The 57671-nt window shown below is 43.5% G+C and carries 55 protein-coding genes (2 of these 55 running past the window's edge); 23 read left to right on the forward strand and 32 right to left on the reverse strand.

Features of this window, described 5'->3' with window-relative positions:
* The 8 genes from DXX92_RS17180 to DXX92_RS17215 all read right to left on the reverse strand — a co-directional run.
* On the reverse strand, nucleotides 1–596 hold the start of the coding sequence (locus DXX92_RS17180) for a diguanylate cyclase (RefSeq protein ID WP_181901780.1). It extends 1285 nt beyond the left edge of the window; the window shows 596 of its 1881 coding nt (coding positions 1–596); it begins with the start codon at nucleotides 594–596; the stop codon falls past the left edge of the window.
* 104 nt (nucleotides 597–700) lie between these two features.
* Complete coding sequence (locus DXX92_RS17185; protein WP_116001872.1) at nucleotides 701–1201, reverse strand: DUF3016 domain-containing protein; 501 nt, start codon at nucleotides 1199–1201, stop codon at nucleotides 701–703.
* Between the two features lie 42 nt (nucleotides 1202–1243).
* On the reverse strand, nucleotides 1244–1756 hold the full coding sequence (locus tag DXX92_RS17190; protein ID WP_116001874.1) for a DUF3016 domain-containing protein: 513 nt from the start codon (nucleotides 1754–1756) through the stop codon (nucleotides 1244–1246).
* 83 nt (nucleotides 1757–1839) lie between these two features.
* A complete protein-coding gene (locus DXX92_RS17195) occupies nucleotides 1840–2379 on the reverse strand; it encodes a DUF3016 domain-containing protein (protein ID WP_116001876.1) in 540 nt (179 codons plus the stop codon).
* 26 nt (nucleotides 2380–2405) lie between these two features.
* Complete coding sequence (locus tag DXX92_RS17200) at nucleotides 2406–2972, reverse strand: DUF4136 domain-containing protein (RefSeq protein WP_116001878.1); 567 nt, start codon at nucleotides 2970–2972, stop codon at nucleotides 2406–2408.
* A 663-nt stretch (nucleotides 2973–3635) separates the two neighbouring features.
* Nucleotides 3636–5288, reverse strand: a complete 1653-nt coding sequence (gene groL, locus DXX92_RS17205; RefSeq protein WP_116001880.1) for a chaperonin GroEL — start codon at nucleotides 5286–5288, stop codon at nucleotides 3636–3638.
* A gap of 139 nt (nucleotides 5289–5427) precedes the next feature.
* Complete coding sequence (locus DXX92_RS17210) at nucleotides 5428–5718, reverse strand: co-chaperone GroES (protein ID WP_116001882.1); 291 nt, start codon at nucleotides 5716–5718, stop codon at nucleotides 5428–5430.
* A gap of 92 nt (nucleotides 5719–5810) precedes the next feature.
* Complete coding sequence (locus tag DXX92_RS17215; RefSeq protein WP_116001884.1) at nucleotides 5811–6350, reverse strand: FxsA family protein; 540 nt, start codon at nucleotides 6348–6350, stop codon at nucleotides 5811–5813.
* Nucleotides 6351–6526: 176 nt separating this feature from the next.
* On the opposite strand from DXX92_RS17215, the gene cutA reads away from it, so the two are divergent.
* Both cutA and DXX92_RS17225 read left to right on the forward strand, forming a co-directional pair.
* Nucleotides 6527–6838 (forward strand): divalent-cation tolerance protein CutA, encoded by a 312-nt coding sequence (cutA, locus tag DXX92_RS17220; protein ID WP_116001886.1) that lies wholly within the window; start codon nucleotides 6527–6529, stop codon nucleotides 6836–6838.
* A gap of 3 nt (nucleotides 6839–6841) precedes the next feature.
* Nucleotides 6842–8677 carry a protein-disulfide reductase DsbD gene (locus DXX92_RS17225; RefSeq protein ID WP_116001888.1) on the forward strand — a complete coding sequence of 612 codons (1836 nt, stop codon included), beginning with the start codon at nucleotides 6842–6844 and terminating at the stop codon, nucleotides 8675–8677.
* Between the two features lie 183 nt (nucleotides 8678–8860).
* Here DXX92_RS17225 and ung read toward each other — a convergent pair whose 3' ends face one another.
* Genes ung through DXX92_RS17245 form a run of 4 tightly spaced genes read right to left on the reverse strand, consistent with a single transcriptional unit; the run spans nucleotide 8861 to nucleotide 13512 of the window.
* Complete coding sequence (gene ung, locus DXX92_RS17230) at nucleotides 8861–9520, reverse strand: uracil-DNA glycosylase (RefSeq protein ID WP_116001890.1); 660 nt, start codon at nucleotides 9518–9520, stop codon at nucleotides 8861–8863.
* A gap of 21 nt (nucleotides 9521–9541) precedes the next feature.
* Complete coding sequence (locus tag DXX92_RS17235) at nucleotides 9542–11983, reverse strand: bifunctional diguanylate cyclase/phosphodiesterase (protein ID WP_116001892.1); 2442 nt, start codon at nucleotides 11981–11983, stop codon at nucleotides 9542–9544.
* 1 nt (nucleotide 11984) lies between these two features.
* A complete protein-coding gene (locus DXX92_RS17240; protein ID WP_116001894.1) occupies nucleotides 11985–13187 on the reverse strand; it encodes a hypothetical protein in 1203 nt (400 codons plus the stop codon).
* Nucleotides 13165–13512, reverse strand: coding sequence for a hypothetical protein (locus DXX92_RS17245; protein WP_116001896.1), 348 nt, complete (start codon nucleotides 13510–13512; stop codon nucleotides 13165–13167). Before DXX92_RS17245 ends, DXX92_RS17240 begins: the two co-directional genes overlap by 23 nt.
* Before the next feature lie 386 nt (nucleotides 13513–13898).
* Here DXX92_RS17245 and aroQ point away from each other — a divergent pair, with 386 nt between their 5' ends.
* From aroQ to DXX92_RS17265, 4 genes are all read left to right on the forward strand, one after another.
* On the forward strand, nucleotides 13899–14357 hold the full coding sequence (gene aroQ / locus DXX92_RS17250) for a type II 3-dehydroquinate dehydratase (protein WP_116001897.1): 459 nt from the start codon (nucleotides 13899–13901) through the stop codon (nucleotides 14355–14357).
* A 54-nt stretch (nucleotides 14358–14411) separates the two neighbouring features.
* Nucleotides 14412–14873 (forward strand): acetyl-CoA carboxylase biotin carboxyl carrier protein, encoded by a 462-nt coding sequence (gene accB / locus DXX92_RS17255; RefSeq protein WP_116001899.1) that lies wholly within the window; start codon nucleotides 14412–14414, stop codon nucleotides 14871–14873.
* Nucleotides 14874–14896: 23 nt separating this feature from the next.
* Nucleotides 14897–16243 (forward strand): acetyl-CoA carboxylase biotin carboxylase subunit, encoded by a 1347-nt coding sequence (gene accC / locus DXX92_RS17260; RefSeq protein WP_116001901.1) that lies wholly within the window; start codon nucleotides 14897–14899, stop codon nucleotides 16241–16243.
* A 116-nt stretch (nucleotides 16244–16359) separates the two neighbouring features.
* Nucleotides 16360–16542, forward strand: coding sequence for an oxidoreductase-like domain-containing protein (locus tag DXX92_RS17265; RefSeq protein ID WP_245961518.1), 183 nt, complete (start codon nucleotides 16360–16362; stop codon nucleotides 16540–16542).
* A gap of 73 nt (nucleotides 16543–16615) precedes the next feature.
* Here DXX92_RS17265 and DXX92_RS17270 read toward each other — a convergent pair whose 3' ends face one another.
* From DXX92_RS17270 to DXX92_RS17285, 4 genes are all read right to left on the reverse strand, one after another.
* Nucleotides 16616–19225 (reverse strand): DUF748 domain-containing protein, encoded by a 2610-nt coding sequence (locus tag DXX92_RS17270; protein ID WP_116001902.1) that lies wholly within the window; start codon nucleotides 19223–19225, stop codon nucleotides 16616–16618.
* A 93-nt stretch (nucleotides 19226–19318) separates the two neighbouring features.
* Entirely contained in the window at nucleotides 19319–19972 is a 654-nt protein-coding gene (gene elbB, locus DXX92_RS17275; RefSeq protein WP_116001904.1) for an isoprenoid biosynthesis glyoxalase ElbB, read from the reverse strand.
* Between the two features lie 87 nt (nucleotides 19973–20059).
* The gene (locus DXX92_RS17280) at nucleotides 20060–21322 is read right to left on the reverse strand and encodes a multidrug effflux MFS transporter (RefSeq protein WP_281269090.1); all 1263 of its coding nucleotides are present in this window, start codon (nucleotides 21320–21322) and stop codon (nucleotides 20060–20062) included.
* Nucleotides 21323–21363: 41 nt separating this feature from the next.
* Nucleotides 21364–22809 carry a PLP-dependent aminotransferase family protein gene (locus DXX92_RS17285; protein WP_116001907.1) on the reverse strand — a complete coding sequence of 482 codons (1446 nt, stop codon included), beginning with the start codon at nucleotides 22807–22809 and terminating at the stop codon, nucleotides 21364–21366.
* Nucleotides 22810–23029: 220 nt separating this feature from the next.
* Here DXX92_RS17285 and DXX92_RS17290 point away from each other — a divergent pair, with 220 nt between their 5' ends.
* The 3 genes from DXX92_RS17290 (at nucleotide 23030) to DXX92_RS17300 (ending at nucleotide 27197) form a co-directional block, all read left to right on the forward strand.
* A complete protein-coding gene (locus DXX92_RS17290; protein WP_116001909.1) occupies nucleotides 23030–24022 on the forward strand; it encodes a DMT family transporter in 993 nt (330 codons plus the stop codon).
* Nucleotides 24023–24261: 239 nt separating this feature from the next.
* Entirely contained in the window at nucleotides 24262–25506 is a 1245-nt protein-coding gene (locus DXX92_RS17295; protein WP_116001911.1) for a tetratricopeptide repeat protein, read from the forward strand.
* A gap of 230 nt (nucleotides 25507–25736) precedes the next feature.
* Nucleotides 25737–27197: a hypothetical protein gene (locus DXX92_RS17300; protein WP_147301985.1), complete on the forward strand. Its 1461-nt coding sequence runs from the start codon at nucleotides 25737–25739 to the stop codon at nucleotides 27195–27197.
* Between the two features lie 127 nt (nucleotides 27198–27324).
* On the opposite strand, the gene DXX92_RS17305 is transcribed toward DXX92_RS17300, so the two are convergent.
* The 3 genes from DXX92_RS17305 to DXX92_RS17315 all read right to left on the reverse strand — a co-directional run bounded on the left by DXX92_RS17305 (nucleotide 27325) and on the right by DXX92_RS17315 (nucleotide 32204).
* Nucleotides 27325–28779 carry a hypothetical protein gene (locus DXX92_RS17305; RefSeq protein ID WP_116001915.1) on the reverse strand — a complete coding sequence of 485 codons (1455 nt, stop codon included), beginning with the start codon at nucleotides 28777–28779 and terminating at the stop codon, nucleotides 27325–27327.
* Nucleotides 28780–28927: 148 nt separating this feature from the next.
* Nucleotides 28928–29767, reverse strand: a complete 840-nt coding sequence (speB, locus tag DXX92_RS17310) for an agmatinase (protein ID WP_116001917.1) — start codon at nucleotides 29765–29767, stop codon at nucleotides 28928–28930.
* Nucleotides 29760–32204, reverse strand: a complete 2445-nt coding sequence (locus tag DXX92_RS17315; RefSeq protein WP_116001919.1) for a zinc-dependent metalloprotease — start codon at nucleotides 32202–32204, stop codon at nucleotides 29760–29762. Before DXX92_RS17315 ends, speB begins: the two co-directional genes overlap by 8 nt.
* A gap of 285 nt (nucleotides 32205–32489) precedes the next feature.
* Here DXX92_RS17315 and DXX92_RS17320 point away from each other — a divergent pair, with 285 nt between their 5' ends.
* Together DXX92_RS17320 and DXX92_RS17325 are read left to right on the forward strand one after the other, a co-directional pair.
* On the forward strand, nucleotides 32490–33458 hold the full coding sequence (locus DXX92_RS17320; protein ID WP_116001921.1) for a class 1 fructose-bisphosphatase: 969 nt from the start codon (nucleotides 32490–32492) through the stop codon (nucleotides 33456–33458).
* A 181-nt stretch (nucleotides 33459–33639) separates the two neighbouring features.
* Nucleotides 33640–34563, forward strand: coding sequence for a manganese-dependent inorganic pyrophosphatase (locus DXX92_RS17325; RefSeq protein ID WP_116001923.1), 924 nt, complete (start codon nucleotides 33640–33642; stop codon nucleotides 34561–34563).
* A 73-nt stretch (nucleotides 34564–34636) separates the two neighbouring features.
* Here the strand turns inward: DXX92_RS17325 and DXX92_RS17330 are convergent, their stop codons facing one another.
* On the reverse strand, nucleotides 34637–35029 hold the full coding sequence (locus DXX92_RS17330; protein WP_116001925.1) for an MmcQ/YjbR family DNA-binding protein: 393 nt from the start codon (nucleotides 35027–35029) through the stop codon (nucleotides 34637–34639).
* A gap of 342 nt (nucleotides 35030–35371) precedes the next feature.
* Here DXX92_RS17330 and DXX92_RS17335 point away from each other — a divergent pair, with 342 nt between their 5' ends.
* Nucleotides 35372–35764 carry a DUF3718 domain-containing protein gene (locus tag DXX92_RS17335; RefSeq protein ID WP_116001927.1) on the forward strand — a complete coding sequence of 131 codons (393 nt, stop codon included), beginning with the start codon at nucleotides 35372–35374 and terminating at the stop codon, nucleotides 35762–35764.
* 220 nt (nucleotides 35765–35984) lie between these two features.
* Nucleotides 35985–36899 (forward strand): S1/P1 nuclease, encoded by a 915-nt coding sequence (locus tag DXX92_RS17340; RefSeq protein ID WP_116001929.1) that lies wholly within the window; start codon nucleotides 35985–35987, stop codon nucleotides 36897–36899.
* A gap of 88 nt (nucleotides 36900–36987) precedes the next feature.
* Here DXX92_RS17340 and DXX92_RS17345 read toward each other — a convergent pair whose 3' ends face one another.
* Together DXX92_RS17345 and fkpA are read right to left on the reverse strand one after the other, a co-directional pair.
* Nucleotides 36988–38220, reverse strand: coding sequence for a glycosyltransferase (locus tag DXX92_RS17345; protein WP_116001931.1), 1233 nt, complete (start codon nucleotides 38218–38220; stop codon nucleotides 36988–36990).
* Between the two features lie 166 nt (nucleotides 38221–38386).
* Nucleotides 38387–39172, reverse strand: coding sequence for an FKBP-type peptidyl-prolyl cis-trans isomerase (gene fkpA, locus DXX92_RS17350; RefSeq protein WP_116001932.1), 786 nt, complete (start codon nucleotides 39170–39172; stop codon nucleotides 38387–38389).
* A 119-nt stretch (nucleotides 39173–39291) separates the two neighbouring features.
* Between fkpA and DXX92_RS17355 the strand changes: the two genes are divergently transcribed.
* On the forward strand, nucleotides 39292–40284 hold the full coding sequence (locus tag DXX92_RS17355; protein ID WP_116001933.1) for a WD40 repeat domain-containing protein: 993 nt from the start codon (nucleotides 39292–39294) through the stop codon (nucleotides 40282–40284).
* Nucleotides 40266–40529 (forward strand): SlyX family protein, encoded by a 264-nt coding sequence (locus DXX92_RS17360; RefSeq protein ID WP_116001934.1) that lies wholly within the window; start codon nucleotides 40266–40268, stop codon nucleotides 40527–40529. Before DXX92_RS17355 ends, DXX92_RS17360 begins: the two co-directional genes overlap by 19 nt.
* Nucleotides 40530–40613: 84 nt before the next feature.
* On the opposite strand, the gene DXX92_RS17365 is transcribed toward DXX92_RS17360, so the two are convergent.
* Entirely contained in the window at nucleotides 40614–40808 is a 195-nt protein-coding gene (locus DXX92_RS17365; protein ID WP_116001935.1) for a YheV family putative zinc ribbon protein, read from the reverse strand.
* Nucleotides 40809–40939: 131 nt separating this feature from the next.
* Here DXX92_RS17365 and DXX92_RS17370 point away from each other — a divergent pair, with 131 nt between their 5' ends.
* The 6 genes from DXX92_RS17370 to DXX92_RS17390 all read left to right on the forward strand — a co-directional run bounded on the left by DXX92_RS17370 (nucleotide 40940) and on the right by DXX92_RS17390 (nucleotide 46353).
* Complete coding sequence (locus DXX92_RS17370) at nucleotides 40940–42847, forward strand: ATP-binding cassette domain-containing protein (protein ID WP_116001936.1); 1908 nt, start codon at nucleotides 40940–40942, stop codon at nucleotides 42845–42847.
* 375 nt (nucleotides 42848–43222) lie between these two features.
* Nucleotides 43223–43948, forward strand: a complete 726-nt coding sequence (locus tag DXX92_RS17375; protein WP_245961519.1) for a tetratricopeptide repeat protein — start codon at nucleotides 43223–43225, stop codon at nucleotides 43946–43948.
* Between the two features lie 93 nt (nucleotides 43949–44041).
* Nucleotides 44042–44170 (forward strand): hypothetical protein, encoded by a 129-nt coding sequence (locus DXX92_RS19365; RefSeq protein WP_258872166.1) that lies wholly within the window; start codon nucleotides 44042–44044, stop codon nucleotides 44168–44170.
* A gap of 149 nt (nucleotides 44171–44319) precedes the next feature.
* On the forward strand, nucleotides 44320–45006 hold the full coding sequence (locus DXX92_RS17380; RefSeq protein ID WP_116001938.1) for a flagellin: 687 nt from the start codon (nucleotides 44320–44322) through the stop codon (nucleotides 45004–45006).
* Nucleotides 45007–45211: 205 nt separating this feature from the next.
* Entirely contained in the window at nucleotides 45212–46120 is a 909-nt protein-coding gene (locus DXX92_RS17385) for a hydrolase (protein ID WP_245961520.1), read from the forward strand.
* Entirely contained in the window at nucleotides 46117–46353 is a 237-nt protein-coding gene (locus tag DXX92_RS17390; protein WP_116001939.1) for a YheU family protein, read from the forward strand. Before DXX92_RS17385 ends, DXX92_RS17390 begins: the two co-directional genes overlap by 4 nt.
* Before the next feature lie 26 nt (nucleotides 46354–46379).
* Here DXX92_RS17390 and DXX92_RS17395 read toward each other — a convergent pair whose 3' ends face one another.
* The gene (locus DXX92_RS17395; protein WP_116001940.1) at nucleotides 46380–47312 is read right to left on the reverse strand and encodes a MaoC/PaaZ C-terminal domain-containing protein; all 933 of its coding nucleotides are present in this window, start codon (nucleotides 47310–47312) and stop codon (nucleotides 46380–46382) included.
* A 284-nt stretch (nucleotides 47313–47596) separates the two neighbouring features.
* On the reverse strand, nucleotides 47597–50134 hold the full coding sequence (locus DXX92_RS17400; RefSeq protein ID WP_116002500.1) for an acylase: 2538 nt from the start codon (nucleotides 50132–50134) through the stop codon (nucleotides 47597–47599).
* Nucleotides 50135–50575: 441 nt separating this feature from the next.
* Here DXX92_RS17400 and DXX92_RS17405 point away from each other — a divergent pair, with 441 nt between their 5' ends.
* Complete coding sequence (locus tag DXX92_RS17405; protein ID WP_116001941.1) at nucleotides 50576–52147, forward strand: putative bifunctional diguanylate cyclase/phosphodiesterase; 1572 nt, start codon at nucleotides 50576–50578, stop codon at nucleotides 52145–52147.
* Nucleotides 52148–52184: 37 nt separating this feature from the next.
* Here DXX92_RS17405 and DXX92_RS17410 read toward each other — a convergent pair whose 3' ends face one another.
* The 3 genes from DXX92_RS17410 to nudE form a co-directional block, all read right to left on the reverse strand.
* Entirely contained in the window at nucleotides 52185–52781 is a 597-nt protein-coding gene (locus DXX92_RS17410; RefSeq protein ID WP_116001942.1) for a YceI family protein, read from the reverse strand.
* 71 nt (nucleotides 52782–52852) lie between these two features.
* Complete coding sequence (gene cysQ, locus DXX92_RS17415; protein WP_116001943.1) at nucleotides 52853–53689, reverse strand: 3'(2'),5'-bisphosphate nucleotidase CysQ; 837 nt, start codon at nucleotides 53687–53689, stop codon at nucleotides 52853–52855.
* Nucleotides 53686–54246 (reverse strand): ADP compounds hydrolase NudE, encoded by a 561-nt coding sequence (nudE, locus tag DXX92_RS17420; protein WP_281269091.1) that lies wholly within the window; start codon nucleotides 54244–54246, stop codon nucleotides 53686–53688. The genes cysQ and nudE overlap by 4 nt, the downstream gene beginning before the upstream one ends.
* Nucleotides 54247–54346: 100 nt before the next feature.
* Here nudE and yrfG point away from each other — a divergent pair, with 100 nt between their 5' ends.
* Complete coding sequence (gene yrfG / locus DXX92_RS17425) at nucleotides 54347–55024, forward strand: GMP/IMP nucleotidase (RefSeq protein WP_116001944.1); 678 nt, start codon at nucleotides 54347–54349, stop codon at nucleotides 55022–55024.
* Here the strand turns inward: yrfG and DXX92_RS17430 are convergent.
* From DXX92_RS17430 to gspK, 4 genes are all read right to left on the reverse strand, one after another.
* A complete protein-coding gene (locus tag DXX92_RS17430) occupies nucleotides 55014–55763 on the reverse strand; it encodes a type II secretion system protein N (RefSeq protein ID WP_116001945.1) in 750 nt (249 codons plus the stop codon). The two genes, yrfG and DXX92_RS17430, sit on opposite strands and share 11 nt — an antisense overlap.
* 114 nt (nucleotides 55764–55877) lie before the next feature.
* Nucleotides 55878–56348 (reverse strand): type II secretion system protein GspM, encoded by a 471-nt coding sequence (gspM, locus tag DXX92_RS17435; RefSeq protein ID WP_116001946.1) that lies wholly within the window; start codon nucleotides 56346–56348, stop codon nucleotides 55878–55880.
* A complete protein-coding gene (gene gspL, locus DXX92_RS17440; RefSeq protein ID WP_116001947.1) occupies nucleotides 56348–57559 on the reverse strand; it encodes a type II secretion system protein GspL in 1212 nt (403 codons plus the stop codon). Before gspL ends, gspM begins: the two co-directional genes overlap by 1 nt.
* Nucleotides 57560–57671: the 3' end of a type II secretion system minor pseudopilin GspK gene (gspK, locus tag DXX92_RS17445; protein WP_116001948.1), read on the reverse strand. The gene runs 920 nt beyond the window's last position; the window shows 112 of its 1032 coding nt (coding positions 921–1032); its start codon lies off the right edge, out of view; it ends in the stop codon at nucleotides 57560–57562.

Here is a 57671-nt window from a genome sequence, read left to right on the forward strand (position 1 = left end):
AGCATAGCTATGGCTTGGTCGAAGCGACGCAGCGAAATATACAAGCCCGCAATATTTGCCCGAACATCGACAGCATCATATTCTGAGCCATGTTTTAAATACAGAGGTTCAGCTTCTAGATAACTAGCGAGTGCCGCTTGTGAGTGCCCTTGGGCGCTTTGTGCCAGCGCTATATTATTTAGCACATTTGCCTGCTGCACTTTATTGCCCGACTGTTCATAGTAAGCTAGCGCTTGCTGATAGTAGGTCAAGGCATTATTAAGATCGCCTTGGTAATAATAAATAATACCGAGCAGTTTCTCGGTTGCAGCCTGTGGCGCGGCAAGTTGGTGCTGTTGGGTATGCTGGTAGGTAATTTGCCCTTTCTTAAGCGCATTGCTAAGCTCACTTTGCCTAAAATAATACATAGTGACGGCATTAAGTGCTTCGAAGCGTTGCTGAGAAGATAACGACGGTTGCGCTAGTAATTGCTCAAATTGTGCTAACTGAGCCGCTTTGTCGAGTTTTTGAATGCTTACCAATCGCCCTTGAAAGTCGAAGGCAAATACCTGAAAAGAAATAAGGGAAAAACAAAAGAATAATGATAAAAACTGCATTGTTTGCCAATAAATGAAAGTGCAACACAGTTTATATATCATTCTATCAAAAAATAATTAACTACTTTTAAGTAGTTGTTTATTAATTATTTGTTGTTGACTGATTAGGTTTTCTGAAGTTGTGCGGCAAACGCTTTGTTAAACCAGTCTTCCAACATACGCTTTTCATACCCTAGCGACTCGGTGCTCGAACGCGTTTTGATATGGTGTAAAAAGTTCATATCTTTCAGCGAAACCTGCTCAGCAGCCAGTGCTTGCTGGTTTGCATCAAGCAGTTGGTAATCAAAGTCTATCTTAGGAAAATGAATTTGGCGCACAATGCGAATTTGTTGAGTTCGGCCAAATTCTACATTGCCAGCTAAATCCAAATTGGTCACGTTTAATTTAAGCTCAAACCCTTCAGGTAATTTAGCGGCGAGCTTAGTCACAAATGTTTCAAGCTCTTTAAACGTGCGCTGCTTAAATCGTTCACGGGATTCATTGGCCGGGCGAATATCGCGATAATCGTCAGGATTCGTCCATTCAACTTTTGCCGTACCCGCATGAACGGAAGTCATACTGGCCGAGACTAACAAGGCAAATAAACTATAAGTGATAGATTTCATGTGCTGTACTCCTATATATAAAACTGAAGAGCATGGCTCAAGTTAGAATTTACTGACAATTTCTTTATCAAACCAATCTTCAAGCATTTGTTTTTCATAAGCAAACGGCTTCATACGATGACTCTGATGTTGGCTGCCAGCCAAAAAAGCTTTCCCTTTAACTTGCGCTTGCTGCTCGGCAATTATCTGGCCGCTTGCATTTTTCAATTGGTAGCTAAACGCCATATTAGGATAGTCGATATCTTTGATAATTCGTACTTGTTGTCCTCTGACAAAGGTAATTCGCCCCGCCAAATCAACTTGGGTGACATCCATATTCAATTGATAGCCCTGCGGTAGCGACTGAGATAGCTCATTTAAATACGCTGATATTTCTTTAAAGAAACGTTGCTGAAAATTCCGCTTAGTTTCGGTCGTTGAGCGCAAATCACGGTACTTTTCAGCGTTACTCCAATTGACCTCTACCTTATTAGGCTGCGCTGAAAAGGCCAATGATGAAAAACTTAACGTCGTACCGACTATTGCTGCAATCACAACTAATTTTGTATGTTTCATTCTTGTACCTACTGCTCTGTTGTACTAATTGTGACCAATAAAAAAGCCGCTGGTTCAGCGGCTTTACAATTAATAACAAAGATTTATTCAGATTCTGAAGGCATAAAGGTTTCAGCATACCATTGGTCAATCATTTGCTTTTCATAACCTAAGGTTTTGTCTTTATAAATATTGGCTGTTGTGGCAATAAAGTCAGGCTTTTTCAAATACGCACCACCCGCTTTAATCACCTGACCAGCGTCATCATATAGCTTGTAAGTAAACTTCATACGTGGGAAGTAAGTGCTAGAAATAAAGCGACGGCGTTGTGTTTTGCTGTCAACGTTCACATAACCAGCTAAATCTAGGTCTCTAACAACAATTTTAAGTGTTTGCGAATCAGGCAGCGATTTAGCGAGTTCACCAAAATTACGCTCTAGATCAGCAAAGGTTGTTGCTCTAAATTGTTCACGACTATTACCACCGGGGTGAATATCACGATAGTTATCAGGCTCGCGCCATTCTACTTCTACTGATGCCGCCAATAACTGACTAGACATGGTTGAGAACAAAATTGCCATCATCATCGCGCCACGAGTACAACGCTGAAAACATGAAGTGAACACAGGGATAAATTGCATCATAGTAAATATAAACGACTGATAAATTGTTATTTCATGCTGAGAAACGATGAAAGAACTGAGTTGACGACGGTAACGGCACGTTGCTCTCGCTGCGCAGGGCTAAAATCTTGATGAACAAAGCCTTGCACTGCACCGCGCCAGATACGCTGATTAGTAATATTATCTTCAATATAGATAAGAAAACTGCCTTTTTCCAAACGTTCAGCACTGCTCAAACCAGGTAATACACCAAACTCTTCACTGATTTTGCTATCAGGAAGGTCTTGCTGTAATGCTAAGCCATAAACAACGGTAAACTCGGCTTGCTCACTATCACTTGGCTGATAGCCTGCGGCTATTAGCGCTTGATTAACAGCTTTACTGTAGCTCTCGTAAATGCTGGCCTGCTCTGCTTGACTAAACGAAGCATTAATAAATTTGGGCGACAACGAAAACTTAGCGCCCTTTGCATAGCTGATGGGCATATCTCGAACTGATGAAATCGCGAGTTGAGATTGCCTAACTTGATCTTTATCTGTTAGCTGAACTGTCTGCACGCAAGCAGAAACCAGTAAAGTACAAAAAAGCATAAGTGGGTAGCACAATTTATTCATTTAACTTCACCAACCCTTTAGATAAAGGCTATCGCACAGCAGAACAATAAAAAAGCACTATCGGCTTAGCATTAATCACACTGGCATTTGCTGCTTAATTAATGCGCGGCATTGTACTGATAATCGTCAAGATTTTCATATTATTTTTGCAACATTATGTACGATTAATGACTCATGCTAGCAATAAGTTAATTAGTTGGTTTTGAAACGTTAAGTTGTGATTTACGTCAAATGTCTATCGGCAAGCTCGTTGTATGCAAATAAGGACTGGAAGGCAAGCAACTGAAGTTAATGTCAGCCCGCCCAAATAAATATTAATAGCAACGAGGGCATTGGTTTGTGAGCGAAATAACAATGCCGCAATCTAAATTCCAGGCAAAAAATTCAAGACAGTAAAAAAAACAGCGAAGCGAGTTTTATCAGTAACAACGCCATAATCAACATCACAGGCACAAATTCAAGGCAATAAAAAACCCGCCGAAGCGGGTTTTATCAAATAGAGTTTTGCACATTTTGCGCAGAATAAAACGCTTTTCTAAACGTTTAACTGCGCTAATTTACGCTGAGAAAAATGGCTAATTCAAGGCAGTTCGAGCGAAGCATACGTTACTTTGTATGTGAGCGAGAACTAACGACGAAGTAGCCGCTTTAATCAAGTAAATTTTACATCATGCCAGGCATACCGCCCATACCACCCATACCGCCCATATCAGGCATAGCAGGAGCAGCTGCATCTTTTTGCGGAGCGTCAGTAACCATTGCTTCAGTGGTTAGCATTAAGCCTGCAACAGAAGCGGCGAATTGTAATGCAGAGCGCGTTACTTTCGCTGGGTCTAAGATACCCATTTCTAACATGTCGCCGTATGAACCGTTACCAGCGTTGTAACCGAAGTTACCTTCGCCGTTGCGTACTTCGTTAAGCACTACAGATGCTTCGTCACCACAGTTAGCAACGATTTGACGTAATGGTGATTCCATTGCACGAACCGCTACGTTGATACCGTGGTTTTGGTCTTCATTGTCGCCTTTAAGTTCTTTGATCTTGTCAGCAACACGTACTAGCGCAACACCACCACCAGCAACTACACCTTCTTCAACTGCAGCGCGAGTTGCGTGAAGTGCGTCGTCAACGCGGTCTTTCTTCTCTTTCATTTCAACTTCAGTTGCAGCACCCACTTTGATTACTGCCACACCGCCAGCTAGTTTTGCTAGGCGTTCTTGAAGTTTTTCTTTGTCGTAATCTGAAGTTGTTTCTTCGATTTGACCGCGAATTTGTGCAACACGACCTTGGATGTCAGCTTCTTCGCCGATACCGTCGATGATGGTTGTGTTGTCTTTCGAGATCACAACTTTCTTCGCTTGACCTAAGTCTTCTAGAGTCGCTTTTTCAAGCTCCATACCGATTTCTTCAGAAATCACAGTACCCGCTGTTAAGATTGCGATGTCTTGAAGCATAGCTTTACGGCGATCACCAAAACCAGGTGCTTTAACCGCTGCTACTTTAACGATGCCGCGCATGTTGTTAACTACAAGTGTTGCTAACGCTTCACCTTCAACATCTTCAGCGATGATCAGTAGTGGCTTACCAGCTTTTGCAACGCCTTCTAATGTTGTTAGCAATTCACGGATGTTTGATACTTTCTTATCAACTAATAAAATGAATGGGTTTTCTAATTCAACCGCACCACTTTCTTGGTTGTTGATGAAGTAAGGCGATAGGTAACCGCGATCGAATTGCATACCTTCAACCACGTCTAATTCGTTTTCTAACGATTGACCTTCTTCAACTGTGATAACGCCTTCAGTACCTACTTTGTCCATTGCTGTTGCAATGATTTCACCAACACTAGTGTCAGCGTTTGCAGAAATAGTACCTACTTGCTCGATTGCTTTGTTGTCAGCACATGGTGTAGAGATCGCTTTTAATTCTTCTACAGCCGCAGCAACCGCTTTATCGATACCACGCTTAAGATCCATTGGGTTCATACCCGCAGCGATTGATTTTAAGCCTTCGTTAACGATTGATTGCGCAAGAACTGTTGCAGTTGTTGTACCGTCACCTGCTTCGTCATTTGCTTTAGACGCTACTTCTTTGACCATTTGAGCGCCCATGTTCTCGAACTTGTCTTCAAGTTCGATTTCTTTTGCCACAGAAACACCATCTTTAGTGATTGATGGGCCGCCAAATGACTTGTCTAATACTACGTTACGGCCCTTTGGACCTAAGGTAACTTTTACTGCATCTGCTAAAACGTTAACACCGTTAAGCATCTTAGCGCGAGCGTCATTACCGAATAATACGTCTTTTGCCATGATATTAATTCCTATCTTTTATCGTCTTATCGCCCTTGGTTGCTGCATGTTGTGCTACAGCAGGTATGGCAATAGTTTATTCACCGCTAATGCTGCATGTTGTGCTACAGCACGCGCGGTAATAATTCGTCAACTTTGCTCGTTATTCTACGATGGCTAAGATGTCGCCTTCGCTAAGAATAAGTACTTCTTCACCGTCGATTTTTTCAGTTTTTACGCCGTAACCTTCGCTAAAGATAACTTGGTCGCCAACTTTAACGTCTAAAGCACGTACTTCACCGTTTTCAAGGATGCGGCCGTTGCCAACTGCAACAACTTCACCGCGCGTAGATTTCTCAGCAGCGCTACCCGTTAATACGATACCGCCAGCAGATTTCGACTCTACTTCTTTGCGTTTGATGATTACGCGATCGTGTAATGGACGAATGCTCATGAATGTTCTCTCCTGAGAATAGTGTTTATGTAAATTGTTGAAGAATTAAATAGGGCCGTATTTTGCCAATACAACCCTGATAATTAAATTTTTTAGTCCTTACGCTCAAACTCACCTTCAATGGTGTTACCTTGCTCAACGTTACCTGTTTTAGTTCGCGCTTTATCAAAAGGATCAGTGTGTTGTTCAAAGCCATGAGGTTGGTCTGAAGTATGATGACTTTGCTGGCGATAGGTAAAGCTCGCACCACCCATACCTTGCATGCCTTGAACGGTTTGCGTTGCTAAGTGCTGCTGCACACTAGCCACTAAACCGCTACGTACTTGTGGGATAAGCAATGATAGACCAAAAGCGTCAGTCACAAAGCCTGGAGTGACTAACAATACGCCCGCAACTAGTAGCAATAAGCCAGCAACAATTTCTTGTGATGGCTCTTCACCCACCGTCATTTTAGTTTGCAAGTTTTGAATAGTCGCGATTCCTTGCGCTTTAACATTCTTTGCCCCCAACCAGGCAGTGATAACCACTATCGCCACTGTTGGCCATGCGCCAATCAGCGAGCCCACTTGCATTAACACCGCAATTTCAATGATGGGAACAATAACAAAAAGAATAAATAAAACTCGGAACATATCAGCGCCTTTTAAATTAGATGAAACTTATATGAGGGTTGTCGGGTCATTTTCAACCACACGATACGCTTGCTGGCTGCATTGCTGGGTTATTCGCGACCTAGTACGATGCATTATTGGCCTAAATATGGTAAAAATAGCCCATTATTTTTGCCTGAAAGAATCGCCACACAGCCATGTTTCAAGTCGTATTATGTAATTGCCCAAGTAGAGTGGTTGCAGAGCAAATTGCCGAGCAACTGGTAACCGAGCAGTTAGTGGCTTGTGTTAATTTGGTGCCGGGGATCACTTCTGTGTATCAATGGCAGGGCAAAATTGAAAAAGAGGATGAAGTGATGCTGCTTATCAAAACAACAGCTGAGATCTTTGACGAGTTATCGGCTCGTATCGAAGCACTCCACCCTTACGAGGTACCGGAAGTTATTGCCCTAGATATCCAGCAAGGCAATAACGCATATTTAGACTGGATTGCAGGTTCGTTAAAGTAGTTTATGAAACAGTTCGCTTTACTCTTATTGACATGGTTTGTGCTTTCACTAGCGCCAACTGATGCAAACGCACAAGACAGTATTTTTGATACCTCAGCGTCAAGCTTGTTTAGCAATGACAATGAGTTCCTAAAAGTAGATGAAGCCTTTGTTTTTGATTTTCACCAAAACAAAGACAAGTTATTAGTCAGCTTTAACGTTAAAGACGGCTACTACTTATATCGCCACCAATTTCGCTTCACTAGCGAAGGGGCAACGCTAGCGGAAGTTGAATTACCTGCTGGTAAAGAGCACGAAGACGAATTCTTTGGCGTTCAACAAATTTTCAATAAAGATGTAGAGTTTACGCTGCCAATTATTGAAGCAGCCGACGGTTCAAGTGTCACCATTCGTTACCAAGGCTGTGCGGAAAAGGGACTTTGCTACCCACCAACCACCAAAACGGTTGATTTAAATGAAGTTAAAGCGAGTGACACGAGCAATGTTTTAGCTGCATTGAACTCGGCGCCAAGCAATGCTGAGACAACACCAAAAGCTAACAGCGAGACGACCACAGCTGGCAGCAGCGAGCAGTTTGAATTATTATCACTACTGCAAAACGAAAGCTTGCTAGTGACTTTAATCGCCTTCTTTACGGGTGGTTTACTGTTGTCATTCACCCCTTGTGTTTTCCCTATGTACCCAATTTTAACGGGTATTATTGTTGGCCAAGGCGATAACTTATCAACGAAACGCGCCTTTAGCCTATCGTTTTTCTATGTGCAAGGTATGGCGATTACCTACACGATTTTAGGTGTTGTTGTAGCCCTCGCTGGCGCCCAATTCCAAGCCATGTTCCAACACCCCGCGGTATTAATTGTCTTGAGTGTGCTATTCGTATTCTTGGCACTTTCTATGTTCGGCATGTTTAACCTAGCGCTACCTGCAAGCTGGCAGAACAAGCTAAACGAGATGAGCAACAAGCAAGAAGGTGGCTCATACACAGGCGTAACGTCAATGGGCGCAATCTCAGGTTTAGTGGCTTCACCTTGTACCACCGCACCATTAACTGGCGCCTTAATCTATATTTCGCAAACTGGCGATATCGTCTTAGGTGCAGCAGCACTATACGCGCTAAGTATTGGTATGGGCTTACCATTGTTAGTACTAGGTAGCTCTGGCGGTAAATTACTGCCGAAGGCCGGCGCTTGGATGAACATCATCAAGAACATCTTTGGTATTTTGCTACTAGCTGTGCCAATTTTCTTATTGGAGCGTTTCTTACCGGTAAGCATTTCTGGTGCGCTATGGTCGCTACTTATTCTAGGTGCCGCTACTTACTTCTATGTAGCGAATCAAAATACCAATAAAAACTTCTGGTATGGTGCGCGTAGCTTAGTGATTTTCCTAGCGCTATTCGTCGGTGCAAACCAGCTTTACAAGCAAGTATTCCCACAACCAGCCGCTGCTGCCAGCAGCCATGAATCTGATGTTAAACACTTTGTTCGTGTGGCAAACCTTGCAGAATTAGAAACGACGATTGCTAAGGCAAATCAGCGTGGTGAAACCGTCATGCTGGATTTGTACGCTGACTGGTGTATCGCGTGTAAAGAATTTGAAGAGTACACATTCCCGAAACCAGAAGTACAAAAAGCACTAACAGATACTCTTCTAGTTCAAATTGATTTAACGGATACAGGCGCTGATAGCTCAGTGGAATTAATGGAACACTTTGATGTGTTCGGCCTCCCATCAATTCTGTTCTTTGATAAGCAAGGTAATGAAGTTAGCAACAAGCGTGTAACCGGTTTTATGGGCGCACCTGAATTTGCTGCTCATGTAAATTCAACATTTAATTAGTTTGAAAGTAACTTAAACGATTAATCGTTTAAAGCTTAATCATTCAAGTAATGAAAAACGCCGAGTTATTGCTAACTCGGCGTTTTTGTTTTGATGCAGACTAATGTCCTTAGGCTTTATTAAGCGACAGTAGCTGTCAGGCTACACCTAACAAGTTATAGCAGCCAATCTATACCTGCCACGCTATACCTGCCATAGAATGGGCGTTTTACCCTGATTAACTAACAATTGATTCGCTTGTGAAAAATGACGGCAACCAAAAAAACCGCGGTGCGCTGATAGTGGCGATGGGTGTGGTGCTTTAAGCACATGGTGCTTACTACCATCAATGGTTTTGCCTTTTTTCTGGGCATGTGAGCCCCACAGCAGAAACACAATCCCTTGCCCGTGATCGCTTAACGTTTGAATTACGCGATCAGTAAATTGTTCCCAGCCTAAGTGTTTATGCGAGTGTGCTTGCCCAGCTTCCACCGTTAATACAGTGTTTAATAACAGCACACCTTGCTCTGCCCATGGTTGCAAATAGCCATGGCTAGGGATCTCGAAACCATCGATATCGGTAGCCAGCTCTTTGTACATATTCACCAACGACGGTGGCGGCTTGATCCCCGGCTTAACCGAAAAACATAGGCCATGTGCTTGATCAGGGCCGTGGTAAGGATCTTGCCCTAAGATGACCACTTTAATATCGTCAAACGCTGGAGTGCGAAAGGCGTTAAAGACTTCGTCTTTCGGTGGATAAATAGTAATGCCTTCAGCACGACGCTGTTCAACATAGGCTAGGGTTTCTTGAAAATAAGGCTGTTGCTTTTCTGCGGCGAGCAGATCAGACCAAGTTGTCATAGATGTATTCTTATTTTGAAATTAATGCTGCTTTGCTTGGGTTTTCCAGTAACCATCAACTAAGCGCTCAGCCAAAAAGGATTTTAATTCAACTTCAGGCACAGGTTTGGAAAAATAGTAGCCCTGAATAATATCACAGTCGTTCATGGTTAAACTACGCAGCTGTGCACCACTTTCAACGCCCTCTGCCACAACAGTAAGGCCAAGATTTTTTACCATCGCAATGGTCGACATAATAATTTGATAATCAGAATGATTTTCTAACATGCCAAAAATAAAGCTTTTATCGATTTTAATGACATCGACAGGCATTTTTTTCAAATAGGCAAGTGAAGAATAACCTGTACCAAAATCGTCGATAGCGAAACTGAAGCCTATTTTTTTCAGGCTGTTCATCACCCCAATCGCAGTATCAATATCAGAAACAAGTGTTTGCTCAGTCAACTCTAGTTCAAAATGCTTCGCAGATAGATTAAAGCGACGCATTAATTGGCGTAAATAATCACTCAAATGTGGGTCTAAAAACTGCATCGCAGATAAATTAATGGCAACGCGCACATCAATCAGCCCCTGCTCTATAAACTCACTGACCAGTTCAAAACAGCGGCGCATCACCCAGTAACCCAACTCAATCATATACTCAGAGTTTTCAAGGATTGGGATAAACTCATCAGGCGGGATCATACCTCGCTCAGGATGGTGCCAGCGTAGTAGCGCTTCAAAACCAATCAGCTTCTTATCTTTCGCACTGAGTTGAGGTTGAAGGCTCAAGCTAAACTGTTGCTTCAATAAGGCTTGGCGCACTTCGCCTTCAAGTTCAACGCGCTGTGCAACTCTCGTGAACATCTCAGGTTTGTATATATGGTATTGCGAGCCGCCACTTTTCTTCGCTTCGTACATGGCAATATCGGCAAAGCTGACTAAGTCTTCCGCTCGTATTGCTTCATTATCGCTATAAACAATACCAATACTGGTTGAAACATAGAAAACACCTGAGCCTATTTTGATTGGAAGTTTAAAGCGACCGAGTATTTCTTGTGCCACCGAAACCGCTTGGTCTACTGAGGCAATTTGCGGCAAGACAATAACAAACTCATCACCACCAAAACGGCATGCCAGATCTGCTTTGTTAATACTGGTGCGAATACGATTAGCTGCTTCTTCAAGTAAACGATCACCTTCACCATGACCATGGCTATCATTGACTTTTTTGAAATCATCTAAATCAAGGAAAAGCACACCGATACCTTCCTTGCTGCGATGTAAACTCGCCACTTGCTTATGTAGCTGAAGATTCAACATATTGCGATTAGGAAGGCCGGTAAGCAAATCATACATGGCAATATTTTCAAGCTCTTGGGTTTTTTGCTCAACTTCCATATTCAATTGCTCAAGTTCAAAACTTAAGTCTTGTGCAGCATTGGCTACAATATCTAACTCGTCCACAAACAAGCTACGTCGCTTTAACGGTACTTTCCTGAACTCATTAAACTCTCTGCGCGACAGCATTGGCAGTGCATTAGCAAGATTAATAAGACGGCGCGCAAATGGGCTTGTCACGAAGAAGACCAAGAGCGCCAACGTAATAAAGATAAATAGCTCAGTCACTAAGAAATAATTGCGATAATTCTCATTCTTTTCCTTGAAGTCACTGACATCATCTATAAGCACTAAAAAATATTCGCGTGTCGATGTGGTCGCAAGCGGCATAAAATTTAACAAATAATGTGAATGGTTTTGACTAAGCTGAATGCCTTCATCCATCACCTGCGCGAGCGGAAGTTGCTCTGGATGCTGGGCAAACAACTTTTTAAGTTGCGCTTGATTGGAAGCAGAAATAAAAGACACTTGTTGCAAAGACAGGGTTTGGCTAGACGGCAAGCTGATCACCGCAACATTACTATTCAAACTTTGATGCAGCGAAAAGATAATGTCGATTAACGATGCCGACATTGTAACCACCGCGATTTTGCCATTTTCGTTGATCACCGGAACGCTAGTAAAAAGCTGACAATCAACTTGGCAGTCTATAGTACTAAGCGGCTCTTGCATTCGTAACACTTCATTAGCGTGTTCACGAACAAGCCTTGGCGTGCTCTCTGGTGATAACCAAAGGGTTTGTAAATTTTCGTCAATCAACCATAGATTTTCTACGTTTAAATGTAATTGTAAAGCATAGAACTGCTCAGCAACCGCATTGGTTAACGCATCAAAGTTTGGTCTTTCATTGACACCAACAATATCAGAGAAAGACTCGACCCAAATACGAAGCTGGTTATCGAGCCGTGCTTTCTCAACACTGAACTGCGCACTGCCCAAGTTCAGCTTATCGCGCTGAAACTGAGTAAATTCTTGTTCCAGCCGCCACAAAGAAAGGCTTGAAAAGCCAGCACTCACCAGCAGCAAGGTACCAACAATTAATGCCAGTAGTTTTAATGGAACACTAATAAACGTGCGATTCATTTTAGAACCAATACATAAGTTGAGCAGACCAAAGTTGCCAGTGTTTGTCGTTGTTTATCGCGGTATTAGGCACAACAACAGGGGTTAACCGTGCCGTTCCCTCAAACCAATGGTGCTCTAATTGCAACTCTAGGTGTTCTGCTAGGCGTATCGACAGCCCCACGACAGTATCATGCTGATAGCCAAAATAATGAGGTATTTGTCCACCCGTATTTTCCGTCAACTGGTTTCCTCTTCGGTCATCTTTATTCGCATAAAAGCGCTCCAACCTCGCTAATAAGCGCGTATTTTCATTGAGTAAGTAGCGAGATTGAACAAAGAATCCTTGTCCGAAATTATCTTGTCGAAAGTTTTCACTATAGAATCCTTCCAGTAAAAACCGCTCTTGAATGATTTCTCCGCTAAATTCCCATAATTCACCTTCATACCTGCCATTGAGCAAATATCGCTGAAAAATAATGGTCGCATCACGGAAGCTATCGTTTTGACCTTTATCGTAGGTAAACTCGCTGTCGAGTGCGGCAATGCCAAAGCGCCATTGACTATTTTGAGGCTGCCAGAAAATGCTACCTTGATAATCAAGGTCATGATTCATCCGCCCCGTCGCCAGCTCGCTTAAAATAATTTCAGTCTGTTTATCCGAGATACTTGATGTGCCATAACTGAGGTTAAAGTCAAAATCGCCCCAAGTTGCATGGTTTTGTTTATAGGAAAGTGCTACGCCGTCGCCACCTACGGCAATATCGCGAAAACCATCAAAATAAATAGCCTGCGGCAACACAATACTCGGTCTGGTCATAGGTACGTCACGCGTGCTCGAGTAAAGCCAGTGATAATTTTTATAGCGCCCTAAATAAAGGTTTAGTTGGCTTTCTGGTGTCTGAAATACTGACCAATCAAAGAGGGCATAATCAATTCTGCCACCTTCTGCTAGTCGGTTGCCGGCGTTCAAGTAAACAGCTTGGCCTGCAAATCTGAGTTGCTCATTTATTTGGTAGGAAATATTGAAACCAATTTCGGTTAATTCTGCTGACACATCTTGATCATCATTAACAAAATCACTGCCCTGCGATTTTGCGATGCCTTGAGCGATAAACCCATGAAATTGCACATTTTGTTGTTCATCAGCCCAACTGGTTGCAGTTGCGAGGGCTAGGCTTAGCGCCAACATCTTTCGGGCTTTAATTAATGATTTCAATAACATGCAAGCCTCCTTGTTCTGCAATGTTTTCGCCATAGCCAATGGCGCCTGGCGTATTTTTTACCTCAGCGAGTAAGGTTTCGAGATCTTTCACTACAATTGGCGCACTCCCAACGCCGGAAAAGATCATCTTGTTCCAAATTCTGTCTAACTGATAAGGAAATATCTTTAATATTTCTTTTGAGAATCGCTGGTGAATTGGATTATTGCTGGCAAGCACAAATACCACGATCGGCTGACCATCAGGCCAACGAGTGATACGCTTTGAAAAAATCCTTCTAAGCTCAAGCTTAGACAGCTTAGTGTGTTCAACTGATGGATTCACCACAGCTGAAACGTCTGCTGCTAACGAAGAAGCAGAAAATAAAGCGAGGAAAACAACGAGGATAATTAGCTTGTTAATAACAACGTCCTTGTGTACTTCACTATTTTAACGGGATAGCAAAAACGCTACACGTACTGCTCCACAATTGGTTGATAATCAAACAATTAAATGCGAGCAATTAAGCTAATTGTAGTTAATTTACTCGACCGCGCAAAGCGTTTTGTATACTTCAGTGATTAGACCAGTATTTTGCTGCTATATTCGGCGAAATCACTATAATGTGACGAAAATTAATTTTTAAGGTGATTTTTTGTTCAACCCTGTTTTCATCTTAAATGCTTTGTGACAATATCAACACATAGCAACAATTTACGACATATTTAAGAAAGATGACTGCAAAATTTAATATTTTGGTACTAAACGGCCCTAATTTGAACATGCTAGGTAAGCGTGAGCCCGATGTATATGGGCACGAAACACTAGCAGAAATCATGGCAAGTTTAACCCAAGCAGCCGAGCAGAAAGATATTAACCTTACGCACTTTCAATCAAATGCTGAAGGTGACTTGATTGATAGAATTCATCAGTCATTCGAAAAAATTGATTTGATCATTATTAACCCTGCAGCTTATACCCATACAAGTGTTGCGCTGCGCGATGCGCTTTTATCAGTGAGTATTCCTTTTATTGAAGTACACCTGTCAAATGTCCATCAGCGTGAAGTATTTAGACACCATTCTTACTTTTCCGATATTGCCGTTGGTGTGATATGTGGATTGGGTAGCCAGGGATATTTTTATGCGCTTGAAAGCGCGAATAAACAATTACTTAAGTCAGCATCAAGTTAACTACTTAGGCGCTGGCGATACACAAGAATCCACACGCGACAACAAGGTGTAAACATGGATATTAGAAAAATCAAAAAACTGATCGAACTCGTTGAAGAATCAGGTATTAATGAAATTGAAATTTCTGAAGGCGAAGAATCTATTCGCATTAACAAAGGCGGCACTATGGTGGCAGCCCCAGTTATGCAAGCTGCGCCAATGGCAGCGCCTGCGCCAGTAGCACCAGCTGCTGCACCAGCCACGGCGCCTGCAGAAGCTGCAAGTGCACCGGCGGCACTTTCTGGTCACATCGTACGCTCACCTATGGTAGGTACTTTCTACGCTTCTCCATCACCAGATGCACCGTCATTTGTTGAAGTAGGCCAACATGTTAACGCTGGCGATACGCTATGTATTGTTGAAGCAATGAAAATGATGAACCAAATTGAAGCAGATAAGTCTGGTGTCATTAAAGAGATCTTAGCGCACAACGAAGACGCTATTGAATTTGACCAACCGCTATTCATCATTGAATAAGCCCAACCATTAAGGGTAATTTCATGTTAGAAAAAGTTGTTATCGCCAACCGAGGAGAAATTGCACTGCGTATTTTGCGTGCGTGTAAAGAACTCGGTATTAAAACGGTAGCGGTGCATTCAACAGCAGATCGTAATCTAAAGCACGTTCTACTCGCTGATGAAACCATTTGTATTGGTAAAGCACCTGCAACTGAAAGCTACTTAGATATTCCAAGCATTATCACGGCCGCAGAAGTCACCAACGCCGTAGCCATTCACCCTGGCTATGGTTTCTTAGCGGAAAACGCTGACTTTGCCGAGCAGGTTGAACAATCAGGCTTCACCTTTATTGGCCCGAAAGCAGAAAGCATTCGCATCATGGGTGATAAAGTGGCCGCTATTCGCGCCATGAAAGCTGCTGGCGTCCCTTGCGTACCAGGTTCCGATGGCCCATTAACTGACGATAATGAAGCTAACCTTGCTCATGGTAAACGCATCGGTTACCCAGTGATCATCAAAGCCTCTGGTGGTGGTGGTGGCCGTGGTATGCGTGTAGTTCGCGAAGAATCTGAACTACTTGATGCCATTCAATTAACCAAAACTGAAGCACGCCAAGCATTCAACAACGACATGGTTTACATGGAGAAATTTCTTGAAAACCCACGTCACGTTGAAATTCAAGTGATCGCTGATGGCCAAGGGAATGCGATTCATTTAGGTGAGCGTGACTGTTCAATGCAGCGTCGCCACCAGAAGGTTGTAGAAGAAGCACCTGCACCTGGTATTACTCCAGAAATGCGCGCTAAAATTGGTGAACGTTGCTGCAATGCTTGTATCGAAATTGATTACCGCGGTGCAGGTACATTCGAATTCCTATACGAAAATGGCGAGTTCTACTTTATTGAAATGAACACCCGTATTCAGGTAGAGCACCCTGTAACTGAAATGATCACAGGTGTTGACTTGATCAAAGAGCAACTGCGCGTTGCTGCAGGTCAGCCGCTTTCATACACCCAAGACGATATCAAAATTGCGGGCCATGCAATTGAGTGTCGTATCAATGCTGAAGACCCACGCACTTTTATTCCTTCACCGGGTAAAATCACTCGCTTCCACCCACCAGGTGGCTTAGGCGTTCGTTGGGACTCTCACATTTACGCAGACTACTCAGTACCGCCGCATTACGATTCGATGGTTGGCAAGTTAATCACCTACGGTGACAACCGCGCTGTAGCAATTGCTCGCATGCGCAATGCGTTAAACGAGTTAGTGGTAGATGGCATTAAAACTAACATTGCACTTCACCAAGACATTTTAAGTGATGAAGGCTTTGTTAACGGTGGTGCGAATATTCACTACCTTGAAAAGAAACTGGCTGAGCAAGAATAACGCTCATTCACCTATTGTTTCTTGATAAAAAACGCTAACTTAGGTTAGCGTTTTTTGTTAGTGAAGCGCAGGATAAGATTACGTATACTGCTGCCTACCCAGAATGAGTGCCAAGAATGTCTGAAGAAACGACAGTGATGCCTATACAAGAACAATTTGAAAAGCCAAACCCGCCAGCAGATGACGACTGTTGTGGTGGCGGTGCCTGTTGCCCTTGTGTTTGGGATGAGTACTACGAAAAGTTGCAAAAGTGGCGTATTCAGCAGGCGCAGCTTAGAGCACAAGAAGCCAAAGGCTAAACCTCCCCACTTATGCTTGCGCACATATACTTATATGATCATATAGCCCTTTTCAGTATCATTAAGTAAGTATTTACTTTATTGCAAACGACAACCTAGACTGGACATTATTATTTGGTTCCACTACCGTCTGGCAATGAATAATACGTTCAGCATTTACCCCTAACGTTGCAATTAGATGGTCGGTAAACAGATCAAGTCGTGACTCACCCAATGCCAATAATTGCTTTTTTTGCTCGCCGCTTAATGTTGCTTCGTCATCAACTGCAATATCACGTTTAATCACTTTCGGGCAAATCACAACCTGCGCATCTTTTTGCTGTGTTAGCACGGCAGCAAGTTGTTTCGCGTAGTCTAGTTGAGGCGCTAATAGCTCAGATTGCCCTGCCTGATATGGCAAGTCTTCCATTGAGATTTCAAATAAGCTATCACTGGCTAGCATAGCGACAGTGATGATATTGGCGTAAGGCAAAAAGGTTTGAATCATATAATTCTTCGCCCCTTGTTTTAACGCTTTTTCCGTAATTAAGGAAATCAAGCCACCGATACCTAAATTCGGCTGATTAATATCACCAGTTAATGGAAAAGTCAGTTCGATATTACCTTGGCTATCGGTTAACTGGCTAATGGCGGCATTGATTGGGATAAGACTACCACTCGCTTTACTCTTTTCTTCGTTAGAACCTTGTGTATTAGGTGCTTGCGCCAGCTCCATCGCTTTAAGCAAGGTCGTCACTTCGCCGTCGATTTGTTGATCTTTTAAATTAAATGCGAAGTCGGCAGTGAGCTGCCCTTGGGTAATTTTATGATCGATTGCATCCACTACATAGGGTGAATATGGCGCCAAATTAACCGCTGACATCTTGCCTTTTACGTTTAAATCGCCGTGTTCAGTGAATGGAAAAATGTCGCCCACAATTTCAATGCTCGAACGTTTACCCAACTGACTATTCAACAAAAATGAGCTAGCGGATTGCGGCTGGCTTGAATCTATTTTTTTTAACCAAAGTTCGTTTAAGGTTAAACGCTGAATAACGGGTTCACTGGGCGTGTAATCAAACATAATAATCGCACCTTCACCAGTAACGGCAATATGCCCAATACGAATCGCAGGGCTCTTATCTTGGTTAGAAGCTTGCTCACTGTTAGAGGTTTGCTCATCGTCAGACGTAGGCTCAGCAACAGTTGACGACTGATCAACGTCAGCCTGCCCACTACTTGCTTGAGTTTCTTGTGATTCTTTTGTTTGCTCTGCTGTGTTTTGTTTGCTTGGCTTGCTTGATTTATTTGGCTCAGCTAGCACCCAGTTTTCCGCCGCCAAGACATTACTTTTATAAACCGAGGTTTGGGTTAAGTTAATGGCGATATCCGCAATATTTACTTCTTCTGACGTTAACGCTATTGCCGTAATGTCGAGCATCTCAAAATTAGCTAAAGCGTTAGGTTGTTGGTCTGTTAAATCAATGGAATGTAACTTTTGCGCCTGAGAGATAATGCCGTCAGTCAGGCTTAGTGAGGCAAGCTGAAATGATTGTTCAGGCAACACAGCTTTAGCATCGCTAGCAGTTATTGACGCTATTGTCGCTAGAGTGTCGCCATTGGTTAGCTGCCAGTCGAGCTCCTGGATAGCCAGCTGGGCTAATACTTCCCCTGTTAGGTTATTAATATCGAATACCTTGCTATCAGTGCCATCATCTTCTCGCTGTACAACATTGAGTGCGTCAGCAGAGATAGCTAGATCTATATTGCCCAGCTTTAACGTGGAGTTTTGAAGCGCGACCGGCTCACTAACAGGTACAGTGATATGTAAATCGCTAGTCGCGACCTGACTTTTTAAGTCAAAAAATTGCCAGTTGGTTTGTAACTGTTCACTGAATTTATTGGATTTATTGAGTTTGGCCTCTGCCGTTAATTCAACTTGCCCTGACAACTGCAATTCCTGAGGTAACCATTCACTAAAATCATCGAGTTGAGCAGCAAGTTGCAACTTGTTAAGGGTTAATTGCGTTTTATCAGCACTATGAGTTAAAGCGAGATCAAGGTTTACAGGCTGCTGGTTTAACTGACTTTCTAACAGCAGTTTTAAGGCGATCTCTTGGCCGTGGTTATTTGCGTTTGGCTTAACAGCAACTTCGGATAACACCAGCTTATTGATGTGCCAGTTGTGTTGACGCTTAGCTTGTAGCGTAAAAGTGAAATCTTCCAGTATTAATCTGTCACCACGCATCAGCCAAGGCTGGTTATTATCATCACTTGGTGTGGATACTGGTTCATCACTTTCTCCTGTCGCTATTGGCTGCCAACCAGCAAAAGAAAGTTCTTGCTCAATCAGCTCGCTTTGCACACCAATACCATTTAAATCAACAGATTCAATATGGATCTCGCCACTAAAAAGCCGCCATGCATCCAGGTTTAGTGCTAACTGTTGTAATGATAACAATTGTTGAGCATTAGCTGCTGTTTCTTCACCATTGGTAGGCTGATGATTAAGAGAGAGTTGCTCAACGTCGATGGAAAAAGTGAACGGGTTAAACCTTAACTGTTTGATCTCAAGTGCAAGGTTTTGCTCAGCCAGCGGTTTATTGGCAAAGTAAGTCACCAGTGGCGCACTGGCATACATCAACAACAGCAGCAGGACAATGAAAGTTATACCTAAGGTTGACCACTTATTAACGATTTTCATTGCTTATCTGCTACCTGTTCCTGCTGTTATTCAATAGCTTAGCGCAAAAACCAAACAGATTAAAATTTCTGCGCTAGCAATCAGGTGGTAGCCTTAAGCCATTGCCAGCACTTGCTTCACCAGCTTGCCAATACCGTCAGCGGCCTCTGAGATATTACCAGCCAGCATATAGGCAGGCGTGCTCACCACTTTGCGTGCTTCGTCAACAACAAACTCAGACACAGGGCATTCAATATGCTCACCACCGAGCGCAGTAACGCCTGCTGCGGTATCTAGATCAGTGCCAATCGTCGCTTTTGCCCCTTGGCCATAAACCATAGGGATCATAGCAGGTGAAATACAAATATAACCCGCGGGCTTACCTGCATTGGCAAAGCTTTGACAAGCAGCTAACACATCAGAATTCATTGAAGCTTCGCGGCCGTTTACAGCAAAGTCACATAAGTTTTTCGCTGCGCCAAAGCCGCCCGGTAATAGCAAGGCATCAAAGTCGTCAGCATTCAGCTCCGTCACAGGTTTAATTTCGCCACGGGCAATACGCGCAGCTTCAACAAGCACATTGCGAGACTCTTGCTCAGCAACTTCACCAGTAAAATGGTTAACCACGTGCATTTGTGCAACATCTGGAGCAAAACACTGGTACTGAGCACCATTTTGCTCAACCGATAACATAGTGATCACCGCCTCGTGAATTTCACTGCCGTCAAATACTCCACAGCCGCTTAAAATAATTGCTACTTTTTTCATTGTTGTTTCCTTGTTCGTTAAATTTAGCAAGTTAATTGACCCTGTACATTAAGCCATTCAACCCTGATTGCTAATTCAGTTAATCTTTTACGCTCTTTTGCTTGCCTTTTCTTGCTGACTAGTTTTATCGCTCATAGCTTTGTCTCCAAGAAAGCGCGGCAATTGCACCAGTAATACCACCAACACTGATAACCACATCAGCAAACTAAACGGCATAGCAGAGCCATCATAAAAGAAGGCTAAAATTGGCCCCGCTAAACCGCCAATACCAAAACGTAATACGCCAATTACCGCGGTAGCAGTACCAGATTGTTCAGCAAATTTTTGCAAAATAATGGCATCCGCATTAACCGCTATCATGGAAATACTGCCCATCAGTGGTAATACTGAGGCGATTGTGTAGGCAATGGGTAATTGCCAGTAGTTGACTATCACTAAGCTGCTCGCCGAAACCACCGCCACTAATAGCCCGTAACCTAGCATAGCGCGCGAGCCTTTGCGCACCACCAAACGCGTGTTAATAAAATGCGCAGTCATCAAGGCTGCAACAGTCGCTGCAAACAGCACACTAAAGGTAAATTCACTGACTTGAAAGACCGTCATATAAACAAACGGTACCGCCGTGATATAGGCGAAAAATGCCAGTGAAATCATCATTGAAGCGATCAGCTCTAAACGCGCTGGTTTATTGCCTAAGACAATTTTATAACGGCCAAGAAAACTAGGAGTTGTGATCTGCGGCTCGGCTTGCTGCTCACTTTCTTTATTCGCTATGGATTCTGCGCGATTCGGTAATTGTTTGAAGGCAAACAGTAAAATCAAACAGGCATAAAAGGCGAGTGCAAAGAAAATCGCCTGCCAGCTATGGAGCGCTAAAATCACACTACCAATACTGGGCGCAATCATGGGGGCGAGCATCATAATCATACTGACATAAGATAAGCCCTTGGCGGTGTTTTTCTGATAAATCTCGCGAATTGTGCCCGGCACCACGACAGTCGCCGCACTGCTAATAAAAGCTTGGACAAAGCGAACGCCGGTAAAAGCTTCAATGCTGGTAGCAAAGGGCAGCGCCAAGGTGGCGAGCGTAAAGCCGAGTAGCCCTATCATCACCAAATTGCGACGTGGGTATTTATCGGCTAGTGGACCGAAAAACAGTAAACCAAGCGCATAACCGACTAAGTAAATACTCAACGTATTTTGTACACTCGGCATGGTTGTAGTGAGCTCATCGGCAATTTGCGGCATTGCAGGCAAATATAAATCAATCGCTAGCGGCGAGACCGCCATAATTGACGCCAGCAAAGGCAATAGGATTTTCTTAGAAATAGTGAACGGATCTTTGGTCACAGTGCTCTCAAATTTATTTTTTTGATGTAAAGCTTATGGGCTTAATGGTGCTGGTGTTGAGCAACTAACTGCCCCAAGGTTTTAATTGCTTGCTCAATATCTTGGTGCCACTGCACGCCAAAGCTAATACGCATATAGTGCTGATATTTACCCGACGGCGAAAAAATCCCACCTGGCGCAAAACTTACCCCTTGAGCAATAGCTTCATGGAAGAAGTCACCAGTATTCACATGTGAACGACATCGTACCCATAGCACACTGCCCCCTTGCGGTTTGGCAATACACACTTCACTGGGAAAGTGCTCGGCAATTAACGCTCGCATACGCTCACAATTGTAGATCAGCTTTTTGCGCAGCACGGTTAAATGGCGATCATATTCACCCGACAGCAAATATTCGGTTAGCGTCCATTGCTGCAACATTGGGGTTGAACACGATTGTGCGCGTTTAATGCGCTTTGCTTGCTCTTCAAAACGTCCCGGAATTAACCAGCCAACTCGGTAGCCGGGGGCTGCTGTTTTCGAAAATGAAGAGCAAGTCAGCACTAACCCTTTTTCAGAATAAAGCTGGGCTGGCTTTGGCCGCTCGCCATCAAAATGCAAATCACCATAGGTGTCATCTTCAATTAATGGCACATCATAGCGCTCTAATAGCTCGACCATTTGCTGGCGGCGACTATCTGGCATCAGTGATCCCAAGGGGTTATTGATCGCCGTTGAAAACAGGCAAGCTTTGACAGGGTATTGATTGAGCGTTTTCTCCAATTCATCAAGGCACAAACCGTCTTCTGTGCAGGTATACACTTCTAAAGCTTTCATCCCCAAGCTCTCAATCAATTCGATTAAGCCAAAGAAGCAAGGTGATTCAATGGCAATCACATCACCTTTTTCAGCAACACATTGCAATGCGATTGATAAGGCTTCCTGACAGCCATTGGTGATCAGCATGTCCTGATAATTGACCGCAGCCCCCAACTCTTGATAGCGAAATGCCAGCTGCATACGCAATTTAGGATCGCCATTAACCGGCCCATAGCTAACCGCCTTTTCCGCCACTTTACTGAGCACTGAACGCATTAACCTCGCTAGCGCTTTATCTGGCGGGTGAGTATTCACGGGATTTGAAATACCCAGCGCAACCGTATTTGGCAAGTGAACCGCATCATGCACTTGCTCAATTAAGCTACGACAATTGACTTCCACAGGCTTGCTGCCCATCCACTTACTACGTGTTGGTTGCAAAGTGCGTGCTTGCTCGGCTTGTAAGTAATAGCCGGACTGTGGGCGAGCGCAAACGCGCCCCTGTTTTTCCAACTCTAAATACGCTTGCTTAACCGTAGGCACGCTAATTTCCAGCTGCTTACTGAGCTTGCGTAAGCTGGGTAGCTTGTCACCGGCACGCAATAAGCCTTGCTGTTGTTGATCATCAATAAACTCAATAATTTGCTGATAGAGAAAATCAGACGACTGACGGTTAAGTAATTTCATTACAAACTGTATAGGTTACATTTTCATTTTTCTGTATATGTTATTAAAACAAACACTCGCTACACTGTCTATCTGGCAATTAATTTTAGACATTGCCTTCAAACAAAGTTTTCGACACTGTTTCTGGCAGCACAACTAAAATAAGGTCAGTGAAGTGAGGAACAGTCAGTCGCGTATTTAAAAAACGATATTCAATTACCCAATTGTGATAGGACATTCGATGAACAACACCATGCTTTACATCCTAACTGTGCTGATTTGGGGCAGCACTTGGATAGCCATTAATTACCAATTGGGCGAAGTCGCGCCTGAAGCCTCGGTCGCCTATCGTTTTGGCTTAGCCGCAACTGTTTTATTTATCTATTGTTGGCTGCGAAAGTTGCCGCTGGCAATGAATGCTAAGCAGCATCTGTGGTTAGCACTTTTCGGCATGGCGTTATTTGGCTGTAACTACTTTTTTCTCTATCAAGCACAGCAACATATTAATTCAGCGCTAACCTGTATAGCCTTTTCAACCTTGCTGCTGTTCAACATTATTAACGCCCGTATTTGGTATAAAACCCCCGTGAATTCACAAGTGGTTATCGGTGGTGCTTTGGGTTTAATCGGCATTGTGATTTTGTTCTGGCCACAAGTGAATACCTTGAGTTTTACTGATATGACGTTATATGGCCTAGTGTTATGCCTGATTGGCACCGCATCGGCATCAACCGGTAATATGATTTCGATTCGCAACCAAAACCATAAAATGCCCGTGGTTCAATCCAATGCGTGGGGCATGCTGTACGGCACTATTTTTATGAGTGTGTTAGCACTGGCACAGGGTAAGTCGTTTACCTTTGAATGGTCTGCATCTTATATCAGCTCACTGTTATTTTTATCCATTTTTGGCTCAGTGATAGCCTTTGGTTGTTACTTGTCGTTGATGACGCGTATTGGCCCACATAAAACCTCGTATGCCAATATCCTATTCCCTGCGGTTGCAGTAGCTATTTCAACTGTGGTTGAAGGGTTTGTCTGGGATCAATACACGGTATTTGGCTTTATTGCCATTATGGTGGGTAACTTTGTTGTGCTCTCAAAACCACGGACGTTAAAGCGCGATAAAATGATAGTTAGTAATGACAAGGCTAGCAGCGAAAAGCATGGCACCATAAAACATGGCGCAGAAAAACCAAACAATATCGACACAGACGAAGTAACCGCTAACTAATCACTTTCATTAACACCAGTTTTGGCAACACAAAACGACTAGTTCAATCTATTTTTGTTGCCGCCGGCATGGCACTCCTTCCTGCCATGCCGTTTTTCTTTCCTTATTCGTTCTGAACGACCCTATAAGGTTCAGTTTAAATTTTGCACAATGCTTTTTGGTGTGTTATCAATATACGAAACCAGTCGTATTATTTTAAGCTCGGCTTAAAAATAACAACAAAAACAAGGAAGAACCTAATGCAAACTGTCAACAAAGCATTTCCTATCATCTCACGTAGAGTGGTTAAGTTTGATAGTTACCTAATGCTGGCAATACTTTGTGTGATATTGGGTGCTATTTCGCTTTTATCACTGTCAGTTCGCGCAACAGAGATCAGCGCCCTAAACCCAATTGAAGAGCTAACCATTTCCTCTGAGTTAGTCGATGCACCAGTTATCTACAATGTTACCCTGCCCGCTAGTTATCAATCTAAAGCTGACAAGCACTATGTACTGTTATTTGATATTCACCCGCGCAGCCAGCCAATGCACGCAGGCATGCACGACTGGATGAGTCATAACGGTGCTTGGCCATGGTTGGAGACGATTATTGTGACGCCAAAAAATTATAACGAAGCCTTTGCAGCTATTTATGCAGAGTATGTGGAAGGAACAAGCACCAAACTATTAGATTACTTTGCCCAAGATTTACTGCCCAATATCGCCAAAAATTACCGACTTAATGGCTTTAAAATATACAGCGGTTTTACCGGCAATGCCGCTGTTGGCCTAGGCTTGCTACTGGATCAACCTGATTTGTTTAATGCCTATATTCTTGCCAGCCCGACACTCAACAATCACCCGCTTAAGCTGGCAGAAAAAATAGAAAAGCAGTTTAGTAAGTTACCCAACCAACCTCGCTACGTAGCACTTTCGATGAGTGATAGCAGCTACGACAAGTCACACCTTGCGGCTTTTGAACAAGTCACCGCGCAGATGACACTGCTAGCACCTGAGCATACCCAAGTCAGTGTTCGACGCTTTGACGGCAACTACTATATGACTCAGCCCGTGCTAGCAACTAGCTATGCCATTGAAGAAATATTTAACGATGTTCACCAAGCATTAACACCTGATTCTACTATCGCCAAACAAGGTGCTGATGCCATTCTTGCCCACTATCAGTTTTTATCCAATGAAAAATACGGTTTTGAAGTCTCAGCGCTTAACTCGTTAAAAGCACTGGCGAAGTCTAAGCTGGATAATGATCCTGAAAGCGCCATCGCAATTTTGCAAAAAGCCGTTAAACACTATCCTGAATCCGCTTTTGCCCACGAAGCACTAGCCGCCAGCTATTTTCAATTAAAAGATTATAAACAAGCAGTGGCAGAGCAAAAACTTGCGGTCGCGCACGCTAAAGATCTAGTCCCTTATTGGCAACGCACTTATCAAGAAAAGCTCAGCAAGTATCAGCAAACACTTAACAACCACGCCGCTGAATAAACCGAAACGAGCAGGTGGGCATTACGCTCACCTGCCCAACAGCCTAGTCTGCTAATTCCCCTTCCCTCGCTAAAAAGTGAGAAGCTGAAAAAAAGTGAAGAACACAAAAGCTGCAACTAGACGCAGAATAGTGACTTGTCATCGCTTATTAGCAGAACACTTTATCAATATTTTATAGCTTATTATTCAGCCAGTTAGATTATTGATGCAAGGAAGAAGGGAAAATCGTTATGTTGAAATTATTTAAGAAGACACGCCACATAAAATTCGTACTAAGTGTCGCTATGGTGTCTTTTTCATTACTAACTACAAACGCATGGGCAGGCGAAACGGTAGACTTCGTTGAAAAACTGAGAACCCACTATCAACCCACCAGATCAATTAGCACTTTTTCATTGAGCTACCACTTCTTAAACAAACAGTATCGATCTCATGATTATTGGGACTATCAAGCACCGAATCGCGTTTTGTCAGTCAGGATGGTCGAAGTAGATATGGCGAAAAAGCACTTTTACGACAATGACATTCTGTATTCTCCCGGCGGTCAAATACTTGATAGAGCGCAGTACCAAAATGACACGGAAAGTTACTACTACGAAAAAAATGGTAACTTTTTAGGTAAGCGGTATTTAAACAGAGGCATGGGAAATTTTGATCGCTTTATGAGTTTTATGGCAATGAATATCGACTTTCTGGCAGTAAGGCCGTTACTAGACGAAACAAATATTGACGAAAACATTTCGCTTACTCACGATAGCCAATCAAACACCACTACCCTTACCCATACAATCTCGGACAACAGCATTATTGACTACCAATTTAGTAATGCGCCTTTACAGCTTCTAAAACTAAGCAATAAATCAAGGCAAGCGATCTACGTCTACGATGATTACCAAACAACCAGAGGTCTCACCTTTGCACGGTCGGTAAACAAGTTCTACAACGGCGATACCGTGCCTGCCTACATTAGTTTTAATGATAGGTTCGATATCATTGAGCACGTAGATGCCTCAAAATTAAAGCTTCCAGCAGGCTATGGTCCCGAAATTAAAAGGGGAGATGGCGTTTTAACAGCCACAGAAATTGCCAAAGACCTTTTTCTTGTCACCGACGCTTCAGCTTGGCGTAACAGCTTATTTAAAGTTAATGGCGATAAAATTATGGTCTTTGGCGCAAGTGGCTCGCCAGCACAAGCAACGAAAACCATTGCGCTTATTCGCGAGCAATTCCCAGAGAAAACAATTACTGCCATTCACGTAACCCACCCGCAAACACCCGATATAGCAGGCCTTAATGTTTATGCGGAGCAAGGAATCGAGATATTGGCAGATAACTATACCATTGCCGCTATCAAAGCCTTTCCAGACTTTGCCGACACTATCGATTCATTCAAATTCCGTACGATTAAGCATGAACAAGTTATTAATGGTGCGAGTTTTTATATTCTCGAAAGTATGCACGCTAAACGACAAAGCTTTGTGCACTTCAAAGAAAGCGAAATTATCTTTCAAGCAAACTTTCTTAATATCGCATTTGATAACACTATCCCTAAGGTGATACCGAATTACACTAGAACTTTTATTGATTTTGTCCGTAGCAAACAACTGAAATTAAAACGTATTGTCGGCAACTACAAAAACAACAATATTTCAGTCGAAGTGATGAATAAAACCTATAACGCCATGATGTAGACTTTAAGTGAGTTGATAAAGCTCAGGTTATCCAGTGAACCTAGTCGGCAGACTATGTTCACTTGTTTATTGAAAGGTTTTATTAAACAGTAATGCATAGAAAGCTCAGCATAAAAACACCATAGCCCTACAGTGTATGCGCTTGATAAGCCTTGTTCATAACCGCCAGCGAAATATTACTATTCCTGTTTTGCGCGACAATGCGCGTAACCTTGAGCTTTGAGTTTCGAACAAAATCAATAAACTGTTTGCTGTAGCTGGGCAGGATATTGGCAACGGTATTATCTCGAGCAATTTCAAGAAAATCTGACTGATAAATCGTGCCGCTTTTTGCAAAGTAGGCAAAGCTTTGGCGTTTTGAACGAGTACTCTCTAGCACATAAAATTGCACGCCATTGATCACTTGCTCATGGCTGATTGTTTCAAAAGAAAAGCTTTTAACCTTGTCAGTAAAGCGCGGATAGGCTTTTATTGCCGCAATCGTATAATTATCGGCATACACTTTCGCCCCCTGTTCGACAAAGGGTAAAAGTCCTGCGATATGTTCACGGTAGGGGTGAGTAACGTAAACGCCACTAATGTGCTTAGTAGGAAATTGCTGCTTAATGGTTGTCAGCACGGATTCAGATAGGCGACTACTTCTTGGTGCACCAAACACCATAATATCGCTGCCGTTTACCTTCAACAACGTATTGTGCTTTTGTGAAGCGTCGGTCACGAGGTAAAGATTTTCGGCAATTGCGGAAGCAACCAAAGTTAAATCTTGCTCAGCAGGCTTGATGCGATAATCATTAGGCAGTGTGAGCTTCTCAGGTGTTATCTGCTCAATCACCTCAAACTTCTCAATTCGGGTTATAAAGCTGGGAATCACATCGCCGTTGTAGTGCTTAATCAAGGAATGTGCGAAATGGTAGCCATTGCTCGTTCGGTAATCGCCATAGAGAAAAATGCGTTTTCTCGCTTTGTTATTGATGGATTCTAAACGCAGCGGCGCTAGATTAAACACATACTCGATTTCTTTACCTTCAGCACCCTCAGCCTGTCGATGCACTAAGGTCACTTTTCCAGCGGCTTTGTCTGACTGAATGTCGATGGTCTCACTAATATCCTGACTAACACTAATTGCTTGCAGCAAAGGCCTAACCGCCAAGAAATCAAGATTCATTAAGGTTAAGTTTTTATAGCGTGAGAAACTATTCATGCTCTGCGCGATGGCGCTATTACCCAAGGAAATACCATTGCGTTCATAACGCAAACTCTCGCTATCATTTTGAAAGTGCACTTCATCTAAATACAAGCCACCAGTAAGGTGATGCACAACATTTTGATAGTAATGCTGCTTTTCCATATCAATATCTGTGACTTTAAAGGCTTTGTAGCGGCTGGGCGCTTGATAGTCCCATGACTGGTATGGGTCACTGCGGCCAAAATAACTATGAGTTAGTGAAAATGCATTAATTGATGAAGTTTGCTGGTAGTGCTTTTGCAGTAGCTCAATAAATGCTTTTGCTTCACTCGCGTATGTACTTGAAGTAGCTCCTAGGTAAAGCAGCGCAAGCAGTATCAATGTGTTAATTCGCAAAATAAATTCCCTTTTAAATTCAGTGAAATTAGTTTTTCAATTCCTTGACTGCTAACTAAAGTAAAAAAGTGAAAGTGTTAATTAAATTTTATTATTAATGCCAAATCATCTACGCCAAACCAATCATGCCAAATCCCCACATGCTCAGTTACCCATTTAAGCTCGATTGAATAATCTTACCGGCCAGCTCTTTTGTCAGTTTTGCCGCAACTTGCGCAGTAACACCGTCGATATCGCGGTTGGGGTTAAATTCCACGATATCAGCACCGACAAGTGGCGCATCAATTTGATGGATAAGATTAATCACTTCACGTGTCGTTAAGCCGCCCGGTTCGCGGTGCGACACCCCCGGTGCAAAAGCTGGATCTATGCCATCAATATCTAGCGATAAATATACAGGTGTTTCAAATGACAATGGCTTAGCCAGCGGCCAGTGGCGCATTTCGAACATTTCCACCGAAAACTTTTCCGCTTGAGCAATCTGGTGGGCATTTAAGGTGCGAATACCCACTTGCACTAAACGCTGACATAGCCCGTCTTCCATCACCCGCGCAAACGGACAAGCGTTAGAGTACGGGTTGCCTTTAAAGCTGTCGTATAAATCTGAATGGGCATCAATATGCAGTATGGTCAGCTCAGGAAAATGCTGAGCGTAGGCTTTTAGCAGTGGATAGGAAACACTGTGATCGCCACCGAGCGACAAGCATAAATTGCCTGCCGAAAGCTGCGCTAATGCCGCCTGTTCAATATCGTGATTAAACCCATATGGCATCGACTTGTATGCTGAAAAGCTTACATCGTCCGCAATTTGCCACTGGGGGTTATCGGCAAGATTGACCCCAAGCTCAGTGCCTTTGTTAAGCGAGCCGTGCGCCAGCACGTTTTTGATCACGGCTGGCGCTTTGGCTGGGCCTCGTTCAAACGATGAATTATCGTCGAACGGAACACCCAGCAATGCTAACGAATTAAATGTAGGCAACTTACTCATGACCAATCGGTGAGCCAGGCGGCAGCACAATGCTTGATGCCGGAGTGACGCGCTTGCCTTGCGCTAAGCTAAAGTCGATTTGCTCAGCCAATAAAGTAAATTGCGCTTTCATACCTTGGTGCTTACGTGATTTACGGTTGTCATCTAACCAGTCACCTAAATCTTTGAGCGCAACATAAAGCTCTGCTCTGACTTCCGTCACCACTTTATCGCTGTGCCACAGGGTAAGTAAGTGCTCAACCACTTGTTGGTTAACGCGCTGCTGAACAAGCAAGCCTAAGCCCTTTTCACTGTTTTGTTTAATGGTGCTTTCTAGCAGCATATCTAACAATTTTTCCACTGATGGAATATCTTTGCCCATTAGCGATTGCTGTTGTAATCGCGCTAAACGCTCGGCATTTAATAACAGCCCAACCGTATGTTTCGTTGCCGCTTCTGCCGCGCTGACCGGATCAAAAGTTAGCCCAGTATTAGCTTTAAAACTTTCACGATTACGCTGATAGCCGTAGGCTTTCGGTGGAATTAAACCAATTAATTCGTCACTCAGGGTGAGCGTTTTCGGTGTCAAGGTTGCCAGTAAGGCATCTAGCGCTTGGTATTGGCTATCACCGGCCACGGCTGACACGCCAACCACTTCACCTTCACCTTTAACTTCGTAGCTGTAATCAACGCCAGCCACTAGTTTTACTGCCGCTTCCACTTGATAGCGATGGAAGTTATAGATTGGCACTAATACCTGCTCGATTTCCGACAGCGGAGTGCCATTGGCAATTGAGTTAATACCAAAATCTTGCAATGCTTTTTCACGCACTGCTAATACACGTGTCAACTCAGTAGCGGCGTTTTTGCCGTTATCCCATAAATGCCCTGTCGCATGACCACCTGATTTTGGTCTGGCATCGGGATCCGACATATATTGCAAGCCTTGGCTTTTCGCCTGAGCAATCAAACCTGCCAGTGCTTCATCTTCAAGTTCAGGGGCAATGTCACTGTAGCCATAGGCGATCACGTATTTGTCCCACGCGCCTATATCTGTGTCGTACGCGTTAGATAAATCAATTTCACCGTTATTAAGTGTGATGTAGGGGTGTGGGTAATCCATCACCGAGGCGCGATTATTAACACTTGCGGCGAAGTTATGGGCAATGCCTAATGTATGACCGACTTCGTGTGCAGATAACTGACGAATACGTGCCAGTGCCATTTCCTGCTGCTTGCTGGTATCCGTTTGTTCGCCACTCTCTTCGTTCATATCGAAAGGTGAAGTTAAACCAAGGGCAATCAAGTAGTCTTGGCGCACACGCAATGAGCCTAAGGTCACATGGCCTTTGATAATTTCACCCGTGCGTGGATCAATAACTGACGCACCATAGCTCCAACCACGTGTCGCACGATGTACCCACTGGATCACGTTGTAACGCACATCCATAGGATCAGCATCTGCTGGTAACATTTTCACCTGAAACGCATCTTGGTAGCCAATCGCTTCAAACGCTTGATTCCACCAACGTGCACCGTCTAACAAGGCACTTTTTACTGGCTCTGGTACGCCAGCATCTAGGTAATAAACAATCGGCTCAACTGCCGGCGAAAAAGCAGCCTCTGGATTTTGCTTTGCTAAACGATGGCGCGGAATAACACGCTGAATCAGCGGCTCATCAATTTTAGTGGCGTAGTCAGCATGGCTTATTGCCCAGTAGCCGCTGTAGGGGTGGAACGCACGTTCTTGGTAATTATCGTCTGGCAGTTCAATTAAGGAATGATGGAAGTTAACGGTTACTGCTGTGTTTTCTGGCGTAACTGATTTTAAGTAAGTGCCAGCGCCCGTGCCTTTAAAGGTGATCGTAGCTTCAAATTCGGTATTTTTAGGAAAAGCTTTAGTGCGCTTAGCGTACAAGCCACTGCGGGTGGCATCGACTTTAAAGCTGCCTTGTTTGCGCTGTTTTAAACGCTCACTAACACCGTGGATATCAGAAAGTAAAAACGGCGTGTAATCCACCACAACTTTGCCACTTTTACTCGCTTTCGCCACTTTAAAGCCCCAGATAATTGAGCTGGCAAAGGCTTCATCAATGGCTTGACGTTCAAGTTCATTGTCACTATTCGCGCGATAGTAAGTATTAAGCTGACGTAAAAAGACTTTTTCGCCAACACGCTCAAACTGCACTAAACGAGTATTACCTAACTGGCCGCGATCTAAGCCAATATCGTTAGAGCCGATGCCGTGTGGCATACTGCTTTGAAATAAAAACGGCTGCTCAAAGTTGTCAATTTCTAGGTAAACCTTGCCGCTATTTTCTTCGTGATAAAACGAAAAATAGCCTGATTGGTATTGCTTGTCTTTGCTAAATTCTGCGAAGTCAGCAGGCTCTGCCCACGCGCTGGAGAGCCAGCTTAGACAAAGTAAAAGCACGGTTAACAGACGATTTAATTTCATCCTAATTCCTTATTATTTTTACTAAAAACGGTCACAAAATTGAGTTATAATCGGCTAAAAGTTAGAGTGAAAACTTTCAATAAATTGATCACCCGTGCCAATAGCGAAATGCATGACTTAACTAGCTTTTTGGCAACCGAGAGATTTACTCTAGCTAGGGCGTATTGAACTTTAGAGATTGAAAGCTCGACACGCCCTACAATATACAGTTGGCGAAGGAGGATCAAATAGAAATCGACCAGCCAACAATAACTTGCCATCAACAACAAGCAATTAGGTAACCCTATGCAACGACTAGCGCCAGCATTACGCGAAGACGACGTACCTTTAGACTTAATCTCGTTAATTAAAACCATTCTTGCCGCCACCAAAGAAATTTCATTCCGCGTTAGCCAAGCGCAATTAGGTGGCTTAATGGGTTCGACTTTAGATGAAAACATTCAAGGTGAAGTACAGAAAAAGTTAGACGTGGTTTCCAACGAATTAATCAAAGATATTTTGTTGGAATCAGGCTTTGTTCGCGCTATTTCGTCGGAGGAAGAAGATACCTCAGTGGCTGGCGACCCTAACGGCAAGTTCTTAGTGTCGTTCGATCCACTCGATGGCAGTTCAAATATTGATATTAACTCGCTAATTGGCACAATTTTCTCGATTCACGAAGCCATTCCTGAGCTTGCCGCTGACGATCCTAAACAATTCCAACAACCTGGCCACAAGCAAGTGTGTGCCGGTTATGTGCTTTACGGCCCGTCAACCATGTTGGTAATGACCACAGGTAAAGGCACGCATTTTTATGTACTCGACAGAACCCACGGCGGTTACTTGTTGGTTGAGCGCAATGTACAAGTGCCAGCCGATACCCGCGAATTCGCGATTAATATGTCGAACCAACGTTTCTGGCAAGCACCAATGCAAAACTATATTAATGATTTAGTTGCTGGTAGTGATGGCCCGCGCGGCGAGAACTTTAATATGCGCTGGATTGCCGCGATGGTTGGCGATATTCACCGAGTACTGACGCGCGGCGGTATTTTCACTTACCCTGCCGATAACAAAAACCCCGAAAAGCCTTACAAGCTGCGCTTAATGTATGAAGCGAATCCAATGAGTTATTTAGTGGAGCAAGCGGGTGGTTTAGCGATGACTAGCGAAGGGCCGATAATGGAGATTGAGCCAAATGATATTCACCAGCGTGTGGAAGTGATCATGGGCTCTAAAAACGAAGTTGAGAAATGCTTGAGCTACTATAACTAGCTCATATCACGCGATTTCAAAACGCTATAAAAGCTCATTCATAGCTCACTCATAGCTCAGTAAAAGCCGCATCAAATTCGAGGTTATTCGAATAAGACTGCGGCTTTTTTTTATCCACCAAAAACTGCTAGAATACGCGCCAATTAACGTTATTTAAATTTATTCGCTTGGAGAATTATCAATGCCAGCTTACGCGGTCGGACACAAGGTGCCAGATTCTGATTCAGTTTGTTCAGCAATCGCCCTATCGTACCTAAAAAACCAAATTGGTGAAGACGTAAAACCAGCACGTTTAGGCGAGCTATCACCAGAAACTTTATTTATCTTAGACAAGTTTGGTTTCGAGCAACCTGAATTAAAAATGACGTTTGCTGATACTGACGGTATTTACGTGGTTGATCATTCAGATCGCATCCAAGGTCCAGACGATATCGACGACACCACAGTTTTAGGTATTATCGACCACCACAAACTAGGTGATATCACGACATCAACACCACTTGAGTGTTGGATTCGCCCAGTAGGTTGTACTAATACCATTATTAAAATGATGTACGATTTCCACAGTGTTGAAATTCCAAAAGACATCGCTGGCGCTATGATGTGTGCAATTTTATCTGACACCGTGATCTTCAAATCACCAACCTGTACGACTGCCGATATCAAGTGTGTTGAAGCATTGGCGGAAATCGCTGGTGTAGAAGACTACAAAGCACTTGGCATGGAAATGTTTGAAGTGAAATCAGCGGTTGCTGGCACACCAGTACGTGACCTAGTGATGCGCGACTTTAAAGACTTCAACATGCACGGCAACAAAGTAGGTATCGGTCAGTTAGAGCTGATCAACTTAGCTCTAGTTGACGACATGAAAGCTGACTTACAAGCCGATATCGCGGCATTAAAAGCGGAAGGTGACTACCACAGCGTATTGTTGGTATTGACCGACATTATGAAAGAAGGCTCAGAAGTACTCGTTGTCAGCAACAACGACGACTTAACAGAAAAAGCCTACGGCGCAGCTTCTGTTGACGGTAAAGTGTGGATCGACGGCATTATGAGCCGTAAGAAGCAAGTAGTTCCACCACTACAAGATTCATTAGCTTAATCCAATAAGCTTTTCTAAATACTTAAAACCCAGCGTTAACGCTGGGTTTTTTATTCCTTGCATTTAAACCCTGCTATAAATGAATCAATATCGACGCTTGGTCTTTTTTGGTCATTTTTGAGACCACCAACTTAAACGAATTATCTATCATCCGCTCAATTTCACCCACAGGTACAGAGCCATCTAAAATCACCGTATTCCACAGCGCGCGATTCATGTGATAGCCGGGGATCACGCTAGGAAATATATCACGCAGCATAACCGCTTCTTCGGGGTCACATTTTAAGTTCATGCAGTAATGACCCTCTAGCTTACCGTCAGTGCCTTTTTCGTTGCCCTTACCCAAGGATAAGGTGGCGAACATCTTGCCTTTTACTTTATAAACTTCAACATCTTCGCCAAATGGAAAATCTTTAATTGTTTCAGGCTTAGCAAGTAAATATGCCCTTACTTCTTGCTCGTTCATCTTTAAATCCTAATTAGAATAACAACTTAGTTGTAAGCACTAGTATAAACAGCACGCTTAGAAAAGTGATCTTTGTCATGCTTTTCTACACTCGTTTACATTTCGACAAAGCTACGACATCAGTCGCACACACTCTTTTGCTAAAAATACAGTCAAGCAAAACGGAATTGCTTTTATGGTGACAGCAGTATGACCTTGTCTACTTATTAGCACATTGCAATAGCAATACAGTAACAAGGAACACCAAGTTTTAAAAACGGAACAATGTGAATACTTAGCTAGCGCTTGGTATCAAATGCTTAGCCATTGTCTTGGCTAACAATATTAGTTTAGGAGAGAACAATGAAACATAAATTACTCGCTGGTATCGCCGTAAGCGCCATTGTTGCAGGCTCATATGCGCCAGCTAGCTTCGCGCAGCAATACAAATTTGTTGCCACTGACAGTTCGCATGAAACCCGCCTATGCGTTAGAGCAGGTAATAACGACGTAAAAGGTGTTAAAAGCACATTACGTAAAATGGGCATTCATGATCGCAAGGTAAACATCAATACAATTCGCTGTAACGACATAGCGCCTGCCAAGTTTGCTTATAAGTATCAAGCAGATAACACGTTCAACTTTTTGAACAAGTACAGCATTGGTAAGAACAAGGTTAATGCTTCTGTAACCATTCGCGACGTTGCCAAAGCGGGTCAAGAGCCCAAAATCATCTATGTATCTGCGGCTAACTAGCCTGTGATATTGCTAAATATCGCACGCCATTGCCATTCAAACGGCAATTGCAACAATAAGAATAACCAGACAAGTAGCTCTTTGCTGCTTGTCGCTTATTCTCTCACCTCCCATTCGAATAACCTCAGATAAAACCATTAATCGCAGTGAAAAATCATTGCACCATACCGACTGCCGTGACAGCATAGCCCGCTAGTTATTCGTATCTGCAAAACACCTCATGACTGCAAAAACAATCGTTTATTTAGCCAGTGCTGCAATTTTACTTATTGGCTCAGCTTTTCAACCCGCTTACGCACTTGGCAAACTTGGTCACCAGCTAGTGTGCGATCTCGCTTACCAAGCATTAACCCCCGACGCTAAAAGCCAAGTTGACAATTTACTCGCTAGCCTTAATAAAACAGAGCGAAAGCGCATTAATCAATACAACTTTGCCAAGAAAAATAGCCCTATTACTTTAGGTAAAGCTTGCACTTGGCCTGACGCCATTAAAAAGCTTGATCATTACGATAAATATAAGCCGTGGCATTACGTTAACCTTGGCCGTGATGAGCAAGAGTTAACCCACAGCACTTGCCAAAAAGACTGCATTACTCAAGCAATTCCTTATCACGCCAAGCAAGTCACACAAGGTAAAAATGTTAAACAGCGCACTGAAGCACTGATGTTTTTAGGCCATTGGCTGGGTGATATTCACCAGCCGCTGCACGTCAGTTTTGCGAGCGACTGGGGTGGAAATAAAACGAAAATTGAAGTTCAAGGTGTAAAATGTTCAAGCATGCATTGGTTATGGGATGAGTGCTTATTGACTCGCCAGACAAAACACAAAAAGTTAGCAGAACAATACCAACAAATGTTCAGCCTACTGGCTAAGCAACTTGCCAGTACACCAAGTGCTGATATGGTTAAGTGGCAAAACGCCTCAGTGCTTGATTGGGCGAACGAATCTTTTGCTATTGCGCGTTTGCCAGCAACTAAGTATTGCCAATCTAACGCAAGCCATACCTGCCAAGAGCGTAATTTGCCAGTGAAGCTGACTAGCAAAGAGTTAGATCTAATGTCACAGCAAATTAACCTTCGTATGTTGATGGCAAGTGTTCGACTTGCCCACCAGCTCAACACGAGCTTCAACTAAGATAAACTATACTCAGCGCCGCGATATTTTTTCCAACGACATTTAGCTCAGCGACACTTTCCTCGAAAAGCGCTGAGCTTAAATGCAGCTAACTTGTGAGCTGATTTTTAGCCGCTATCCACTGCGACATATATTGGGTACTTTTGTGGCTGTGATGATTGAGCATTAAGCCGATAAAGTTCCGCCCTCGATGCATTGTTAGCTGATTGACGATACAGGTTAACTGCTCTCTAAATTGTTCAATAAACGGCTGGCTGGTAAACAGTAGTTTGCGATTTCGCTCAGCAAGTTCACTGGCCATTTGCCACTGTTCTTCATTTTGATAAAGCACAACAGCTGCTTGTGCTATTTCGTTGACTTTGTCACTAACAGCCCCAGGCCAAGCTAAATCAGTAGCCATTCCCTCTGCGCCAATTGCGGTAGTAACCGACGGTGTGCTGCACAACATGGCATCACTTAACTTTCCTTTAATACCTGCACCAAAACGCAATGGTGCCAAGCACACTTTAGCTTTCGCCATTACCTCAAAAGCATCTTCTGCCCAACCTTTGACTAGAAAACCGGATTTTTCACAATGCAGGTCAGTCGCTTTTTTCGGCGGATAAGCGCCATAAATGTGCAGCTCAGCTTGCGGCAAAGCCTTACGAATTTGCGGCCAAATTTGCTGCTTAAGCCACAGCACAGAATCCCAATTAGGTGCATGGCGAAAATTGCCTATCGCAATAAAATTGTCACGCTGAGCATAAGGCAAGCTGGGTTTCGCTAACGCTTGTTCATCATATAGAAACGGCAAGTAACAAAGATGTGAGGCAGGCACTTGGTAGTGCTCAACCAATAGCGCCATTTCCACTGGCGAGATCATAATAGTTAAATCACAGCGATAAATGGCCGCGACTTCGCGAATCGCAAGCTCTGTATTTAGCTCGGTATTATCAAGATGGCCATCTTTTTTATAAGCTTGATGACGAGCGTTGCGCAGGCTCTGCAAGTCTTCTGTGTCGAGAATTTGCAATGCATTAGGACAGTATTTGGCAACGCGCCAGCCAAATTGCTCTTCCACCATATATCTGTCATACATTACTGCATCAGGCGCTAGCTCGCTGACAAAGGCATCAAAGCTATCGCAATTCAGCGTGATTTCCTGCGCAGCAACATCGAGCGTTGCCAAATCAATCATATGATCACTTTTATTCGCCGCACTTACAAAAGTTACTTGATAATCCAACGTTTGAAATAAACGAATAAGCTGAACCATGCGGCTGCCAGCTGCGGAAGAATTGGGTTCAGGCCAAACCCAACCAATAATAAGCAAAGATTTCATAGAAAATAGCAGAAAAGGAGAATCTCGCTATTTTACGATAGGTACATGGTCTATCGCCACAGTTTAAAAGCTTACTCATATCGCAAAGTAAACCAAACATAACTAGTTTTTTATAAAAAAAAGCCAGCAAAAATGCTGGCCTTTAGTAACAAGAACTGGCAGAAAATTACTGAGCAGCTGCTTCTGCTTGCTCACCTACTTCTGGTGCTGGCTCAGGCTTTTGAATTTCTAATAATTCAATTTCGAAATTCAATACTGAGTTACCAGGAATGCGTGGTGGGTTACCCATAGGGCCGTAAGCAAGATCTGAAGGGATAGTGAACTTATACTTCGCACCTACCGACATTAACTGAACGCCTTCAGTCCAACCGCGAATTACGCGATTTAGTGGGAATACCGCTGGCTGGCCGCGATCTACTGAGCTATCGAATTTCTCACCGTTAATCAAAGTACCTGTGTAGTGTACTTTTACAGTGTCAGTTGCGGTTGGCTTTTCACCCTCAGCAGGGGTAATGATTTCGTACTGAATACCAGATTCAGTGGTCATCACACCTTCGCGTTTTGCATTTTCATCAAGGTATTTTTGACCTTCTGCCAACGCATCTTCTGCTTGCTTAGCAATTTGCGCTTGCTGCTTTTCTTTCATTTGCTGATCAAGCGACATTAATAAAGCTTGAATTTCTTCTTGTGGTAATTGTGATTTGCCTTCTAAGCTTTCTACAAAACCTTTTACGATCAGCTCTTTATCTAACGCTAAACCTAACTTCTCATGTTCTGCTAGGTTACGCTCCATGTACATACCAATTGACGCGCCTAAACCATAAGCTTGCTTGTCAATTTCTGCTTCCAATACTGGCGCTTGCGCTACAACAGGCTCTTCTTTTTTAGCTTCCTGACAGCCAAATACAGACACCATCGCAATTGCAACCAAAGTCGGTTTAAACAATTTCATTTAATACTCCAAAGTTGAACATAACAAAGACCACGGTGATTTTTATTATTTTTGTTCAATCGCGTGAAAAAACACTTATACTAACGGCTATTGTGGTCAGAAAAAAGTATTAAATATTGATGTCGCTTAATCGATTGTTTTCACTCTGTAAAATTGCCGTTTTGCCATGGTTTTTAAGCGCTTGTCAGCCGAGTGATTCACAACCAATTGAACGGTGGCGACACGCTGCTGAAGGTGCGAGAGCAGCCGATATTTCCAATGATGGAAAATTGAGTGTTGTCTCATCAATTCATCATGGCATCAGCGTTTGGGATATCGATAAAAATGCGCTGAAATTTACTTGGTCACAACAACAAGACAACGCCGATAATTTAGTGTTAGCGATTGATATTGCTGATAATAACTCACATGTGGTCACCGCCAACAGCGAAGCTTTCTCGCTGTGGAACGCAGAAACAGGTGAATCAGAAGGCTTTTATCAAGTCAGTGAATCACGCATTCGGGATATCGCTATTGCTAACAACGGTAATTATCTACTTATTGGTAAGTCCAACGGCAAAGTAGCTCACGTCACAATGGCAAACGGGCGACGCCTCGAATTCTTAGGCCATAGCGAAAAAATCAATACTGTTGATATGCTACCCAATGGCCGCGTTGCCATCTCTGGTGGTAACGACTTTGTCGCCTATGTTTGGGATACGCTATCAGGGCAAGTGATTTACCAATTTAACCACCCCAGCCGTGTTACTAAAGTCGCGCTTGATCCACAAGGTCGTTATGCCTTTACCGCAGATAGCAAAAAAGATGCGCATATTTGGAACTTAAAAACTGGCAAACTGGTTAACAGCTTAAAATATACTAATCGCCAAGAAGTGTTTAGCTCAGTGCGATTCTCACCCGACGGCACACAGCTACTCACCGGCGCGCCAACGCGTAAAGTCAGTTTGTGGAATATTGGCACTGGGCAACGTATCGCCAGTTGGCGCGTAACACCGCGCGAAGACATTCGCCCTGCCGGCGCCGTTGTTTACAGCGCCGCTTTTCGCGATAATAACCACTTTATTACCGAAAGCTCGTCTGGATTTGCCGAATTATGGCCACTACCCCAATAACTGCTGATAATCCCAGCGATACAAATCAAGCAATAAGTACGTTAGAACAACGTATTGAAACCTTGGAAGCAAAAAACGCTTTTCAGGAAGATTTAATCGAACAATTAAATCAAGAAATTACTATTCATCAAGCGACATTGGCTGAAATGAAAGAGCATTTGCATCTCGTGGCACAGCGCGTAAAAGACATGGCGCCAAGTAATGTAATGAAAGCGGAAGATGAGCCACCGCCGCCACATTATTAATGGAATAAGCGAGCGACTTGTCACAATAAGTGTTTGGTAAGCCAGCGATAGTGCTGGCTTTTTATTAGCTGATACTCGTGGCCGCTACTCAGGTTTAAATATACCAATCATTTGCTCGCTCTCGCGCACTTGCTTCTCAACATGCGCTTCAGGCTGCGTCATTTGTTCTCCACAGCTCACACAGGTCACTTTTTCAATACCATTTTCTTTGGTGAGTGCCATGGTATCCATCGCCTTACAGCTCGGGCAAACTGCGCCTGCAATAAATCGTTTTTTCACATTCGTTCTCTTTATTGTGCTTCTTACTAAACTTCTTACCGTACTTAGCCAGCATTTTAACTTGAAAGCCACTAGGGGGAAAAGCGACAATAGCGCCAATTTTATAAAGTAGTACTAATTGGAACGCGCGCTTGATCACTGCCCAAGACTTAGATGTTTACCGAGGCTCAAAAGCCTTAATTACCAATGCCACCTTTACGGTGCACGCCAAGCACAAAATTGGCTTAGTTGGTGCCAACGGCTGCGGTAAATCATCACTATTTTCTGTTTTTCTCGGTGGCCTATCACCTGATAAAGGTGAGCTCAAAATGCCTGCCAAATGGCGCATCGCCACGGTAAAACAAGAAACACCAGCGCTTGATGCTAGCGCGCTTGATTATGTGATTGATGGCGACACCGAATATCGCACCATTGAAGCAGAGCTTGAACAAGCGCGACAAGCAGAAAACGGCACCTTAGAAGCCACCTTGCTAAACCAATTAGAAACCATTGATGGCTACAGCTTACCAGCACGTGCTGGTGAGCTTTTACATGGGTTAGGCTTTAGCCAAACTGAACTTTCGCAGCCAGTTAAAAGCTTTTCTGGTGGTTGGCGCATGCGCCTGAATTTAGCGCAAGCGCTGATTAGCCGAGCCGACTTATTACTGCTGGATGAGCCAACCAACCACTTAGATCTTGATGCGGTTATTTGGTTACAGCGCTGGTTAAAACGCTTTGATGGCACCCTAGTGTTAATTTCTCACGATCGCGACTTTCTTGATGATGTTGTCGGTCAAATTCTGCATATTGAGCGCCAAAGTGCCAAGCTGTACTCTGGCAACTACACCGCGTTTGAGCGACAGCGCGCTGAACATTTAGCGCAGCAAGATGCCGCTTACCAAAAACAGCAACGCGAAGTCGCGCACTTAACCAAGTTTGTTGATCGTTTCCGCGCGAAAGCGAGTAAAGCAAAGCAAGCGCAAAGCCGTTTGAAGCGATTACAAAAGCTACCTGATTTAGCGCCTGCTCATGTTGATAGTCAGTTTACTTTTAGTTTCGAGCAACCTGAGCATTTGCCCTATCCACTGCTCTCCATTACCGATACCGACTGTGGTTATGGCGACACCCGAATTCTAGCGCAAGCCAATATCACCTTAGTTCCAGGCACACGTTTGGGGCTATTGGGGCGAAATGGCGCGGGTAAATCAACGTTAATCAAATCGTTAGCCGGTGAGCTTGCCTTGCTGAGCGGCGAGCGTTTTTGTGCACAAGACTTAAATATTGGCTATTTCTCTCAGCATCAGCTAGAGCAACTTCATGGCAACTCGACAGCGCTTGAACATATATTGCGTGATGCACCGCATTTTGGGGAGTTAGATGCTCGCAACTATTTAGGGCGTTTCGGTTTTAGCGGCGATCAAGCATTAGCACAAGCCAGTACGATGTCAGGTGGGGAAAAAGCACGCCTAGTACTCGCCCTGATTGTATTGGCAAAACCACAACTCCTGCTGTTGGATGAACCGACAAACCATTTAGATTTAGAGATGCGCCAAGCCTTAGTGATGGCGCTACAAGATTTCCAAGGGGCGATAATCCTTATTGCCCATGATCGCTATTTACTAGAATCCTGTGTTGACGAATTTTTATTGGTTGGGCAAGGCAAAGTCACTAGCTTTGACGGAGATATCGACGATTACCAGCAATGGTTAAATGACGATAAAAAACTCAGCAAAGCACAATCAGCCGAACCCAAAGAAGCGCAAAATTCAGGTGTAGATAAAAAACAGCAACGCCAGCAACAAGCTGAGTTGCGAAAGCAGGCTGCGCCACTGAAAAAGCAAGTGGATAAACTCAACAAACAAATGGAGCAATGGCAATCAGAACTCGACGAGGTTGAGGCCATTCTTGCCGATGGTGAGATTTATCAATCAGACGATAAGGCCAAATTATCTAGCCTGCTTAAACAGCAAGCGAGCTTGAGCGAGCAAATTAGCGAAGCTGAAATGGAATGGCTTGATTTAGAAGAAAAAATTGACGCGATCATGAATCCAATCGGGTAAGATGAGCATAAAGCGATGATCTGTAACGTGAATTCTAGGGCGTGTTGGACTTTCAGGATTGTTTTTGCAGCAGCCTGTTTGAGTTTTATACAAGGCGGCACTTGTGCAGTGTAGTCACTCTCCATAAATAAGTGCCAACACAGTAGAAAATTCAAAAAGGCGCTGCCCTGCGGGTTCATCTAAACGCTTCCTGCTCATTGTTGCTCGCTTTTTACATAGAACGACTATGCGACAAAGCTAGCGCCGCGATCAGAAAGCGTTTAGATTGAACAAAAATTCAATCTCGAAAGACCAACACGCCCTTGCAGTTTAAGCACTTTTAATGCAGTTTGCTAAACTATCAATAACACGTTCATTTACGACAAGAGAGTTATTATGAACAAACTTACCCTTGCTAGCCTAACCTTAGCGCTATCTTTAAGCTCGTTATCTGGCGTCGCCGCCGATTTAAAATCTGGCATTTATGAACTTAACCGCGGCCAATTTAAAGCCGCGATGGCAGAGTTTCAACCTCTGTTAGAAGAAGGCTACGCTCCTGCCCAGTATCAAGTGGCTATGATGTATAAGAATGGCTGGGGAATGCGTAAAAGCCTGCAAAAGTCTTATGAATTATTGTCACTTGCTGCCGATCAAAACTACCCTGATGCTCAGTTTGAACTCGCCTTGATGTATACCGAAGGCGAACCGGTCGAAAAAAATTCGAAAAAAGCATTTGAACTCACTAAAAAAGCAGCAGAAAAAGGCCTTGCCAGCGCACAATTTAATTTGGGCGTAATGTATGCAGAAGGCACAGGAACCTATCGCGACAATCGTAAAGCTGTGCGTGAATACGAAAAAGCAGCCAAACAAAATTACGCGTTGGCTCAGTTCAATCTTGCGTTAATGCACTTTGAAGGCAAAGGCACAGAGAAAGACATTATTCAGTCATATATTTGGAATACCATAGCATCACGCAATGGCTATCAACCCGCTGAGAGCAGCCGCGTGCTAGATGAGCGAAAGCTTCCTGTTGAAGAAATTAAAAAAGCACGAGAAGAAGCTGACAGTCTTTACCGTAACTTGCTTGCTCAAGCCGAAATCAGAGCAAAGAACAGTCAATAATTAATCAACTTTAACTGGCATTATTGATCTATATCACTATGCCGTTTTGCTCCTTATTTACAATGGTCGTCAGTAACAAATAAGGAGCATGTCATGGACATTCTAAAATCTTTCTTTAACGATCCTGTATTCTGGTTCTCGTTTGGTGGCTTGACTATCGTATTGGCTATTTGTGCTTACTACGTTTACTTCTTTATGAAGAACATTGCTGAAGACAAGTAGCACCAATTAATTTTATCTGCCGAAACATAGAGTTATTTATTGTCTTCAAGGTTGGTTAACAAGCATAAATTTCACGTACAATTTTTAAACATTTTCTGCGCTAGCTTTGCTATAATGGAGCATAACTCAGATAATATGGTGTCGTCGTTATGATCTCTGTTAACCAACAATCTACTTCTCTCAGTTTTATTGAGCAGCAACGCCAACGTCAGGATGAAGAGCGCGAGCAACTTTCTTCTGCACGCCGTATCAATCGTGCTGCTGATGACCCTGCTGGTCTACAAATATCTGAACGTCTTACTTCTCAAATTAATGCGAGCAGTCAACTTAGCGTTAACGCTCAAGATCAAATCAATTTAAATAACGTTCAAGAAGCCAGCCTTACAGCTATCTCTGATAGCCTGCAACGCGCCAATGAGCTTTCAGTTCAATCTGGCAGTGCTTTCAATGATCCAAATGCTATTCAAGGTGAATTAGATCAGTTAACGGAACAAGTAAATGCTATTGCAGGCGAAGCGTTAGGCGATCCAAACTTTTTATCTGGCTTAGATGCAAATGACCCAGCGGCAACACAAGCGGCACTTGAAACTGCATTTGAAAGTGTTAGTCAGCAAGCGACAGCATTAGGCGCAGACAGCAATAGCTTGGGCAGCCAAGTGAGTACCTATGAAACCTCTGTGGTAAACGTTAGTGCATCACGCTCACGTATCCAAGACACAGACTTCGCTTCTGCCAGTTCAGAACAAGAACAAGCTGAAGCTCAGTTGCAAGCTGCCATTATTACGCGCCGTGAAGAGGACTCTCGTCGTGGTTTGTTAGTGAATCAGTTGGTTTAGTTCAATTGCCTGTAAAGCAGATACCTTAATACAAACACAACTGTTCTATCTCAAGCTAATATCCGTATAATCAAGCCTACCCCATGAGTGTCATGGGGTAGGCTTTTTCTTTTCATAACTTATTTTCAAAAATACAGCCAAGATGATAATCAACAGCTCATTTAAACCAGCGTGGTGGCTTAGCAACGCTCACTTGCAAACTATTTTGGCAAAGTATTTTCGCAAGCATCAGCGCATCGCACTGCACAAGTCAAGCCTAGAAACGCCCGACGATGACTTTATCGATTTAGCGTGGACAGAATTGCCCGAGCGAAATAGTGCAAAACCGATTGTGGTTATATTGCATGGCCTCGAAGGCTCAGCCGATAGCCATTATGCGAAAGGCATGTTAACCGCAATTAAGAATGCGGGTTGGATAGGTGTGCTGATGCATTTTCGCGGCTGCAGTGGGCGCCCTAATCGCCATGGACGTTCTTATCACTCAGGTGATACACGTGATATCAACTTCTTATCAAATTGGCTGCAAAATCTTTACCCACAGGCGCCAAAAGCAGCAGTTGGCTTTTCATTAGGCGGAAATGTGGTAACCCGTTATTTAGCCGAGCACCAAGATCACCCTTATCAAGCTGCAACCGTGATCTGTGCGCCACTAGATTTAACCAGTTGCAGCCGTCGTATTGCCAAAGGTAGTTCACGTATCTATCAGAAGTACTTGGTCGATATGTTAAAAGCCAGCACCTTAGTTAAAGTTGAACAGCAATTGTTACCTGAAATCAATCCAAGCCGACTGGAAAAAGTCAAAGAGCTATGGGATTTTGATCATATGGTTACCGCTCCTGTAAATGGTTTTGCTAGCGCTGAAGACTACTATCAACGTGCCAGTGGTAAGCCCGTGATGGCCAAGATTAATGTTCCTTGTCTATTTATTCATGCCGCTGACGATCCGTTTTTGGATCATCAGCATATCGTACCCGATCAGCCACTGCCTGAGCATATTGATTTTGAGATTAGCGAAAAAGGTGGGCATGTTGGTTTTATCACTGGCAATAACCCGTTAAACCCAATTTATTGGTTAGAGCAACGCACACCTGCCTATTTGAGTCAGTTTTTATGATTATTCCCCATCAAGAAATTCAGCCCGAGACATTAACAAAGTTAATCCAAGAATTTGTGCTGCGAGAAGGCACCGACTACGGTTTAGAAGATGTTGAACTCACGCAAAAAATTGCGCAAGTAAAGCAACAATTAGCGAGCGGAGAAGCCGTGATCGTCTATTCAGAGCTCTATGAAACGGTCAATATCATCCCTCATACGGAAGTTGAGCAATATTTGTCAGCGTCAGAGTAAAGCACTTTTGCTAATCGGCATGAGGACTATTCAAGCGTCAACTGCATATGACGCTCGGTAAAGTGGTTTGAGAATACCGCCAGCTTGTTATCTGCTTGCTCAACTAAACTCACCTTGCGCGGCAAATAACAAGCTTTGTTAAAACGTGCGGTCACTTTTTGATAAGGCTTTTCAGTATTCACTAGCGCCCAATTCATCTGGTACATACCGTGTATTACACAAGCATGCATTCCTACCATTTTAGCCAGCCAAGGCTGCAAATGAATGGGGTTATAGTCGCCTGATAGCTTAGCATATTTGCGTGCTAGCGCTGGCGTCAGTGTTTGATAAGCCACTGCTGAAAGTGCACTCGCTACATCGAACTGCCGTCTTCTTTCACCCCGTTGATAGTCTTTAAATTTATCTAACAACTGATGTTCGCTAACAAGACAAACATTGTTGTTCTGCAACATCTCAATTCGAGTATGATAAACCAAGCCTTTGTCGCTTGCCTGGCAGCCTATTATGCTCAGTATTAAGTCAAACGGCTGTTGCCAACTTACTGGTTGTTGTTCCTCAAAACTAGCACTGATATGAATCAAACCAATCAGACCACTCGGCAGTTTAGCCTGCAATAACAACTGCCCAAGATAGCGATAGCTTTCTATAAACAAGTAGCTTATTGGTAAAGTTTGGCAATTAAAGAGTTGCTTAAAGCTTTGTTGGCGCGAATTATCAGCTGCCAATCCATTAAGGCGAATGGCGAGCGGCGCAAAGCTATTACTCGGCAAGCAAGCAGATAAATCACTTTTCGGCACAGATCTTTCAGGTGAATCACTTTGCTGATTAACGAGCTTGTTATTCGCCAGTTCACAGCTGCTAACATGTTTTTTTAGTTGTGCTCGGCTGATCAATAAATTGCCGAGTAATCTCGTTAGCAACCGAAACTTCGGTGCTGGTGTCTGAAGCAATGGCGTCATGATAAACTTTATTATTGTTATTTTTTAATTGAAGCCGTGACCATCTGATCACATAGAGACATCCTGTCTATATCATCTTTAGTTTCATTAAAGTGGCATACCTTATGTTCTATAACATCGCCACTCATTGACTTCCTGTCTCTCTAGCGTCCACCAGTGCGGCATACCGTATGTTCTATACATCGCCACTCATTGACGTCCTGTCACCGTGGCATACCGTATGTCCTATACATAAAAGCCAACTTTACGTTGGCTTTTAGAACATTTATTAGCCACTTGAGCTATTATTGCCCAGAAGTGATTGTAATTTCACCTATTTTATTATTTTCAATGTCTTCTTCGGTAAAGCGAAGTGGTCTTAATTGCGGCTGCTGAGAATACAGCATAGTTTGATCTAAATTATGATCCGCCCCAAACGCATGCGACTGCGAATAACTTAACAAGCCACGAGCCACTGGCCCTTCATCAGTAAAGTTCACCACTGTCATCCAGCTACTGCCATAATTAATATGGTAGCCCTCACCTTCGACACTCATCATGGTATTTGGCAGTGTAGGGTAAGTATGGCGTGGCAATAGGGTGCCATTATTGCTGGTAGCAGCTCTAAAGACATTAAAACCACCTTCAATATTATGCGCCCCTGCCCATGGAATTTTCACGCCAGTTGCTTGCCCATCCGGTGTACTGCGCTCAACAAACTGAACCGTGCCTAGTACCTCATCCAATGCTATGCCTGCTGATTCCACCGTCATAATTGCCCGTGCAAACTGAGTTAACACCTCAGGGGTTGCAGCCAATGTATTTGGCGTTGTTATAGGATTAGCCGGATCGAAATCATTTTGCCATTGTGGCGCTAGATTAAATTGAAAAGCAAACTCGCGGAACAGGTGGCCGGCACTGCTGTTTAGATTCATTGTGCCGTCCCATTGCGCCAAGGCACTGCAGCCTGCGCTAATATCGACATTTTGGCCATCAACATTGACGGGAGTATTGCCCTGATTTTGACACATTGCTAATAAGTCACTCAGTACTGCTTCACCCAAATAATTGCGATTACCGAGCAGTGCTTGCTCCACTTCTTCTGGCGTAAACAAACCATCACTGCCAGCAGCGTCTGCCAACAATTTATGCGCCATACGCGAACGCAAAGATTGTTGATTATCCACTTGTCCATAAAGCGGCGATACACCAGTAATTGGCGCTTGTGCATTCGTTAGCCAAAAGCTGTCGTTAGAATTTTGCACATAGTCAGTGCCTGAATATTTCGGTGCTTGTTCATAAGGAACAGGTCGGTCAAAATCAAACGCCGAAATAAACGCTGGCAAAACGGTAAAACCTGCTTGTTGTTTGGCGCCGATCAATAACGGGTTGGTTGTTAACTCAGTTATCGCAGTATCGGTTAAAAACGGTACGGTTGAATCATCAATATAAAAGACATTACCTTCACGATCTGCCGCCATGGTGTTGTTAAAAATAACACCGTCATGATCTCTAAACGCTTGCTTAAATTCGTCCATGTTGGTGGCAAGGTTCATCGCCAGCCAGTGATCGACAATGTCTAAATTAGCGGTATTAGCATCTTTAATCGCGTATGCATCACCATCTGGCCCCCATTCAAAAGCGCCGGGCACAACAACCATAGGCCCTTGATGAGTTGAATAACTGTTTTTCGCTAGTTGAATGGTTTGCCCCGGCGCCACTGCCACATCAATCACTAATTCGCGGCGAGTGATCGGACGGTTTACCCCATCGACGACTTGTGACAATTGGCTAGGATCGCCATCGTTTAACGTCAACTGATACAAGACAAAATGCTCAGCGGTAGAAAACGTATGTGTCCAGGCAACGTTTTCATTAAAACCAATATTCACAACCCCTGGCACGCCCATCAGCGAGCCACCCATGACATTCATATAGCCAGGGATAGTTGAGTGAAATTGCCAGAATCTGAGATTGCCTGTATGAGGAAAGTGAGGGTTTGCCAAAACCATACCTTTACCATTGGCGGTTTTGTCTTTGCCTAGCCCCCAGCCATTTGAGCCAAGCTCTTGCTCGTTTATCTCTGGCATCGTCACTTTCGGGTTAACTTTAAAAGGCAGCTCTACAGCAGCTGCTTTCGCCGCTTTACTACCTTTTGGAAAGGGTAAAAATGATTCACCTTCAGGCGCGGCAGCAAACATTGCTCCTAAGAAGTTCGCAGCGCCAGGTAAATGCGCAATCCCCAAGGAGTAAGTTAACATGTCAAGGTCACTGATTGGCTGTACCCACGGCTGCCCAGCACACGCAGGGTCAATATTCTCTGCGCCAGTATCAGCAAGATACTTGTTGTAGCCCTGCGCATAGCCTGACAGCATCGCCTGTGAATTAGCCGACATGCCACGAATACTATTTTGAGCGATATTTCGAATATCTAGAGTAAGGAAGCCAAAATCACTAATTAAGTGCTCGGAATCGCCAGATCCAGGCACCATATCAGGGCCATAATATTTAGCGCGCTCAGAGTTATATTTAAGAATTTGATCCGCCAAAATACAGATATTATCTCTGGCAAATGCATAACCAACACCATAAGCCAAGCTCTCTAAGTTATCGGCTTTAACATGCGGCACACCAAAGTCTGTCCAACGAATATTGGCGCTAAGCTGACCGTCAGGTGCAAATGCCGGTACGACATCAACTGGCATTGGTGGCTGCGGTACTTCTGGCGTCGGCGGTTCAAAACTTGGTTGACTATTATATTTAAAATCGCCATTTCCACAGGCGCTCAATAAAATTGAAAAAGACAGTAATGAGATGGGCTTAAGTAGCCTGAGCTTACTCAAACCTTTTACAGGTGAGTTTAGTGATATCAAAATACGTTCCTCTTTTGCTTATGCCTTGTTGTATGTCTTTGTATATATTTATTTTTTTAGATTGATGCAGGCATTTCCCCAAATGCCATACATGAATTATTTTGTAGCATAGCGAATTGAATTGCTCAAATAAGCATCACTAATAGCTAACTATTCGCCTTCTGAACGAAAGTTGTCATCAAAACAGCTATGAAAAATAAGGAGTTCTTTAAAAAACACCCAAAACTCTGGGCTAAAGATAATTCGAAAGGTAAATAACGTGGCTTATTGGCTTTACTTCAAAGGGTAAATGGCGCTAACTAATTTATTTGAACTAGGTTGCCATTAAGTATCAGCTCATAACCTGTTTTATCACTTTCGCAATGAATCCCCTATACTGGTTAAATAGTCTTAGCAAGGAGCGCTTTTACGTTGCCAAGCCAAACAACACTCTCTAAAAAACTAAGAAAACGCGCTCAAGTTGAACTGTTCATTGCTCTCTTTTTAGTGTCGGGGTTAACACTATTAACCTTAATATCAGAAATTGAAGCCTTTGAATTGTTATTTGAATTTACTCGAGCATATGAAGATTGGGATCTCGACGAAATATTACTCTTTGTGTTTTATTTGGGTGCAGTCGGCAGTATCTATACATTCAGACGTATGCAAGACATCAAAAGGCTGAATCGAGAAATAACAAATCTTGCTTTTTTCGACGGAGTAACTCATTTACCAAATCGCGCCCTTGCGACAGAACGGCTTGCGGTATTACTGAAAACCTATGAAAAGACCAGTAATAAATTGGCAGTTGCCTTTATTGATTTTGATAATTTTAAAGTCATCAACGACACGTATGGCCATGCTTTAGGGGATTCATTACTAAAACAAGTTGGTAACCGATTAAGTCAATGTGTCGGGGCTGATGATACGGTTGGTCGACTGGGAGGAGATGAATTCTTACTGCTCATCGAGTATAAGGAATTGGCTCAATTAGAGGCCATCACCAATAAATTGTACCAAGTGCAGCAACAGCCCTATTTGCTCGATTTAAATGAAGTCAAAGTGACATTTAGCATTGGTATCGCGCTTTACCCAAAAGATGCAACGTGCCAAGCTGAGTTGCTTAAAGCTGCTGACTCTGCAATGTATCATGCGAAAAAGCTAAGAAAGGGAGACATTACCTTCTACGATGAGCAAATACGTGAACAATTAACGCAACGGTATAACATAGAAACAGGCTTAAAAGGGGCAATTGATCAGCATGAGTTTCATATTCAATACCAACCTCAAGCTAGCCTGAAAACAGGTAGGTTAATAGGTTATGAAGCATTATTGCGTTGGCAAACAGCTGGACAGTTTATTTCCCCCGAAGACTTTATTCATGTTGCCGAAGAATCTGGCCAAATTGAGCAAATCGGCCTATGGGTGCTAAAGCAAGCACTATCTGAAATGCAGCCTATACTCGCTAGTGACCAATCGTTATCAATAAACCTTTCTCCACGCCAGTTTCACCAAAATAATCTAGTTCCCGTCATTAGTAACTTACTCAACAAGCTGCACTTTCCAGCTAATCAGCTTGAGCTTGAAATTACAGAATCCGCTATAGTGAGCAACTTTGAAAGAGCGATAACCCAAATATCTGAGCTTAAAAAGCTTGGTATTAAAATTGCCATCGACGACTTCGGCACTGGATACTCTTCTTTAATTCGCTTACGCGAGCTGCAGGCTGACCGTCTAAAAATAGACAAACACTTTATCAATCAACTCAATAAATCCGACAAAGACGAGCAACTGGTCGAATATATTTTAATGCTAGCGAAAAATATGGACCTTAGTGTTGTTGCTGAAGGTGTTGAAACGCAAGTTCAATTAAGCAAGCTACAAGAACTAGGCTGCGATGCAATACAAGGTTATGTATACGCTCACCCAATGCCAATTGGAAAGGTGTTAAAAAGCGAACACAGTGTTTTATTTTGCCCGCTTGCTGAAGCTAAACATGGTTAATAGGTAGTGATGGAAGAGAATTTTGCGTTTCGCTAAATTACTTTGTTTGGTATTCGAATAATAAATTAAATGTTACCGGTACCGCATTACTTATATTGCTAAGACCTGCGATTGTCCTGAGCTTTTCAACACCTGCCGCCAAATTGTATTGGTTAGCGTTCATTATTAATGGCTTTACCGTGTTAACGACAAAACGGTTTCTCGCAAGCTTAATCAATTGTACTTTCATCGTCACTGCTTGCTTGTTGCCATGAAGGTGAATATTCCCAGATAACGGCAAGTATTTCACTTGTCCAGCTGGCAAAGCTTCAATAAAGCGAATATCAACCTCACCAATAAAGTCTGCGCTAGCAAAGGTATCAAGTTTGAATAAATACTTCTGCATGCGTTCATCGCGGATAGGGATGGCCGTATTGACACTTGCTAGACTGATCTTAAAGCTTACTTGCCCTTGTTTATTGATATCGCCAGTCAGATTTTCAAAGCTGTGAACTTCTGCGACTTCGCTATTTTTCGTGGTAACAAAACTTAGCTGAGACTCGCTACTGTTGAGCTGCCAGCCAGCAAACACTGGTAGCGAAAACAGCAAACTCAAACAATTAACTAAAGCGGTAAGAATAAGTAAACGTCGCATAACTCTTCCTTGAATTTAATTATCGCTATTGCTTGGAAATATGACTTGCTATCGCTACACAATAGCGACCGTTAAAACTCGCGATCTGCGCGATGTGGTTTAATGATCTGTTGCCAAGGAAACTCACCAGCCCCCAAGCTTAAAAAATCAGGATTCATTAATGAGTGGCGTTCATTATAGCTAAGTGGCTGAAACTCACTGTCAATAATAGTGCCACCCGCTTGTTCTAAAATACACTGGCTGGCACCTGTGTCCCACTCACCTGTAGGCCCAATTCGCAAATAGCAGTCCGCGCCACCTTCAGCAATTAAGCAGTTTTTCAATGAGCAACTACCAAGGGCAATATACTCAAATTCAAAATCAGTATTTAAATATTGTCCCATCAAGCTTAATTCTTGGCGGCGGCTAATGGCCACTTTAACAGGTCGTTTTTCATCATAACGAGCAACGTGAATTTGCTTGCTCGACTGACCATTATCTTTGAACGCCCCCGCGCCTTTTTCAGCATAATAGGTTAAATGATGATCAGGAGCATGAATCACCCCAATCACCGGCCAGCCATTTTCCACTAGCGCTATGTTTACTGCAAAGTCGCCACTGCCAATAATAAACTCACCGGTGCCATCAATCGGATCAAGTAACCAATAGCGCTGCCATTTGCCACGTTGCGCCAAAGGTAGTGGGCCGACTTCTTCAGAAATAATGGGAATATCTGGCGTTAAACGCTGAAGCTCTGCCATGATCGTTTCATTGGCAGCAAGGTCAGCACTCGTGACTGGGCTGTCATCAGCTTTGATCTCTGACGTAAAATTTCGCTGTCGATAAAATGACATGACTTGCTCGCCCGCCAATTTTGCAGTGTCGATAGCAATTTTTAACAGTGGGCTTAGCGAGTGTGATTCGGTCATTTTAACTCCTGTTGCTGCGCTAATTGATCACGCACTAGCATCAATGCGGCAATCGAGCGAGCTTCATTAAAGTCAGGTTGGCTTAACAGGTTTTGGTAGTCGGCAATTGGCCAAGGCACCACTTCCAAAGGCTCCGGCTCGTCACCTTCTAATTTAGAAGGATATAAACCTGAAGCGAGATAGATTTTCATATGAGCATTAAAAAATGCGGGCGCCATGGCAACATCGTGAATATGCTGTAACTGCTCAGTTGCGTAGCCGATTTCTTCCTGCAACTCACGATTAGCTGCTTGCTCACCTGTTTCACCCGGATCAATTAGGCCTTTAGGAAAGCCCAATTCATAACTGTGGGTGCCAGCGCAATATTCTCGCACTAGCAACATAGTCTCGTGATCAAGCATAGGTACCACCATCACAGCGCCTCGGCCACTCCCCGCCATGCGCTCATATTCACGCGTTTGCCCATTGCTAAAGGCAAGATCAATTTGCTCAATCGCAAAAAAGCGACTTTTGGCCACCATGCGGCTATCGGTAATTTGAGGTAAGCGGTTTTTCAACGTAGTCACACCTAATAAGCGAAGCTCAGAGAAAGTTGGTTATGTAGACAAACTATTATCGTTATAATGCCATAATAAGATGTTTTCTTGGAATAAATCTATGCTGGATTGGTCAGAAATTTCCACTGTGCTGCTCGATATGGACGGTACGATTTTGGATCTTCACTACGACAATCGTTTTTGGTTAGAACATTTACCAAAGCGCTATGGTGAAAGTGTTGGCATTTCAACTGAAGCTGCGCGCGAAAAACTTACTGCACATTACCAAAAAGTCCACGGCACTATTGCTTGGTATTGCCTTGATTATTGGGCTGAACAAACCCAACTGCCGATTACCGAGTTAAAACGTGAATTAATGCATTTAATTGCCTTGCGACAAGATGCCGATGAGTTTTTACAAGCGTTAAGAGCCAGTGGTCGTCGAGTGGTGATGGTGACTAACGCGCACCCGGGTAGTTTGTCGTTAAAAATTGAGCGCACACAGCTCGATAAGTATTTTGACAAGCTTTACTCAACCCATGAGTTTGGTGTTAGTAAAGAGTCACAGTCACTTTGGCAGCAACTGCATGCCGTGGAAAAATTTGATTGCCAAAAGACGCTTTTCGTCGACGACAGCTTGCCGATTTTAGATTCGGCCAAAACGTTTGGTATTAAGCACTTGCTGGCGGTCGCAAACCCCGACAGTCAACAACCTGTGCGTGAAATCACAGATTACCCAGCAATTACAGATTACCGCGTGATGACCGCAGAGATATTAGCGACAGGTCCTAAAATTTAAGTTCGTAGCGCCCTTGGGCGTCAGGGTTACCAATAAATGGCAGCGTGTCGCGCAGCTGTGCCGGAAAGTTATTACCCGGCGTTAGGTAACCTTGACCACTAACGCGGCCATCTAAGCCAAGCAACGCGGTGTACTGTAAACCCAGTCGATTATCTGGCAAAACTTTCACAGCCAATTTCCCTTGCTGGCAAGAAATTTCGCCCTTAAAGCTTCCTAACTCAATACTTTGTTCAAATGCGTTAACAGCAGCGCGTTGCCACGTTAATCGCCCTTTCGCACTAACACACTGATTACCAGCTAAGGTTAGCTCATCAATGGTAAGCTCAGCTTGACCAAAAGCATCAAGTTCGATTGGTAGTGGCAGCAATGGCGCAATTTCGCCTGCAGGCATTTGCACGGTAAAATCGGTGATTTCTACCTGATCACGCCTTAAAGCAAGGTACCCTTGTCCTTCGGGTCCATCGCTCAAACGGCTGCCGAATTTCACCTCTGCCGCAGGTGATAACGCTAATAACGACCACGGCGACACGTCGGCACTAATTTGATTAACTGTTACCCCTTGGTAGCGAGCCGCACTAATCTGCGGTGACCAAATAGTTTCGCTTACTTCACCTAGGGCTAACCCTTTCGGAAGTTTACTATGCTCCACGAGAAGTGCTGCCGGTGTTAAGGCAATAACAAAAACAAGGTAGGCTGCAACAATTACCGCAGCCAATGCTATTTTGATTTTTAACGTCATATGTCTCGTGGTCTATCGTTGGCGTGTTAGTTTTCTATGGCCGCTAACGGCTCAATGTTTTACGAATTATTTTTTACTGCTTTAGGTTAATGCTTGAAGTTTAAAAGCTAGCGTTTATCGACTAAGCGTTAAGCGGCGAATTTTTACCGTACCTGGGCTATTACCAGTTGTCACATCAATATTACTCACTACTAAGCCGTGTTGTTGGGTCAAAGCGTTTAACAAACGAAGCAATTGTTCAAACGGAATTTCATCAATCCACACTTGCACGCCTTGATCGCCTTGCGGTTGCATACGAGCAATTGATATTTGATATTGGCCAGCAACGCGATTCACTAAACCCGAAAGGCTGCCACCTCGGCTTGGTTGACGAACACTTGCGGCACTGCTGCTTATTTTTGCGGTATTGGTTTTAACGTATTGATAAAGTTCTTGTGTGCGAGCGAGCTTTTTCTCTGCTTTGTCAGCACCTTGATGAATCGGCTGCCATACCCCTTGAAACAGGATAAACACCAAGAGCACACCTGCCATCGCCAAAATCAGTTGCTGCTCTCTGCTTTGTAGTTGTTGCCACCACTGTTTCATTACGACTCCTTGATACTAAAGGAACCGGTGACACGGTTACCCTGATTGTTCTGAGCGCCCTGCGTAACGGCTAGACGAGACTTTTCAAGCGCACTTTTAAACTTATCAAATGCTTGGTAGCTATTTGCCTCTGCTTGCAGTCGCAATTCATTGCGCTTGCCGTCATAACGTAATGAGCTCGTTTGCAGTTCAGGAACTGACGCAAATGCGCTTTCTAATTTGGCAAGCATTGGTAGAAAATCTCCTTCGCTGGCACTACCACTTGCCTCTGCGATTTTGCGTTTTAACTGCGATCGAATGGTCGCGATACGCACGCGTTTGGTATTCGGAAAGGCTTGCTTATAGGTTGCAATAATCTCTTGTTCCAACTGCTCAGTAGACTGATTCAATTGATACCAATGACTGCCCTTAACGCCAAGCTGCAATAACAAGGTAAAGGCTGCAAGTGAAGCCGCAACTGCCCAGTATTTAATTGCTGGTGAGCGCTTGGTTTTAACCGCAAAGTCACCTTGTAACAAGTTAATATCGCGCTGTTGTTGAGCGGCAAACAAGGCCAAAGGTAATTCTGCCGGAGCCTCTTCGCATTCTATGCTTACTGGCAATGATGGAATTGGCGAATAGTTTACAAAACTTGGCATTGGGTCTAGCTGCTGCCAATGTTGCGTCATAAACTGCCATTGGCTTTCATCTAAGCTCGCTCCTTGCCATGCGCCTTGGCGCACTACCAGTTGCCCTTGATGCGCAATAACACTCCATTTATCCGCTATAAGTGGCATAAGTAAGGTTTCTGGCATCATCACACGACAGGTAATGCCAGCGTCGCTCAATTGTGCTTGCCAACGTTGGATAAGCTGACGCTCAATAATAGCGACATGGCAGTTATGCTCGCTATCTGCTGGTGCTCGCTCGGCAAAGGCAAAAAATAGTTCGTCAACGTCTTGCGCAAGTTCGTCTTCGAGCATATACGGCACCGCTTGGCGCATTGCTTTTGCCGATTTAGCTGGCACAGTTAACGCTTTCAATAATACATCGCTGCCCGGTGCAATTGCGATAACTTGGCGTTGACGCGCTTTGTCGCTAATCGTAGCTAGTGCCTGTGCATCCGGTAATTCGCCGCTCGCAATGATTTCTTGCTGGCCAGTCGACCAGACCAACCAAGCAATAGCTTGCTCAGGTTTGCTGGCGAGACGAATGTATAATATTTCGCTCATTTAAAAACGTCCTATGGTGCGACTCACAACGCTTACCTTTTCGTTGTCAATCACTTGCAAGATTGAAGTTAAGTTAAAATAACTGCTATTGAATTCAGCACTGGCCTTTAGT

The sequence above is a fragment of the Thalassotalea euphylliae genome, assembly GCF_003390395.1.
Lineage (GTDB): Bacteria > Pseudomonadota > Gammaproteobacteria > Enterobacterales > Alteromonadaceae > Thalassotalea_F > Thalassotalea_F euphylliae_C.

Excerpts from the sequence above, each read along its gene's own strand:
- DXX92_RS17185 (WP_116001872.1), bottom strand. The coding sequence starts at position 1,201 with ATGAAATCTATCACTTATAGTTTATTTGCCTTGTTAGTCTCGGCCAGT.
- DXX92_RS17190 (WP_116001874.1), bottom strand. The coding sequence starts at position 1,756 with ATGAAACATACAAAATTAGTTGTGATTGCAGCAATAGTCGGTACGACG.
- DXX92_RS17195 (WP_116001876.1), bottom strand. The coding sequence starts at position 2,379 with ATGATGCAATTTATCCCTGTGTTCACTTCATGTTTTCAGCGTTGTACT.
- DXX92_RS17200 (WP_116001878.1), bottom strand. The coding sequence starts at position 2,972 with ATGAATAAATTGTGCTACCCACTTATGCTTTTTTGTACTTTACTGGTT.
- DXX92_RS17210 (WP_116001882.1), bottom strand. The coding sequence starts at position 5,718 with ATGAGCATTCGTCCATTACACGATCGCGTAATCATCAAACGCAAAGAA.
- DXX92_RS17215 (WP_116001884.1), bottom strand. The coding sequence starts at position 6,350 with ATGTTCCGAGTTTTATTTATTCTTTTTGTTATTGTTCCCATCATTGAA.
- cutA (WP_116001886.1), top strand. The coding sequence starts at position 6,527 with ATGTTTCAAGTCGTATTATGTAATTGCCCAAGTAGAGTGGTTGCAGAG.
- DXX92_RS17225 (WP_116001888.1), top strand. The coding sequence starts at position 6,842 with ATGAAACAGTTCGCTTTACTCTTATTGACATGGTTTGTGCTTTCACTA.
- ung (WP_116001890.1), bottom strand. The coding sequence starts at position 9,520 with ATGACAACTTGGTCTGATCTGCTCGCCGCAGAAAAGCAACAGCCTTAT.
- DXX92_RS17235 (WP_116001892.1), bottom strand. The coding sequence starts at position 11,983 with ATGAATCGCACGTTTATTAGTGTTCCATTAAAACTACTGGCATTAATT.
- DXX92_RS17240 (WP_116001894.1), bottom strand. The coding sequence starts at position 13,187 with ATGTTATTGAAATCATTAATTAAAGCCCGAAAGATGTTGGCGCTAAGC.
- aroQ (WP_116001897.1), top strand. The coding sequence starts at position 13,899 with ATGACTGCAAAATTTAATATTTTGGTACTAAACGGCCCTAATTTGAAC.
- accB (WP_116001899.1), top strand. The coding sequence starts at position 14,412 with ATGGATATTAGAAAAATCAAAAAACTGATCGAACTCGTTGAAGAATCA.
- accC (WP_116001901.1), top strand. The coding sequence starts at position 14,897 with ATGTTAGAAAAAGTTGTTATCGCCAACCGAGGAGAAATTGCACTGCGT.
- DXX92_RS17265 (WP_245961518.1), top strand. The coding sequence starts at position 16,360 with ATGTCTGAAGAAACGACAGTGATGCCTATACAAGAACAATTTGAAAAG.
- DXX92_RS17270 (WP_116001902.1), bottom strand. The coding sequence starts at position 19,225 with ATGAAAATCGTTAATAAGTGGTCAACCTTAGGTATAACTTTCATTGTC.
- elbB (WP_116001904.1), bottom strand. The coding sequence starts at position 19,972 with ATGAAAAAAGTAGCAATTATTTTAAGCGGCTGTGGAGTATTTGACGGC.
- DXX92_RS17285 (WP_116001907.1), bottom strand. The coding sequence starts at position 22,809 with ATGAAATTACTTAACCGTCAGTCGTCTGATTTTCTCTATCAGCAAATT.
- DXX92_RS17290 (WP_116001909.1), top strand. The coding sequence starts at position 23,030 with ATGAACAACACCATGCTTTACATCCTAACTGTGCTGATTTGGGGCAGC.
- DXX92_RS17295 (WP_116001911.1), top strand. The coding sequence starts at position 24,262 with ATGCAAACTGTCAACAAAGCATTTCCTATCATCTCACGTAGAGTGGTT.
- DXX92_RS17300 (WP_147301985.1), top strand. The coding sequence starts at position 25,737 with ATGTTGAAATTATTTAAGAAGACACGCCACATAAAATTCGTACTAAGT.
- speB (WP_116001917.1), bottom strand. The coding sequence starts at position 29,767 with ATGAGTAAGTTGCCTACATTTAATTCGTTAGCATTGCTGGGTGTTCCG.
- DXX92_RS17315 (WP_116001919.1), bottom strand. The coding sequence starts at position 32,204 with ATGAAATTAAATCGTCTGTTAACCGTGCTTTTACTTTGTCTAAGCTGG.
- DXX92_RS17320 (WP_116001921.1), top strand. The coding sequence starts at position 32,490 with ATGCAACGACTAGCGCCAGCATTACGCGAAGACGACGTACCTTTAGAC.
- DXX92_RS17325 (WP_116001923.1), top strand. The coding sequence starts at position 33,640 with ATGCCAGCTTACGCGGTCGGACACAAGGTGCCAGATTCTGATTCAGTT.
- DXX92_RS17330 (WP_116001925.1), bottom strand. The coding sequence starts at position 35,029 with ATGAACGAGCAAGAAGTAAGGGCATATTTACTTGCTAAGCCTGAAACA.
- DXX92_RS17335 (WP_116001927.1), top strand. The coding sequence starts at position 35,372 with ATGAAACATAAATTACTCGCTGGTATCGCCGTAAGCGCCATTGTTGCA.
- DXX92_RS17340 (WP_116001929.1), top strand. The coding sequence starts at position 35,985 with ATGACTGCAAAAACAATCGTTTATTTAGCCAGTGCTGCAATTTTACTT.
- DXX92_RS17345 (WP_116001931.1), bottom strand. The coding sequence starts at position 38,220 with ATGAAATCTTTGCTTATTATTGGTTGGGTTTGGCCTGAACCCAATTCT.
- fkpA (WP_116001932.1), bottom strand. The coding sequence starts at position 39,172 with ATGAAATTGTTTAAACCGACTTTGGTTGCAATTGCGATGGTGTCTGTA.
- DXX92_RS17355 (WP_116001933.1), top strand. The coding sequence starts at position 39,292 with ATGTCGCTTAATCGATTGTTTTCACTCTGTAAAATTGCCGTTTTGCCA.
- DXX92_RS17360 (WP_116001934.1), top strand. The coding sequence starts at position 40,266 with ATGGCCACTACCCCAATAACTGCTGATAATCCCAGCGATACAAATCAA.
- DXX92_RS17375 (WP_245961519.1), top strand. The coding sequence starts at position 43,223 with ATGAACAAACTTACCCTTGCTAGCCTAACCTTAGCGCTATCTTTAAGC.
- DXX92_RS19365 (WP_258872166.1), top strand. The coding sequence starts at position 44,042 with ATGGACATTCTAAAATCTTTCTTTAACGATCCTGTATTCTGGTTCTCG.
- DXX92_RS17380 (WP_116001938.1), top strand. The coding sequence starts at position 44,320 with ATGATCTCTGTTAACCAACAATCTACTTCTCTCAGTTTTATTGAGCAG.
- DXX92_RS17390 (WP_116001939.1), top strand. The coding sequence starts at position 46,117 with ATGATTATTCCCCATCAAGAAATTCAGCCCGAGACATTAACAAAGTTA.
- DXX92_RS17395 (WP_116001940.1), bottom strand. The coding sequence starts at position 47,312 with ATGACGCCATTGCTTCAGACACCAGCACCGAAGTTTCGGTTGCTAACG.
- DXX92_RS17410 (WP_116001942.1), bottom strand. The coding sequence starts at position 52,781 with ATGCGACGTTTACTTATTCTTACCGCTTTAGTTAATTGTTTGAGTTTG.
- cysQ (WP_116001943.1), bottom strand. The coding sequence starts at position 53,689 with ATGACCGAATCACACTCGCTAAGCCCACTGTTAAAAATTGCTATCGAC.
- yrfG (WP_116001944.1), top strand. The coding sequence starts at position 54,347 with ATGCTGGATTGGTCAGAAATTTCCACTGTGCTGCTCGATATGGACGGT.
- DXX92_RS17430 (WP_116001945.1), bottom strand. The coding sequence starts at position 55,763 with ATGACGTTAAAAATCAAAATAGCATTGGCTGCGGTAATTGTTGCAGCC.
- gspM (WP_116001946.1), bottom strand. The coding sequence starts at position 56,348 with ATGAAACAGTGGTGGCAACAACTACAAAGCAGAGAGCAGCAACTGATT.
- gspL (WP_116001947.1), bottom strand. The coding sequence starts at position 57,559 with ATGAGCGAAATATTATACATTCGTCTCGCCAGCAAACCTGAGCAAGCT.